The 57,671-nt window shown below is 58.2% G+C and carries 39 protein-coding genes and 14 pseudogenes; 31 read left to right on the forward strand and 22 right to left on the reverse strand.

The window, feature by feature from the left end; genetic code table 11:
- Positions 1 to 184: 184 nt before the first annotated feature.
- Positions 185 to 769 (forward strand): annotated as a pseudogene (locus NKI25_RS22600) (ATP-binding protein); the annotation flags it as partial.
- Positions 770 to 771: 2 nt separating this feature from the next.
- On the opposite strand, the pseudogene NKI25_RS22605 reads toward NKI25_RS22600, so the two are convergent.
- Positions 772 to 1,827: pseudogene (locus NKI25_RS22605) on the reverse strand (transposase); the annotation flags it as partial.
- Between the two features lie 80 nt (positions 1,828 to 1,907).
- Positions 1,908 to 2,951 (reverse strand): GntG family PLP-dependent aldolase, encoded by a 1,044-nt coding sequence (locus tag NKI25_RS22610; RefSeq protein ID WP_352999427.1) that lies wholly within the window; start codon positions 2,949 to 2,951, stop codon positions 1,908 to 1,910.
- 983 nt (positions 2,952 to 3,934) lie between these two features.
- On the opposite strand from NKI25_RS22610, the pseudogene NKI25_RS22620 reads away from it, so the two are divergent.
- Positions 3,935 to 4,169 (forward strand): annotated as a pseudogene (locus NKI25_RS22620) (transposase); the annotation flags it as partial.
- Positions 4,170 to 4,324: 155 nt separating this feature from the next.
- Positions 4,325 to 4,566 (forward strand): annotated as a pseudogene (locus tag NKI25_RS22625) (ISAs1 family transposase); the annotation flags it as partial.
- A 208-nt stretch (positions 4,567 to 4,774) separates the two neighbouring features.
- Here NKI25_RS22625 and NKI25_RS22630 read toward each other — a convergent pair.
- On the reverse strand, positions 4,775 to 5,995 hold the full coding sequence (locus NKI25_RS22630) for an ATP-grasp domain-containing protein (protein WP_352999429.1): 1,221 nt from the start codon (positions 5,993 to 5,995) through the stop codon (positions 4,775 to 4,777).
- Positions 5,996 to 6,693: 698 nt separating this feature from the next.
- On the opposite strand from NKI25_RS22630, the pseudogene NKI25_RS22635 reads away from it, so the two are divergent.
- Both NKI25_RS22635 and NKI25_RS36495 read left to right on the forward strand, forming a co-directional pair.
- Positions 6,694 to 6,931 (forward strand): annotated as a pseudogene (locus NKI25_RS22635) (tyrosine-type recombinase/integrase); the annotation flags it as partial.
- Positions 6,932 to 7,081: 150 nt separating this feature from the next.
- Positions 7,082 to 7,189, forward strand: a pseudogene (locus NKI25_RS36495) (hypothetical protein); the annotation flags it as partial.
- Positions 7,190 to 7,244: 55 nt separating this feature from the next.
- Here NKI25_RS36495 and NKI25_RS36500 read toward each other — a convergent pair.
- Both NKI25_RS36500 and NKI25_RS22645 read right to left on the reverse strand, forming a co-directional pair.
- Positions 7,245 to 7,353, reverse strand: a pseudogene (locus NKI25_RS36500) (IS630 family transposase); the annotation flags it as partial.
- A gap of 389 nt (positions 7,354 to 7,742) precedes the next feature.
- The gene (locus NKI25_RS22645) at positions 7,743 to 8,024 is read right to left on the reverse strand and encodes a hypothetical protein (RefSeq protein WP_352999431.1); all 282 of its coding nucleotides are present in this window, start codon (positions 8,022 to 8,024) and stop codon (positions 7,743 to 7,745) included.
- Between the two features lie 466 nt (positions 8,025 to 8,490).
- On the opposite strand from NKI25_RS22645, the gene NKI25_RS22650 reads away from it, so the two are divergent.
- From NKI25_RS22650 to NKI25_RS22665, 4 genes and pseudogenes are all read left to right on the forward strand, one after another.
- Positions 8,491 to 9,201 carry a class I SAM-dependent DNA methyltransferase gene (locus NKI25_RS22650; protein WP_352999433.1) on the forward strand — a complete coding sequence of 237 codons (711 nt, stop codon included), beginning with the start codon at positions 8,491 to 8,493 and terminating at the stop codon, positions 9,199 to 9,201.
- Positions 9,202 to 9,438: 237 nt separating this feature from the next.
- Positions 9,439 to 10,434: an isopenicillin N synthase family dioxygenase gene (locus NKI25_RS22655; RefSeq protein ID WP_352999435.1), complete on the forward strand. Its 996-nt coding sequence runs from the start codon at positions 9,439 to 9,441 to the stop codon at positions 10,432 to 10,434.
- 53 nt (positions 10,435 to 10,487) lie between these two features.
- Positions 10,488 to 10,825, forward strand: a pseudogene (locus NKI25_RS22660) (IS66 family transposase zinc-finger binding domain-containing protein); the annotation flags it as partial.
- Positions 10,826 to 11,268: 443 nt separating this feature from the next.
- Complete coding sequence (locus NKI25_RS22665; protein ID WP_352999437.1) at positions 11,269 to 11,601, forward strand: LysR family transcriptional regulator; 333 nt, start codon at positions 11,269 to 11,271, stop codon at positions 11,599 to 11,601.
- A 1,133-nt stretch (positions 11,602 to 12,734) separates the two neighbouring features.
- Here NKI25_RS22665 and NKI25_RS22670 read toward each other — a convergent pair.
- A complete protein-coding gene (locus tag NKI25_RS22670; protein ID WP_352999439.1) occupies positions 12,735 to 13,079 on the reverse strand; it encodes a hypothetical protein in 345 nt (114 codons plus the stop codon).
- Positions 13,076 to 13,363: pseudogene (locus tag NKI25_RS22675) on the reverse strand (transposase); the annotation flags it as partial. The gene NKI25_RS22670 and the pseudogene NKI25_RS22675, both read right to left, overlap by 4 nt.
- A gap of 333 nt (positions 13,364 to 13,696) precedes the next feature.
- Here NKI25_RS22675 and NKI25_RS22680 point away from each other — a divergent pair.
- From NKI25_RS22680 to NKI25_RS22695, 4 genes are read left to right on the forward strand one after another with little or no spacing between them, the layout of a single operon-like run.
- Positions 13,697 to 14,554 carry a 3-methyl-2-oxobutanoate hydroxymethyltransferase gene (locus tag NKI25_RS22680; RefSeq protein ID WP_352999441.1) on the forward strand — a complete coding sequence of 286 codons (858 nt, stop codon included), beginning with the start codon at positions 13,697 to 13,699 and terminating at the stop codon, positions 14,552 to 14,554.
- The gene (locus tag NKI25_RS22685) at positions 14,551 to 15,564 is read left to right on the forward strand and encodes a sterol desaturase family protein (protein WP_352999443.1); all 1,014 of its coding nucleotides are present in this window, start codon (positions 14,551 to 14,553) and stop codon (positions 15,562 to 15,564) included. Before NKI25_RS22680 ends, NKI25_RS22685 begins: the two co-directional genes overlap by 4 nt.
- A gap of 58 nt (positions 15,565 to 15,622) precedes the next feature.
- Positions 15,623 to 15,946 carry a 2Fe-2S iron-sulfur cluster-binding protein gene (locus tag NKI25_RS22690; RefSeq protein ID WP_352999444.1) on the forward strand — a complete coding sequence of 108 codons (324 nt, stop codon included), beginning with the start codon at positions 15,623 to 15,625 and terminating at the stop codon, positions 15,944 to 15,946.
- A gap of 59 nt (positions 15,947 to 16,005) precedes the next feature.
- The gene (locus NKI25_RS22695; protein ID WP_352999445.1) at positions 16,006 to 17,247 is read left to right on the forward strand and encodes an NAD(P)/FAD-dependent oxidoreductase; all 1,242 of its coding nucleotides are present in this window, start codon (positions 16,006 to 16,008) and stop codon (positions 17,245 to 17,247) included.
- Positions 17,248 to 18,069: 822 nt separating this feature from the next.
- Here the strand turns inward: NKI25_RS22695 and proX are convergent.
- Genes proX through NKI25_RS22710 form a run of 3 tightly spaced genes read right to left on the reverse strand, consistent with a single transcriptional unit; the run spans position 18,070 to position 21,122 of the window.
- On the reverse strand, positions 18,070 to 19,056 hold the full coding sequence (gene proX / locus NKI25_RS22700) for a glycine betaine/L-proline ABC transporter substrate-binding protein ProX (protein ID WP_352999446.1): 987 nt from the start codon (positions 19,054 to 19,056) through the stop codon (positions 18,070 to 18,072).
- Between the two features lie 36 nt (positions 19,057 to 19,092).
- Positions 19,093 to 20,034: an ABC transporter permease gene (locus tag NKI25_RS22705; RefSeq protein ID WP_352999448.1), complete on the reverse strand. Its 942-nt coding sequence runs from the start codon at positions 20,032 to 20,034 to the stop codon at positions 19,093 to 19,095.
- Complete coding sequence (locus tag NKI25_RS22710; RefSeq protein WP_352999449.1) at positions 20,034 to 21,122, reverse strand: quaternary amine ABC transporter ATP-binding protein; 1,089 nt, start codon at positions 21,120 to 21,122, stop codon at positions 20,034 to 20,036. The genes NKI25_RS22705 and NKI25_RS22710 overlap by 1 nt, the downstream gene beginning before the upstream one ends.
- A gap of 282 nt (positions 21,123 to 21,404) precedes the next feature.
- Between NKI25_RS22710 and NKI25_RS22715 the strand changes: the two are divergent.
- Positions 21,405 to 21,553 (forward strand): annotated as a pseudogene (locus NKI25_RS22715) (ATP-binding protein); the annotation flags it as partial.
- A gap of 752 nt (positions 21,554 to 22,305) precedes the next feature.
- On the opposite strand, the gene NKI25_RS22720 reads toward NKI25_RS22715, so the two are convergent.
- The 3 genes and pseudogenes from NKI25_RS22720 to NKI25_RS22730 all read right to left on the reverse strand — a co-directional run bounded on the left by NKI25_RS22720 (position 22,306) and on the right by NKI25_RS22730 (position 24,855).
- The gene (locus NKI25_RS22720; RefSeq protein WP_352999450.1) at positions 22,306 to 23,106 is read right to left on the reverse strand and encodes a CmcI family methyltransferase; all 801 of its coding nucleotides are present in this window, start codon (positions 23,104 to 23,106) and stop codon (positions 22,306 to 22,308) included.
- Positions 23,107 to 23,372: 266 nt separating this feature from the next.
- Positions 23,373 to 23,589, reverse strand: a pseudogene (locus tag NKI25_RS22725) (transposase); the annotation flags it as partial.
- Between the two features lie 245 nt (positions 23,590 to 23,834).
- Positions 23,835 to 24,855, reverse strand: a pseudogene (locus tag NKI25_RS22730) (IS110 family RNA-guided transposase).
- Positions 24,856 to 25,049: 194 nt separating this feature from the next.
- Here NKI25_RS22730 and NKI25_RS22735 point away from each other — a divergent pair.
- From NKI25_RS22735 to NKI25_RS22760, 6 genes and pseudogenes are all read left to right on the forward strand, one after another.
- On the forward strand, positions 25,050 to 26,075 hold the full coding sequence (locus tag NKI25_RS22735) for an IS110 family RNA-guided transposase (protein WP_352999452.1): 1,026 nt from the start codon (positions 25,050 to 25,052) through the stop codon (positions 26,073 to 26,075).
- 379 nt (positions 26,076 to 26,454) lie between these two features.
- Positions 26,455 to 26,822: pseudogene (locus NKI25_RS22740) on the forward strand (transposase); the annotation flags it as partial.
- A 305-nt stretch (positions 26,823 to 27,127) separates the two neighbouring features.
- Positions 27,128 to 28,096, forward strand: coding sequence for a LysR family transcriptional regulator (locus NKI25_RS22745; protein WP_352999454.1), 969 nt, complete (start codon positions 27,128 to 27,130; stop codon positions 28,094 to 28,096).
- 924 nt (positions 28,097 to 29,020) lie between these two features.
- The gene (locus NKI25_RS22750; RefSeq protein WP_352999456.1) at positions 29,021 to 29,965 is read left to right on the forward strand and encodes a dihydrodipicolinate synthase family protein; all 945 of its coding nucleotides are present in this window, start codon (positions 29,021 to 29,023) and stop codon (positions 29,963 to 29,965) included.
- On the forward strand, positions 29,943 to 31,469 hold the full coding sequence (locus NKI25_RS22755; RefSeq protein ID WP_352999458.1) for an aldehyde dehydrogenase: 1,527 nt from the start codon (positions 29,943 to 29,945) through the stop codon (positions 31,467 to 31,469). Before NKI25_RS22750 ends, NKI25_RS22755 begins: the two co-directional genes overlap by 23 nt.
- Before the next feature lie 13 nt (positions 31,470 to 31,482).
- Entirely contained in the window at positions 31,483 to 32,805 is a 1,323-nt protein-coding gene (locus NKI25_RS22760) for an NAD(P)/FAD-dependent oxidoreductase (RefSeq protein WP_352999459.1), read from the forward strand.
- Here NKI25_RS22760 and NKI25_RS22765 read toward each other — a convergent pair.
- Complete coding sequence (locus NKI25_RS22765) at positions 32,802 to 33,713, reverse strand: LysR substrate-binding domain-containing protein (protein ID WP_352691317.1); 912 nt, start codon at positions 33,711 to 33,713, stop codon at positions 32,802 to 32,804. The genes NKI25_RS22760 and NKI25_RS22765 overlap by 4 nt on opposite strands.
- Before the next feature lie 351 nt (positions 33,714 to 34,064).
- On the opposite strand from NKI25_RS22765, the gene NKI25_RS22770 reads away from it, so the two are divergent.
- Together NKI25_RS22770 and NKI25_RS22775 are read left to right on the forward strand one after the other, a co-directional pair.
- On the forward strand, positions 34,065 to 34,427 hold the full coding sequence (locus NKI25_RS22770) for a Rossmann-fold NAD(P)-binding domain-containing protein (protein ID WP_352999462.1): 363 nt from the start codon (positions 34,065 to 34,067) through the stop codon (positions 34,425 to 34,427).
- An 11-nt stretch (positions 34,428 to 34,438) separates the two neighbouring features.
- Positions 34,439 to 34,765, forward strand: a complete 327-nt coding sequence (locus NKI25_RS22775) for a helix-turn-helix domain-containing protein (protein ID WP_352999514.1) — start codon at positions 34,439 to 34,441, stop codon at positions 34,763 to 34,765.
- A 74-nt stretch (positions 34,766 to 34,839) separates the two neighbouring features.
- On the opposite strand, the gene NKI25_RS22780 is transcribed toward NKI25_RS22775, so the two are convergent.
- The 3 genes from NKI25_RS22780 to NKI25_RS22790 are packed head-to-tail and all read right to left on the reverse strand — an operon-like array spanning position 34,840 to position 37,823.
- Entirely contained in the window at positions 34,840 to 35,424 is a 585-nt protein-coding gene (locus NKI25_RS22780) for a Pycsar system effector family protein (RefSeq protein ID WP_352999464.1), read from the reverse strand.
- A 7-nt stretch (positions 35,425 to 35,431) separates the two neighbouring features.
- Positions 35,432 to 36,199 (reverse strand): E2 domain-associated cysteine-rich protein, encoded by a 768-nt coding sequence (locus NKI25_RS22785; RefSeq protein ID WP_352999466.1) that lies wholly within the window; start codon positions 36,197 to 36,199, stop codon positions 35,432 to 35,434.
- 40 nt (positions 36,200 to 36,239) lie between these two features.
- Complete coding sequence (locus NKI25_RS22790) at positions 36,240 to 37,823, reverse strand: nucleotidyl cyclase domain-containing protein (protein WP_352999468.1); 1,584 nt, start codon at positions 37,821 to 37,823, stop codon at positions 36,240 to 36,242.
- Positions 37,824 to 38,562: 739 nt separating this feature from the next.
- Between NKI25_RS22790 and NKI25_RS22795 the strand changes: the two genes are divergently transcribed.
- The 4 genes from NKI25_RS22795 to NKI25_RS22810 all read left to right on the forward strand — a co-directional run bounded on the left by NKI25_RS22795 (position 38,563) and on the right by NKI25_RS22810 (position 43,558).
- Positions 38,563 to 40,116 (forward strand): trimethylamine methyltransferase family protein, encoded by a 1,554-nt coding sequence (locus tag NKI25_RS22795; RefSeq protein ID WP_352999471.1) that lies wholly within the window; start codon positions 38,563 to 38,565, stop codon positions 40,114 to 40,116.
- 5 nt (positions 40,117 to 40,121) lie between these two features.
- Entirely contained in the window at positions 40,122 to 41,231 is a 1,110-nt protein-coding gene (locus tag NKI25_RS22800; protein WP_352999473.1) for a mandelate racemase/muconate lactonizing enzyme family protein, read from the forward strand.
- Positions 41,231 to 42,286: a GlxA family transcriptional regulator gene (locus NKI25_RS22805; protein WP_352999475.1), complete on the forward strand. Its 1,056-nt coding sequence runs from the start codon at positions 41,231 to 41,233 to the stop codon at positions 42,284 to 42,286. The genes NKI25_RS22800 and NKI25_RS22805 overlap by 1 nt, the downstream gene beginning before the upstream one ends.
- Positions 42,287 to 42,832: 546 nt before the next feature.
- Complete coding sequence (locus NKI25_RS22810; RefSeq protein WP_502897412.1) at positions 42,833 to 43,558, forward strand: autoinducer binding domain-containing protein; 726 nt, start codon at positions 42,833 to 42,835, stop codon at positions 43,556 to 43,558.
- Between the two features lie 235 nt (positions 43,559 to 43,793).
- Here NKI25_RS22810 and NKI25_RS22815 read toward each other — a convergent pair.
- Positions 43,794 to 44,061: pseudogene (locus tag NKI25_RS22815) on the reverse strand (DNA -binding domain-containing protein).
- Between the two features lie 123 nt (positions 44,062 to 44,184).
- On the opposite strand from NKI25_RS22815, the gene NKI25_RS22820 reads away from it, so the two are divergent.
- Complete coding sequence (locus tag NKI25_RS22820) at positions 44,185 to 44,403, forward strand: helix-turn-helix transcriptional regulator (protein WP_023755980.1); 219 nt, start codon at positions 44,185 to 44,187, stop codon at positions 44,401 to 44,403.
- A gap of 429 nt (positions 44,404 to 44,832) precedes the next feature.
- Here the strand turns inward: NKI25_RS22820 and NKI25_RS22825 are convergent, their stop codons facing one another.
- The gene (locus NKI25_RS22825; protein WP_352999479.1) at positions 44,833 to 45,513 is read right to left on the reverse strand and encodes an OmpW/AlkL family protein; all 681 of its coding nucleotides are present in this window, start codon (positions 45,511 to 45,513) and stop codon (positions 44,833 to 44,835) included.
- Positions 45,514 to 47,245: 1,732 nt separating this feature from the next.
- Here NKI25_RS22825 and NKI25_RS22830 point away from each other — a divergent pair.
- From NKI25_RS22830 to NKI25_RS22845, 4 genes are all read left to right on the forward strand, one after another.
- On the forward strand, positions 47,246 to 47,389 hold the full coding sequence (locus NKI25_RS22830; protein ID WP_352999481.1) for an iron-sulfur cluster assembly accessory protein: 144 nt from the start codon (positions 47,246 to 47,248) through the stop codon (positions 47,387 to 47,389).
- A 176-nt stretch (positions 47,390 to 47,565) separates the two neighbouring features.
- Positions 47,566 to 48,936 (forward strand): lysine N(6)-hydroxylase/L-ornithine N(5)-oxygenase family protein, encoded by a 1,371-nt coding sequence (locus NKI25_RS22835; RefSeq protein WP_352999483.1) that lies wholly within the window; start codon positions 47,566 to 47,568, stop codon positions 48,934 to 48,936.
- Positions 48,937 to 49,444: 508 nt separating this feature from the next.
- Positions 49,445 to 50,224, forward strand: a complete 780-nt coding sequence (locus NKI25_RS22840; RefSeq protein ID WP_352999485.1) for a phytanoyl-CoA dioxygenase family protein — start codon at positions 49,445 to 49,447, stop codon at positions 50,222 to 50,224.
- Between the two features lie 158 nt (positions 50,225 to 50,382).
- Positions 50,383 to 52,560: a class I tRNA ligase family protein gene (locus tag NKI25_RS22845; protein ID WP_352999486.1), complete on the forward strand. Its 2,178-nt coding sequence runs from the start codon at positions 50,383 to 50,385 to the stop codon at positions 52,558 to 52,560.
- Between the two features lie 78 nt (positions 52,561 to 52,638).
- On the opposite strand, the gene NKI25_RS22850 is transcribed toward NKI25_RS22845, so the two are convergent.
- From NKI25_RS22850 to NKI25_RS22860, 3 genes are all read right to left on the reverse strand, one after another.
- The gene (locus tag NKI25_RS22850; protein WP_352999488.1) at positions 52,639 to 52,890 is read right to left on the reverse strand and encodes a hypothetical protein; all 252 of its coding nucleotides are present in this window, start codon (positions 52,888 to 52,890) and stop codon (positions 52,639 to 52,641) included.
- 497 nt (positions 52,891 to 53,387) lie between these two features.
- Positions 53,388 to 54,845: an NAD-dependent succinate-semialdehyde dehydrogenase gene (locus NKI25_RS22855; protein WP_352999516.1), complete on the reverse strand. Its 1,458-nt coding sequence runs from the start codon at positions 54,843 to 54,845 to the stop codon at positions 53,388 to 53,390.
- Between the two features lie 510 nt (positions 54,846 to 55,355).
- On the reverse strand, positions 55,356 to 56,777 hold the full coding sequence (locus NKI25_RS22860) for a M16 family metallopeptidase (protein ID WP_352999490.1): 1,422 nt from the start codon (positions 56,775 to 56,777) through the stop codon (positions 55,356 to 55,358).
- Between the last annotated feature and the right edge of the window lie 894 nt (positions 56,778 to 57,671).

Genomic DNA, 57,671 nt, shown 5'->3' on the forward strand with positions numbered 1-57,671 from the left:
TCTTCCGTCATCCAGATCGGAATCAGCGCCAGGCTGCCATCCGGTTGTCGCCCGACATAGGCCGGCTCACCGCAATAACGCTGACGGCCTGTGACGAAAATCTCCCCGCCCGAACGTGGATGAAAGGCGTAACGGACAATCTTCTTTGCCTCGCCATCCTGATAACGGGCATTATGAGCCCAGTCCGCCCGGCACAGGCAAGAGCCATCTGGCCATTGCGCTTGCCGTCGAGGCTGTGAAGGCTGGAAAGAGCGTCTATTTCTGCACGCTCGCCGAACTCATCGCCGCGCTGGCAAGGGCCGAACGCGAAGGCCGCCTGCAGGAACGCATCCGCTTCTTCTGCCGGCCTGCTCTGCTCGTTGTCGATGAGATCGGCTACTTGCCCGTCGTCCACGGTGGCGGCAATCTGTTCTTCCAACTCGTCAACGCCCGCTATGAGAAGGGCGCAATGATTCTCACCTCAAATCGCGGCTTCGCCGAATGGGGCGAGGTCTTCGGCGACCCTGTCGTCGCAACCGCACTTCTCGATCGCCTGCTTCACCATGCGGTCGTCGTCCAGATCGAAGGATCGAGTTATCGGCTCCGCCAGCACGCCGAGCTCATGCCCGAACACTTGCGACCAAAAGCCTCCATCACGCCGCCGACATTAAATCCACCATCGCGGCCGCGCGGCCGGCCACCGAAAAATGGACACCCTCCGCGACAGTCTGAGCGGCGAAACTGGGGAATTTTACTTCGGCACTTTTGGGGAAAATTCGAGCGGCATTGACAGATGGTCTTTTCCATGTCGGGGATGATACTCGCCAGCGTGTGACCGTCATAGGGATTGCCGGGCAGTGCCTTTGCATGCAGAGCGAACTGACCGCCCTTGGAGCGCTTCAGCGTGGTGGCCACCGACACCTTAACCCCGACTCATAGGGCATGTGCGCCTTGCCCTTGCCGATGCATTCCACCTCGTGCGCGTGCAGGCTGTAGATCTTGCGGCCGCGCTGGCGCTGACGTTGCTCGAGAACGGTGGCGTAAACCTTTGCATAGGCATAGCCGGCATCGGCAGCGACGGTGCTGATGGAGAGCCCCGTCGCCTTCATCGTGGCATCAATCCGCTCGACGATCATCTGCCCTTCGTTGATCTCGCCCGTGGTCACGGCGACATCCAGAACCACGCCGCGCAGATCATCAACGACGGCATGTTGCTTGTAGGCAGGCTCCAGCCGGCGATTGCGGCCATTGGTGGTCATGCTGGCATCCGGGTCGGTGAAGCAGACCTTCTTGAACTTCCCGGTCTTGCGGCTCCTTTTGAGAGCGGCCTCAGCATCCTCGTTCACCGACCTCACAGCCTCGATATGGCGCACCGCCAGGCTGTCCCAACTCACGTCAGCTCGGATCAGTGAAGCATCGACGTGAACCACCTCGCCTTCGCGATCTTTGCCTCGATGCAGGCCTGGACGGTGCGCTCGAAAATCCGGCGGAACCGATCCTCGCCCCAGCGCTGGCGGATGCGTGTCAACGAGGAATGATCCGGCAGCGCTTCATGCAGGCCATAGCCGACGAACCACCGGATGGCGACGTTGACCTGCGCCTCGCGCATCAGCCGGCGATCGTGCACAATCCCGAGCATGAAGCCGGCGAGCATCAGGCGGACTGCGATCTCGGGATCGATGCCCGGGCGACCATTGTCATGGAATAGAGATCCGCGACCTCGCCGTGCAGCCATGACAGATCAAACACACGGTCGAACCTTGGCTAGAACATGGTCATCGGGAACAAGTTGTCGTAGCGAGCGGTCATGAACAGTTCGAGCTGATCCCGCTCTTTCCGGCCGAGCATCGCGAATCGGTGCTGTGCACGATGTGATTGCCAAAGATCATTGGCGGCCCTTCTCACCACGACGAAGCCGCTGTACCCGGTCATCGTGACTCCGCCTGTAGGACCGATCGAATAGCTGTTGCGGTCGCCTCAACATCGTCATCGCTGACGAGATAATGGACCACGGCTCGAACCAGGCCTTCGCGGAGCGTGCCCATCCGCACGCCCCGCTCCGATAGCGCAGCCAGAAAGTTTGGCGTCGACAGACCTTGCTGTTCGAGCCGGAAAAATACCATGTTCGTTTCGATGACGGGAGGCTCAAGGCTTATACCGGGAATGTCGCGAATTGTCTCCGCCAGTAAGTGCGCGCGCCGATGGTCTTCGATCAGCCGCCCTACCATGGTTTGAAGTGCCACGATACCTGCACTGGCCATGAAGCCGGCTTGGCGAAGGCCGCCTCCCAGAAGCTTCCGATAACGTCTCACCCGCTCGATGAAGGGTCGTGGTCCGCACACCATCGAGCCGAATGGCGCTGCGAGTCCTTTCGAGAGACTGAACATGATGGAGTCGAAGTCCTCCGCAATTTCGGCAGCCGCCCTCTTCGAGGCGATGGCCGCGTTGAAAATACGGGCGCCATCTAGATGCAGTGGCAGGCCGTGCTCGTTGGCAAGCGCGCGCACCTCCTTGATGTAGGACGCAGGCAGGACGCGCCCGCCACGTTGACAGTGGGGATTTTCCAACACTATCACCCCGGGCGGCGCGCATTGGTAATCGCTCTTGTTGCGGATCGCCGCACGCAGGTTATCCAGCGACAACTGCCCGTCGGGTTCAGTCAGCACAGGATGCATGACCAGGCCGCCCACTGCCGAAACGCTACCGGCTTCAAAGTCGTAGAGATCCGAGCGATCGCCGACGATTACTTCATGGCCGCGGGGACAGTGCGCGAGCAACGCGGCAAGGTTGCCTTGGCATCCGCTCGTCATGAAAGCCGCGTCATCCTTGCCCAGCATCTCGGCTGCTAACGCCTCCAGCCGGCTTAATGTAGGGTCTTCGCCGTACCCGGCGTCGCCCACTTTCGCATGGGACATCGCCTGTCGCATCTCCTGAGTGGGGAGCGTGACGGTGTCACTGAGTAGATCGATCATAAATTCTCTTCCTAACGTGGCGTGTTGATCGCTGTCCTGTCGTGACGCACCCTTGGCGTCGTTCCGCGGCAACCCAGCAAACGTCCACTCCCGAGATGGCTTCTGCAATGGTTGCGGACAAGCCAAAGCGACCTCTCAAGGCGGACTTTCGAGTTTACAAAGTGGCATATCAAGGCGGAAGGCTTGCGCCAAAATGCGCCTGCGCTTGAAACGTCTACCGTGCAAATTGGCGCGGTTTGAAATAGCGTCAGTTGGATGTACCATTACACTTCGTCTCACTCTCCTGAAGCCTGGCGCATATACGCGACAGAACCAGAATTGCAATTTGCGTTCCACTTCCGGGAATGAATTGTAAAGTGCGCGTAAGATTCTGGGATTGTGAAGGTTCCCGGCCAACTGGCATCCCGCGATGGACGACCTAAATCGGTGCGCGATGGCGGTGCCGAAGCTGATCTATTGGGCAAGGGCCCGCATGTGCCTGTTCGCCAAGCGACTGAAGATGGCGAGTCCGCTGGCCGAAGGTTCAGAACGGCGTAATCCGGATAGGCTGTGGCGAAGTGACTGAGGCAGCATGAAGCGAGGCCCCAAGGCGTGGAAAATGGGCCTCTGTCGAAACCATGACGCGCAGCGCTTCTACCCTTATCGATGATGTCGACACGCTGAGAGCGATGCTTGTCTCCCTGACCTCGGAAAGGGCCGAGACGGAGGCCGAGGCTGCGGATCTCGAAGCAGAGAAGGTGATACTCAAGGCAGGTCATTCGCCTCGGGATCGTCAATGAACGCGCCGTGGCTCGGATCGCCGTCTTCACGCTATCATCAAGCAGCTGGACCGCGTCCGCTTTGGACGCAGCTCCGTGAAGTTCGATGCGGATCAGCACGCCTTTGCTTTCGACGAGGTCGAGAGCGGGCTGGGTGCGGCCGAGGCCGAGCTCGAGGCGGTCAAGCCCACAAACGAGCGGCCCCACTCATCGGGCGATGAATTTTGCTTCGCCTCGTTTGCCTACGTCCTGATCTGCGCCTTGCGCCGCCTCGGCCTCGGCCACCAGGCTCGCCAACGCCACCTGCGGCACGATCAGGCTGAAGCTGCTGAAGATCGGTGCGCAGGTCCGTGTCTCGGTGCGTCGCACCAAGGTCGCAATGGCTTCGGCCTGTCCATACGCACAGAAGTTCAGCCTCGCGCACAATATGCGCCGCGGCCCGCTGACGGGCCGGACCTGAACCCTTCCCCCAAACCACAGAGGATAAATTGCACAAGCCCAGCACCGCCGCTCTCCGTGGTGCAGGCCGCGCTCGTCCTCAAAACCAGGATGAGCAGCGCCGACCCGCACCAGTCAACATGCGGCTCGAGCCTGGGCGTGGTGAGAGAAGCGGGGTTCAGCGTCTCGACCGAGTTGACCGCCGAACAGGCCGCCCAGGCCGTGCGCGGCCACTCGAAAACGCCCTGCACTGGACCCTCGACGTCGTCTTCCAGGACGACCTCTCGCGCCTCCGAAAAGGCCACGGCGCCACAACATGGCCGTCGTCCGCCACTTCGCCCTCAACCTGGCGCGCCCTCGGCGACTAGCGATCAATCAGACTGAGGCGAAAGAGAGCCGCATGGGACACTCAATACCTTCTCAATGCTCGGGCAACTCCGCCGTTAACCCGGATTCGGAGGCCTGGTTCGACACTTCGCTCGGCGAAGAGCATTTCGGACGCGCTCGACCACGCTTCAACGGGTGCTGCTGGTGAGCGCCAGGCGGGAGAAGCTGGAAAGCGGCAGGGTCGTGTATGGACAGCACCGTCCCTCCCCTGCCGCACCCAGGGACGGTAGATTGGTCCTATTACCCAGGCGGCGGAAACGGTGTGATCGACCAATCTATTAGGCCGACGGCACGCTGAAGTATCGCCTCCGTCCGAGCAGGGCTGGGAGAAGCGGCGATGACGTGTCCGATACCATCTTGGATGTCACCTTTTCGGACGATTTGCATCGTGGGTTTTAGATAAAGTTGGACCTCTGCGACACCCGACACAGCAGCAGCCCGGCTTTCGCCGTTTACCCGATCAAGAGTACCATCGAGATCCGGTATCAGAATCCGGGCACTCGCGGTGTGCGACTTCGTTCTGCGCAAATCACATTCGTCGCCAATGGCAAGCTTTACGTGCTCAGTGATCAGATCGACACCATATGCCCGTTGGACTAGTTGAGGCGCGGGGGTGCCAGCAAGACGGGGGTTCACTTCAATGACCACTGGGCCAAGCTTCCCCCACCGGAGCTCAACATTGGTTGGCCCCCAGCCAAGCCCGAGAGCTCGCAAACAGCTCAGCGAGACATCGGCGATATGCGCTTGCTCCCTATCGCTTAGCTGGGCCGGATAGGTATACTCGCGAAAGACGAAATGCGGCGGGGAGCAGAATTTTGCGGCGGCGATCCCAATGACCTCATGTCCCATTATCTCAACGCTATAGTAGGGACCTTGTACGAATTCTTCGACCAGTATCCTAGGCGAAGACCACCATATATGCTTTCCGCCCAGTAGACACTCAGCGTGCTCGGCTAACTCATCTTCATTGCGGCACAACCGGACCCCGCGGCTGCCCATGCCTACGGCTGGCTTAAGAATTACCGGCAGGCCGATCTCCGCAGCATAGCTTTCTACGTCGGTCAAATCTGCTGCCAAGCGATAAGCAGGTATCGGAACGCCCGCATCCGCGAGGAGCTGCCGTTGAGTGAATTTGTCGTTGCATCGCTCAATCAATTCGGGGGGCGGTCCTGGTAGATCGAAATACCGGCAGAGCTTGCCAACTGTCGCGCAGCAAGACTGCGCAGCGGATGTAATGCCAGCAATGTCGTAGTCCTTTCCTAGCTGGGAACATTCGCGGATCAGCGCATCGAGGCTGTTTGTATCGACGCGTATTGTGCTTTCCGCCGCAAGATAGTCGTACCGAGCTGGATCAGTCGACAATGTAATTGGATGAAGACCAAGACGCCTGGCGGCTTCGACATATAGCAGACCAGGACCCCTCGTATGACCTTCAATCAGGATCATCGCTTTTCTTGGCATTGGCTGTTTCCTCGCCATTCTGTGCTGTGTGGTGGCAGGAGCGCAATTGGGACTCGCTTTCAGCCGTTGACCCCCAGACCTTGTGGACGACCGTACCATTATCAGCGATTTGCGGCCGTAAAGGTTTTGTAAATTTTCTCGAAGTTCTTGTTGCAGCGCTGATCTAGCACGCCCAAGATCGTTGTGGCGGCGGCGACACTGGCGAACTGCTCGGCCAGAGAGGGATTAGGAGCGACGCGGATCTCGCCTGTCGTTTCGCAACAATGGCGTGCACCAGGCGCTCGGCTTCAAATCGTCGGGAGTACCGCCGCGACATCAGGCGGTCTGAACCGTTCGCGAGGCCTGCGCTGGTCGGGCAAAGGCGTTTGAGTGTTTCCTTGCTCTCGCCAACACAGGTGTGCCTTCGACCGAGCTTCTCATCGGCGCCTGTGGTCTGCTCGATGCGACTCACGGCCTGAATTTGCTCCCTTTTTGTCGCTGGCCGCAAAGCGATTCATCCTTACCGTTAATAAGGCGCCTGTGTGGTCCTGAGACCGACAGAGCATTTGACCCAGCGTCCGTCGCGCTTCACGGGCCGATCACGCGGTGATCACCGACGCACGATCGTCGGTTCCAATAGCGCAACTGCTCGTTGCTGAGCACATATATTCGCAATTCATGACCTGCCCCCCGAATGCCCATCGGGATCCCTTATAGACTCGCCCCATGTCTTGCGCCACAGCGCTGCGATGGAGCTGCTGCAGGCGGGCGTCGATTGTTCGGTCATCGCCCTGTGGCTGGGCCATGAAACGATGGAAACGACGCTGACCTATACTATCTTCACGCACATCTTGAACTGAAGGAAGCCGCACTTGCCAAGCTGAAGCCAGATGAACGCGCAAAGGCCGAACGATTCGACCAAACGACCGGCTTCTGGGATTCCTGAACGCCCTTTGAGCATGAGAAATATGCCGAGTGACAACGGCTGGTCTCCGGCCAAAACGGCAGGAGAAGCGCACTCCAACCGCCATGGCCAAAGAGGCACTCGGCATAGTTCGACGGTCGGCATAAACCTGCAAACCCAATGGCGTCGAGCCATTCGGCTATCTCGCCGACGTACTCACCTGGATCGTCAATGGCCACCCGAACAGCCCCAGATCGACAGCCTGTTGCCCTGCGCCTACAGGGGCGCCCGAGCTAAAGACCGTGGCCTGAGAACACCCGCTTACCCCGATTATGTCGTAGCGCGGCGATGAAGGTCATCGCCTTCGCCATATGGCGCGTGGGTCATCAGCCGCTTGCCGCGCACGCCCCAGCCGCGCAGCGGCGCCGAGTTGGTCTGACCCTGTCTCATCCAGGAGGACCAGCCGCGTAGGGTTCTATGCGGTTCTGGTACCGCATTCTCGGGCGGTGTGAACTCACGCCGACCTGACATGTTGCTTTCGTCCTTCATACATCGATCTCGAGATGGCTCCCAATCTGAATCTTGGCCGGAAGGTCCGGGCGCAGGCAACAAGGGCATCAAAAGTCGTGCCAACTGTGCAGACGGAGGCCAGTCAGAGGTTTCTTGCGTATTATTCAATGGGCTGCATGAAATTGGGACAGAACTCCTGCCCTGTGCAATGAACGCAGCATTTTTTTGGTACGTGAACTCCACCCCGCGTCCTTCCAGCCGCAGATCGGAGATGCTCGATCCCGATCAGCTGGCGCTCGCTTCGAGCAGCCTTGAGATCAACGTGGTTCCCACCGGACCGCACCGTAGCCAATCTCACGGCTGCCGGACAGATTCGTCACCTTCAGGGAAAAGTCGCTCTAGATGTAAATATCTTGTTAAAGTATTATGGAAAAAACCCGACAGAAAGATTAATTGCCTATAAAATTGCTTAACATCAATAATTGCATTCTTAATACAAGCTGGCTTGATAGTAATACGAGCCGGATGATATTCGTTTGAAGCGATGGAATTTGGCCCATTTGGCCCATAGGTGCCACCGAATGACTTGTGAAAGGGAGTCCCCATGTGTGCGGTAGAGGGTGGAGAAAGCGCCATGCGCGCCACTCGTTTCCAGAATGAATCGGATTCATTGCGACCGACAGCGTTGGGCCGACCGATCGCCAAGCTCCTGGGAGCCGGCCATCAGATAAAGAAGACATTAATCCGGCGGCCGCGAACTTGCTCGAAAAGGACACCCGGTGACAAGACGCATCGCGATGCGACCCGCGATTATGGCATTTGTCGTCACCTACCAGCCGCCGCCCTGCAACCTTTTCGACAAGTTGATAGGCGCGCGGGGCGCCTTAGTCGGAATGCGCCGGACAGCGCTCCAGTCGATACATCCGGACTAAAGATGCTTGAGATCGCCTTTCCGGCGGCAGCAGTTGGCGTGCATTTCGCCGGGAGCGCCCGCGACGGCCGGCTCAGCGTACGGAACGAACAGCTCTTGGGTTGAGCCGGCCATTGCGCCTCCAATGCCAAGTTTACCGCATTCGGGTCACTCACATACGGAGGAACTATCATGAACACCCTCGATCGGCAGACGGCACTGGAGCAAGCCGCACGAAAGCGCATAAAGGATTCCCACGCTCTCGACGGCGACCCCGGTCGCTTGGTTCACTTCTATCGCGGGTGGGCCAGTTCCTACGATTTGGATGTGGGCCGCGATGGATACTGCGGGCCGATGATCGTGGCGGAATTGACGGGCGCCGTGCAGACGGCCTACTTGGCCGGCCAGCGAGCAGCCATCGCAATCCTGGACGCTGGCTGCGGAACGGGCCTCGTCGGCGTGGAACTGGAACGCCTCGGATTCCGGTTGATCGACGGGTTCGATCTCTCGGAGGAGATGGCCGACAAGGCCCGGAAAACCCGCGTCTACCGCGATGTCCGAGGCGATGTCGACCTTAATGGGCCGCTCTCCGACCACACCAGCGCAAGCTATGACATCACGGTCTGCTGCGGCGTCTTCACGCTCGGGCATGTCCGACCGGATGCACTGCGCGAACTGGCTCGCGTCACGCGCCCGAACGGATTCGTCATCGTAAGCACCCGCAAAAGCTACGCGGAGACCGCATCCTTTGAAGACGAGGTGCGGCGCCTGGAGGATGCGGGCACCCTTATGCCGGCACAGCGTCTAAACGACGGCAGATACGTCGCCGAGGAGGACGCACACTACTGGGTTTTCCAGGTGCCCAAGAAGGCCAGCGCACGAACGGAGGAGCAGCCAGGATGACGCTACCGAAACACTCGCGGCGCCAATTTGCAGCCTATGCCAGGCGACACGAAGGAGCGCAAGCGCCTGCGCATGCCCTGCCAGAAGTTCGGGTTCTTCTCCATTGTTGAGCATGGGACCACGGAAAGAACCGCATCGTGCTAGCAATCCAGGTTTCCCGACAATTCTTCGTGCTGCCAGCCAAATAAAAATGCACAAATCGTTGTGCCGGCTCTATCGTCAAACAAAGGTGTAATCATGCGGAAGGATCTCGTAGCCAAACTGGACGACAACCTGCGCGCGAAACGCGAAAGCTTTGAAAAAATCCCGGTGGTTGACATCGCGCCGCTTCTCGACGGCAGCAATAAGCATGGGGTGGCGAAGGAGATACGTTGGGCGTTGTCGAACACTGGGTTCATGTATGTGAAGAACCACGGCATTCCGCAGGACTTTGTAGATTCGGTATTTGATGTAAGCCGTCGTTTCTTTGATCTGCCCATGTCGCAGAAGATGTCATTGCATATTAGCAACTCCGAGGTCGCCCTTCGCGGATACATTGAGCCGTTCGGGGAGAACACCGATCCGGGCAAGACCAAGGACCTGAAGGAGTGCTTTGACATTGGACCTGAACGTTCGACGCTGGAAGGTCCGTTTTTTGGCGCCAACCAGTGGCCCTCAAGTCTGCCCGAGTTTCGGGAACTGACATACGGATACCATCAAAAGATGGTTGGCCTCGCGAAAACACTTTTGAAAGGCATCGCGCTCAGTCTGGACCTGCCGGAGAGCTACTTCGAGAACCTCATGCGGGACCCGATCAGCATTCAGCGTCTGCTTCACTACCCGCCGCAGAGTGGTTATGTCAGCGAAGACATCATCGGGATTGGCGCCCACACGGATTACGGAAATCTGACCATCCTGGCGCAGGACGACGTGGGTGGTCTTCAGGTCATGAACCGAGATGGCGATTGGGTCGAGGGCATTCCGATCCACGGAACATTCGTAATTAACATTGGCGATCTGATTCAGCGGCTCACGAACGATCTCTATCTGGCGAACATGCACCGCGTGGTGAATATCTCGGGCCGCGAGCGATACTCAATCCCCTTCTTTATCGACGCTGATTTCAACGCGATCATCGAACCATTGGCCTCATCTGTCACAGACAGCAACCCGATTCACTACAGGCCGGTGACTTGCGGCGAGCACAAATTCGGGCGTTTCGCAGCAAGTTACGCTCACTTGGCCAAAGCGTGATCAGAGCGGACAGGCAATTAGTCACGTGACAGTGTCTGCCGCACGTTAAGGCCAGACTGGCGGAGCTTGGCGAGGATGTCACAGAGAATTGAATATCCTCCCACACCAGTGCAAAGTGATCCAGACCGAGCGCGAGAAGTTCCCCTGTCAAGAATGCGAGGCACGCAGCCGCCTGCACCCTTCCGTGTGGCGTAGAGCGGCTTTGCCGGGCCGAACCTGTTGGCAACGATCCTGTTCGAGAGGTTCCCCAGCATTAACTTAACCGTTGAACCGGCATGCCGCGGTGCTGAAGCCGGTGCACGCGCTGATCGAGGCGCATGTGCTTGCTGCCAAGCGTCTGCATGATGACGGCACCACCGTGCCGATCTTGGCGAGCGGCAAGGCCGATACCCCGGCTAGGCCTATACCCGAACTTCTCGCAACGGGGATCATATGGGCTACTTGGTCCCCCACGCTGACCATCTCGGCGGGGAAGCGATGGCGGATAAACCCCGAGTGACGGGGCTTATTCATACTCCCCACACCGTGGCCACATTCCACATCGTCAATGTGACGGTCCCGCGCATGTCTATCCACAAACCTTGTGTCTGGAGCTGGACAAGAATGTCGGAAACCCGCCGAAAAGGCCGCCAGGGCGCCCCGTCGGTATGGGGAAGTTGTGCAACTAAAACGGTGCGCCATTCGGCACGCAACTTGCCTTGGTCGCGCCGGATGGCCGCAATCCGTTAAGGAGGTTAGTGTGATTGATCAAAATGGCGGCGGTCCTTTATGGGGCAGAGGGCGAGCAGATACCCTGTTGTTTGGTTCGCGACTCCCGATCTGATTGGATTCTCAATGGTTTCTCAGTATTATGACCTCCCGTCGCTGACTGCCCTCACGGCATTCGAGGCCGCGGCACGCCATCTCTCATTGGAGCTTGCGGCCTCCGAGCTGGGCATAACATCGGGAGAAGTCCGTCGGCAGATCAAAGCCATTGAGGATGACCTTGGTGTTCCGCTGTTTGTGAGGCGAGGAACCGGCGTGATGCTTACCAGCGCTGGCAAAGACATCTACGGCGTGCTGGCAAGCAGCCTTTCCAAGGCCTCCGACGTCGTCAGGACCATCAAACGCGATCGTTCCCGGAACCTCACGATGCCTCTAGCGATGCTTTCGAGTCGATGTGATTGATGCCGCGTATACCGCGCTATAGGTTCCCTAAACACGAAGCCAATACGAGCATCGTCGTTACACGAGACGACGCCGCTCCGCCGGATTGATCGCCGGATCGCGCATGGAAGCGATCATGGGAGCATGAGAGGCGCGACTGGGTCAGCTGGGTTGGTCCCGGAGGATAGCGGCAAGGCACTGGGAGAGGTCGGGAGTCGGACTGGTTCATAGTGTGCGCTGGGCAGCGCATGAATCAGGAGGGTTAAAGTCCCTCCGGTGCCCGGATGAGGGGTGCTGTATCCAAAGGCGGGGGTAATGCCTCGTCGGCCAGCGGGTTTACTCGCTGGAGGATAGGGTGTCCGGAGTGATCCGGAATCCGAAGGGTTTGAGGAGAAGTATCGGGCTGTAATCGGACCCCTGATGAACAGGTCGGCCAAAGATGGGATTAGGTCGAGCCCGCACTATGGGGGCGAAGGCGTCACTCATTCACCCATCGTACCAAGGTGTTTGCTGGCGGCACGATACGGAAGATTCATGCGTGACCCCAGGAGACCTGCCGGTGGCCTGGTTTTAAGCCAGGTAAGCGACCCTATAAGCGAAAGCGAAATGGGAAGCGATGCACCGACAGGAGTCGGAGAACGTAATAGTACCTGAAGCGCGAGACGAATAACTCGCGTGACCGGCGACGGCGGATCGAGAGTGGTCCGGGGAAGGACGTTCATGAATGGATCGAACTAGAGCGGTCGAGCTAGATGAGAAAAGAGCGTGAAGATGGAAAATTCCCTTTGTGAAAAACCCGAACGTCACGCTTCGAGGAGACTATCCGATCATTTGACGTTCGAACGTCAGACGAAGAAGGTTCACTCTCTGGTGGACAAAGTATACTCACGCGAGAACTTAAAGCTTGCGTGGGAGCGCGTTCGCGCCAATCGAGGAGCGAGCGGAGCCGATAGGGTGACGATCGGGGACTTTGAGACGAATCTGAATGAAAATCTGGACCGGCTTCACCGAGAACTCCGGGAACAAACCTATCAGCCGCAAGCGGTGCGAAGATTGGAGATCCCTAAGAGGGGAGCTCCGGGCAAGACCAGACCTTTAGGCATACCTTCGGTATATGACCGGGTATGTCAGCAGGCACTGGCCAACCGCCTAGGCTAGCAGGCTGTTGAAGAAGTCTGACGTATTGCCTTGAGGATGGCCTCGTCGCCGTTGTGGTAGGCGAATGTGATCTCGATCGAGCCGTCGTCGAGCAATTCGGCATAGCCATCGCCGGTGACTTCATCCATCTCGTCACACCCGGCCCATGTGAAGTGAAGTATCGAGGGGCTGTAGCTCAGATCGAGACCGGCTTGCAGGGCGCCAAAGGCGATCTCGCCGTTGTTGTCGGGTCCGATGGCGATGGTTGCGGGTCCACCGAGGTTCAGGTAACCGCGATCCCACAGATCGGCTTCGATGATCCGCCAGCGGCCGATCAGTTGGCAGCCTGCGGGCACGGTCATTTCGAGGCCGCCAAGAGCTTGGGCAGCCGCACCAGATTGTAGGCGGCGGCCGCGAAGGTGAAGGCCCACCCAACGCGGTCGCGGCCGCGCAATTTGGTCTTCTCCTGCCCAGCGACGGTTTTGATCCAGCCGAACGCCTCTTCGATGCGCTTTCTGATGCGCTGGCTGACCGCATAGCCACCGTGGCGCGTGGTGCGGCGATCGATCGCCGAACGACGGCCGTTCGTGTTCTGCGCTACGTGTGGTGTCACCTTCATCGAGCGCAACTCGTTGACGAAGTCCTCTGCGGGGATCAAGACGGCTCCGAGATTGTTCAGCCTCATGCTTCCGATCCCATCAAGCGACAGACCGAGCGCCACCCCCTAGACAAGTATGACCGAGACGTCACGCGCTAGCGAAGCGGAAAGCTCGACAAGCGCTCGACCACAACCTGTCGAATAGAGGCGCTCATCGCACGCCGTGGCGATTTTCCTCTGGAATATGAGGTCAGCTTCCTCTCTTGCATTCTCTGGAGGAATGCAAGAGGGGGTTAGATTTCATTTGATCCTAGTGAGCCATGGCGACATCGTTAAACCAATGTGAAAACCACGACACGGCCGCTTCAAGAAAGTATTACAATGCGCAACATTTTCACGTTCGGTCACCGACCCGCCCAACGAAATTGGACCGTCGCAGATTTGCGCGCCAACAAAGGAAAGCTGCAGCTAACCGAAGTGACTGCATTGAATGGCGAACAGGCAGCGCGGGCTGCCGCCGCCGGGATAGATACGATCATCACCCGCAGCCAAATGTTGAAGGAAGTACGTGAGGCGGCTCCAAACACATTCATCACCGCCGCTCTCATGCTCGTCGATCATCCGACCGAGAACGACGTTCTTGAAGGCGCAATGCGGGCGATGGATCAGGGTGCAGATGCGTTATATACGACCCGCAGCCTCGCCACCGTCAGGATGTTAGCCGACCTCAATTTTCCAGTCATGGGCCATCTCGGGTTAGTCCCGCCTTACAGCACCTGGATTGGAGGTTTGCGGGCCTACGGCACAACTGCGGATGAGGCGCTCAAATTAGCCGAAGAGTTTCGCGCTATGGAAGAAGCCGGAGCATTCGCCGTCGAGGTCGAGTTGGTCCCTCAACAGGTGCTAGAAGAGATCAACAAGCGAACTAGCTTGATTACCTTCTCAATCGGCTCTGGTTCCGGGGGGGACGTGACGTTCCTCTTTTCCGAGGACATTTGTGGCGAAACAGCAAACCCGCCACGGCATGCCCACGCGTACGGCAATGTACTTCGCCTACAGCAGCAGATCGAGCTGGATCGCTCAAAGGCCCTGAGCGCGTTTCAGTCGGCAGTACGCGACGGCTCCTTCCCTTACAAGGACGTCTCCATCTCATTGAAAGCTAATGAGCTTGAAGTCTTCCGAGCTCGGCTGGACGAGACGTACTCGTTCGGCTCGCAAAGCAAAGGGAACGGGAAATGACACTAGAGAGCACAAAGCCAGAAGTGACCCTTCCGGGAAAATCGACCTGGAACTATCACCCTGATCTCCCGCTGCAGGACCGTTCACTGTTTAACTTTAAGGGCGGTCCGATCGCTGGGCTCACGTTATTGTGGAATTCCTGGCTTCCAATATCGGATCGGCTGCTTGTTCTCGGCGTGTCGTTTTTGACATGGTTCTACCTGTCACCTTCATTGGAAACAGCGCAAACCTTCGCCTTTAATTGGATCGCGGCCGTTTATCTGCGCAACCTTGCGCTGATGGCCCTGGTGGCAGGGGGGATGCATCTTTATCTTTACACATTCAAAAAGCAAGGCAATCATTTTCGTTATGATGCCCGTCCGTTCCAGAAGAAAAACTCCCTTTATACATTCAATAGTCAATTCCTAGACAACGTTTTTTGGTCGATTGTCAGCGGGGTGACGATTTGGACAGCGTATGAAGTTGTTGGCGTGTGGGCATACGCTAACGGATACGTACCAATCTTGAATTTTTCTGACCACCCTGGCTGGTTTGTCCTTTGGTTTGGCTTTCTACCAATTTACGGCGTGTTCCATTTTTACTGGATACATCGCCTGCTGCATTGGGGGCCCCTATATAATCGCGTCCATTCTCTACATCATCGAAACGTAAATGTCGGCCCTTGGTCGGGCATGTCGATGCACCCAGTCGAGCATATCGGCTATCTGAGTTCCGTTCTGATCCATGTGGTGATCCCATCCCATCCCATACACTTCATCTTCCAGCTGCAGCAGAAGGTACTTCTCGCCATCACTTCGCACGCTGGCTACGAGACCGTGACCGCTGGAGAAGACAGCGACGCTGGACTGAAGGTAGGTGACTTTTTCCATCAACTGCACCACCGTTATTTTGAGTGCAACTACGGGGAGCCCGAGGTACCCTGCGATAAATGGTTCGGTACTTTTCATGATGGCACGGAAGAGGCTACGGCCCGCACGCGGGCCCGCTTGAAAGAAATGCGGAAGAAGTAATATGCCGGGCATGCGCTTCTGGTCGCCATAATGTCTGATAACTGTCAGGGAAGTCGCCATGATCAAGATCACTTACGTTGAACATAACGGCCGGGAGCATGTCGTGGATGTTCCTCGCGGCGCCACGGTCATGGAAGGGGCCCGAGACAATGGCATTCCAGGTATCGAGGCAGATTGTGGCGGAGCGTGTGCTTGCGCAACCTGTCACGTCTATGTCGATCCAAACTGGGTGGGAAAGCTTCCCCCGAAGAAGGCGATGGAACAGGACATGCTCGACTTCGCCTACGAGCCAGATCCGGACCGTTCGCGGCTGACCTGTCAGATTAGGGTCAACGATGCATTGGAAGGACTAATTCTTCACATGCCCGAAAAGCAGACCTGAGTTCTCAGACGATCGTCGAAGCACGGGAAAAGTTGGTCCGATTTGCGGAGGGAATTGTGATGACCGGCTTTGTAATTGTCGGCGCCGGGCAAGCTGGAGCATCGCTTGCAGCGAAGATGCGGGCCTTGGGTTACGGTGGGCCGGTAACGCTTATTGGCGAGGAGCCCACGCCGCCCTATCAACGGCCTCCACTGTCCAAGGGCTATCTTCTTCGAGAAATGGACCTAGGGCGCCTCTACCTTCGCGCGGCCTCGTTCTGGAAAGAAAATGAAATTAATCTCAAACTGGCCGCACCTGTCACGTCGATCGATCGCTCGACCAAGACTGTGCGCGTGGGCGATGAGTCAATCCCTTATGACAAACTGGCGCTGACAACAGGCTCGCGCCCCAGGCAGATCCCGTCAACCGCGGGCGGCAGCTTGAAAGGCGTGTATACGATCCGCACGCTTGCCGATGCCGATGCGATGGCCACGGAATTCCAGTTCGGGCGGAAGCTCCTCATTGTCGGGGGCGGGTATCTCGGGCTCGAGGCCGCCGCCGTGGGGGTGAAACTTGGGCTCGAGCTTACCCTTATTGAAATGGCCCCTCGGATTCTCCAGCGCGTCGCGGCGCCGCCAACGTCAGACTATTTCCGTAAGCTGCACTCCAACCACGGCGTTAAGATCCTTGAGAATATGGCACTCAACCGTCTGACAGGCCGAGGCCAAGTGTCTGGCGCAGTGCTCTCCAATGGCATGAACCTCCCGGTTGACTTCGTCATTGTTGCCATTGGGGTCACCCCCCAAGCTGGCCTCGCTGAGGAAGCAGGCCTTGAGATCGAAAATGGCATCCGAACCGACGGCCAGGGGCGCACTTCGGACCCCAGCATTTGGTCAGCCGGCGAATGTGCCTCCTTCCCCTATGACGGCAGGCGCATCCGACTTGAAAGCGTCGGCAATGCGATCGACCATGCCGAGCTGGTAGCCGGAAACATGCTCGGTGCCTCGGAGAGCTATAAGGCGAAGCCTTGGTTCTGGTCGGATCAGTATGACACCAAACTGCAGATAGCAGGATTGAACACTGGCTACGACCACATCGTCGAACGGAGGGTCGATGATGAACGGTCACGGTCGATCTGGTACTATAAGGCCGGTCAGCTCTTAGCTCTCGATGCAATAAATGACCCACGCGCTTATATGGTCGGCAAGCGGATCATAGAAGCCGGGGAGACCATCGCACCTGAGCACGTGTTGGATTCGTCAAAGGATATCAAAGCGCTTTTCTCAGAGGCAACCAAGATTTTGCAACCATCCGCGGTCTGAAGCCGCGAAGCCGCTTACAGCGGATATGTCTGGCGTGTCGCTTCAAGGGATGGCGCGCCCCGGTCAAATCAAGTTGCGGCATTGATCTGACTGCGAAAACCGAACTGGTGTTCGAACGAAGAAACGAAGACGAATTGGCTGTTTTGATAGGCCGGCGATGGTAGTCGTCTGCGCCCGTCGAATCTTGGGGAGCGCCGCTGATCGCGGTCTGGAGGCTTGGCTGCGCGAATGCAGGCTTCGATAAATCTCCGTCGGAGCGCTTGGCTTCGGAGTCTATCCGTTGGCTAGCCTAAGCCTAGAGCAGGATTGCTCGATCGACGGAAATACGCATTCATTGGGAAAGGCTTCCCCACTTCAGCGAGCAATTCACGAAAGCAGTCCCAAGCCGCGCCATCTTTCAAGAAGACGGCGAGATCTGGACCTCTCCCGGCGGTATGGCAACCCTTCACATGAAGTTGCAAGATCGTCGGAGCTGACTTTGGCGAGCAGATCGCGGCGCGCGTTTGCGACCAAGTTTGGCTAGACCGGGTGAGAGCCCAGCGACCAGAAGGTTCCTCTTGCCAAGAGGTTGGGCATAGCCGACGGCGAGGTCGTGACTCTTTTGGAGCAAATGGAATTGAATGTGGCTGAACCGCTGCACATGGATGCGCCTCGCAAGAAAGAAAAAGGCGAGAATCTTACGGGACAGCTTCCGACGCAAGAGGAACGGGCAATCGCTCCCCGGCGTGTACCCGTAGCCCTCGCTTTGCCCCCGCGGAAGTCAACACTTTTGGTACTACGGAGACTGCGGGGCGCCATTAACAGCGCCCCGCCTGTTGTGCTTTACTTGGATGCCCCACGAGCCGCTTTGAGCCATGCGTCGTAGTCGGCTTGGTGAGCCTTGATCCAAGTATCAACGTGCTTATCGATGTCGGCCGAGCTCTTCTCGCCGTCAGCTATCAACTTGTTCTCGGCCGAAATGTCATTGATGTATACCTTGGCGACCTCAAAAAGCTTCCGTGCTGCGGGATTAGAATCGAGGAAATCGTTGCGCGCAACGATGCGCTGGCTATCAACCGCGAAGCCCAAGTTCTTGCCGTTAAACACAGTGTTGGCTTCGGCGCCGTCCGGCAACGAAGTGTAGGGAACACTCAGCCATTCGACGTCCTTCCCGGGAATCAGAGCACCAGAAACCCAATAGGGTGTCCAGGTGTAGTAGAGTACGGGTTTGCCATTTTTGGCCCGCGCGATTGTGTCGGCGATGATTGCGTTGTATTCACCCTGATTGTGGGTAACGGTGTTGCGAAGCCCGTACTCGGTCAAATGATGCTCGATCACGCGTTCGCATCCCCAACCAGGAACACAGCCCGCAAGGTCGGCCTTTCCGGATCCATCCGCAGAGAATCTGGCGGCAATCTTTGGGTCCTTAAGGTCGCCCAAATTCTCGACGCCAGCATCGTAGCTAGCCTTGTCGACCAAGTATCCTTGCAGGCACCCTTCGACCAAGGTACCGACTTTGGTCATCACCTTAGCGCCACCCGCCTCTTGAAAGAACTTGTCATGTAGAGAGTCCCAACTGGCGGTGTAAAGGTCGGCGTCGCCGGTGGCTACAGCGAGATGGGCTGTCTGGGCTAACACTTCCTGAGGTTCAGCCACAGTGTAGCCCAGGTCCTTCAGAGCGTGAAAAACAATCCGCGCCTGAAACATTTCCTCCATAGTTGGTTGTATAACCGGTCGCACTGTCACGCCTTCGCCAGGTTTATCATTAGCAAGGCTGGACGTGGCAACAAGCGACAACACGATCGCTGCAGTAAGAGAAACGAATTTCATATAATTCCTCCATTGTTGTAGGCAGTTGAACGTGCATCAAGTCCTATTGCGAAACAGATTTGAGATGAGGCCAATAGGCCCGATCTGCCACCAGCGACGATGCCCCAACGCGCGTCCGGAGCGGCTAAGACCTTGAGTTATTCGGTCTAGGATGATTGCAAGCATCACTATGCCAAGGCCGCCGACGATGGCCTTTCCGGCATCCAGGCGCCCCATGGCGCGGAGCACCTCGTTACCTAGCCCTTTGACCGAAATCATTGACGCGATGACTACCATCGACAGCGACAGCATGATGGTTTGATTGAGGCCGGCAAAGATGGTCGGAGTGGCCATTGGCAACTCAACCTTGAACATGATCTGTGAGGGAGTTGCCCCAAAGGCCCTTGCCGCTTCCACAACGCTTGGATTGACGGTCCTAATTCCCAGCGACGTGAGTCTTATTAGGGGGGCGAGAGCGAATATGACCGTTACTAGCACGCCGGAGACATTGCCAATTCCGATAAGCATAACGACCGGAACCAGATAGACGAATGCAGGAATGGTCTGCATCGTGTCGAGTATTGGCCGAAGGACGGTCTCGAAGCGATCGCTCTTCCCCGCCAATATTCCGAGCGGAAGCCCAATGATAACGGAGATTATCACGGCGGAAACCACAATGGCTAGGGTGGTCATAGCCAGAGCCCAGGCCTCCGGGGAGAGGAACCCAAGAACGAGCAACGCGAAGGCTACGTAGACGGCAGTTCGGCGGCCGGCCGCCTGCCAGGCAATCAGCACAATGATGGCAAACATCACTAATGGGGGAACAGTCTGAAAGGTACGTTCAATTCCTCGAATCAAACCGTCTAGGAACATTTTTAGAGGCTGGATCGCTTCACGATGCTCGATGGCCCATTCTTTGATACCATCTGAATGGCCTGCGATGTCAAGGTCGATAGTTGAGAACGGATCTAGCCAGTTGAAGCTTTTTTCGTCGGACATCAGTTGGCCCTCCGGTTAGATCCAAAACCGTCGTCGCGCCCTTGAATCCCGCGGAGAAGGGCATCTTTTGTTATGACGCCGACGATCGCGTCCCCTTGTTTCACAACAATTGGATGGTCGGTTCCGACAGAGAGGTCGACGAGCGCGTTAAGCTTGTCAGCAGGGTTGGCAACGGGCGAGTTCGCCAGGTCGTTCGCATTGAACTGCTGCCGATACTCTTCGAACGGCTGCATAATCTTGGCCGCGGTCACCAAATCTAGTTTGGAAATGCCGCTGACGAACTGCGCCACATAGCCATCCGCCGGGTTCGTTACGATTTCTTCCGCGGTGCCAACCTGCACCAGGACGCCATCCTTCATGATCGCGATACGGTCACCGATGCGGATGGCTTCGTCGAGATCGTGGGTGATGAAGACTGTGGTCTTGTGAAGGTCAGCTGACAGTTCCATGAACATTCCCTGTAGCTGACGCCTTATGAGTGGATCGAGCGCCGAAAACGGTTCATCCATCAATAGTATGGTCGGGTTGGCAGCTATCGCGCGGGCGAGACCTACGCGCTGCTGCATTCCGCCGGACAGTTCGTCGGGGTACTTGAGATCCCAGCCGGTCAGTTCAACCGCCTCGATTGCCTCGCGCGCGACATCGCGACGCTTGGCCTCCGGAACCCCTCTAACCTCGAGCGCGAATGCTACATTGTCCCGGACATTGCGATGGGGCATCAACGCCATGTTCTGGAACACCATGCCGATCTTTTCCGCGCGGAGCTGCCTTAACTCCTTTGCGCCCATGGCGTTGACGTTGCGGTCTTCAATGTAGACAGCCCCATCGGTGGGCTCGATGAGCCGATTGATATGGCGGATGAGGGTCGACTTCCCGGAGCCGGACAGCCCCATGATGCAGAAGATCTCACCGCGGCCAACGCTGAAGCTTGCGTCGCGCACACCAACTGTGCAGTCGAGTTCGTCACGGATTTGGGTCTTGCTCAGCTGTCCAGCCTTCACAGCACGGATCGCGTCTTTCGCTCTCGCTCCGAAAACCTTCCAGACTCCCTCGCATCGAATGACGGCCTCTTGAGGCGCTTTGCTCATTCCCTGTTCCCATTGTTATCGTCGTTTCTAGATCACTGCCGAACGACTGGAAAACCACGCTATCGAAATTCGGCGCCGGCGGAGTCGAAATAAAATCAAGCGCCAAGCTACTTTTTCGCCGCGTGGCCGCACACGCATGCGCTCCTCGTGCACCTCGGAAAAATTGTGGCGGGGGATGGCTGGGGTCCCGTTCCTCATGTACCGTCTCGCTGACCCGGCTGCCGAGATATCATCCGCCGGCGAGCCGAGATCTATCCTGGGGCCAACCTGGAAGCACAATCCTTGCTCCATGAACTCGATTACCTGCCATTCAGCACATCAGGCGGGCCGTTGCTGTACCATCTGCTGAGCACCTCTACGAGCGCACCAGTGTGGTCATCACCACCAATGTCAGCTTCAGCGAATGGGCTACCGTCTTCGGGCGAACCAAACATCAGATGCTGCCGCCATTCTCGAGGGGGTGGTGTCTCATTTGACGGTAATCGACCTGCGTCACGGCGCTTGCGGCCAGCGTCTGGAGCTCGTGTCGTCCCGCGGACCGGCTTTCGTCGTTTTTCGATTATCTGACGGGCGCCGCCGTTCAATTCGGCGCTCGGTGACCGACCTTCCAGCGGCGTCACCGGAAGAACAAGGCGCATCGAAATCGTTGGCCCGCATCAACGTGCGAATGCTGCTCACATTGATGCACCATTTGAACCGCACCTTGGCCCCCTATCGAGGAGGTGATTCGCGATGAACATCCAGTCGATCCTGACCGCGTCGCGTCCCAGACCCCACCAAAGTTCCGAACCTGAGTATCACCACGCCACTGAGCCTTTGGCTGAACCTGCCCGCGGAGAGGCAGAAGCAGATCGCGCAGAGCTTCGCGCGACTTCTCTTGCGGATGTGATCGACGGGCACGCCGTTTAAGGCGGATCGGCATGTTGGGAGCATCGAATAAACCGGACGAGTGCGTCACTGCCGCGCATCGCGGCAAGCTCGCTTACATTTACGTCCGCCAGTCTTCCGTGACCCAGTTGCGGCATCATCAGGACAGCACGGAGTTGCAGTACCGTCTCGTCGATCGCTCGCTCTTGGCTGGCCGCATATCCCGTCGATCGCACCGTCGACGGGCTCGCAACTCGTGGTCGAGCTGGCGCTGCCTGCGGTGCGAGCCCAACGAAGCTCTATATCAGAGCCAAGGTTACGATTTTCGAAGCCATGCATTTGGAGCACAAGTGACATTAATCCCGAACGCGTCGGTGTAATACGTATCGATCAAGAAACCAGAATCCTCTATCATCTGGAATCCATCAATAATCTCCTTGTTTACTTGCACTGGATTGTCTTCGATTACATAGTAGTCACCTGATTTCATAAATTTGTTTAAGTGAGAAAATATAGAAAATATTTTCACGTGCGCGTCATCGATCACGAGCCAAGGATGAGGGAGCTTCATCAGCAAATTTTGGTCGAAGTTGGCAGCATCAGAAAGGTCGATTTGGTGAAAGGTAAGCAGTGGATGCTTGGTTGCATTCTCGTGGACACACTTGGTGTACAAATCAAAGGAGTGTACTTCACCAGGGTTATCACACAGCACCGACATATTATCAGCAAACCACAGTCCGCTGCCACCCTGATATGAGCCGAGCTCTATAATTGTCCTCGGCTGAAGTTCCCAAATTAGCCGTGGATACAGAGCAAGATCAAATGGAGTCTTGATTAGTATCAGTCCTTTGTAAGTCTTGGCCAAGGCTCCAATTTTTGTGGAGCGCTTGTCAGCAATCCATGGGAAGATAGACGACATCCATGTTCGATCGGATGGCTTTGCAAAGCGTCCAGAATCATCAGCATTCAGCACGTTGCTAATGGTGTCAAACATTCCCAGCCAGTCAGGAATGAACTCTCGCCAACCCTGATCAAGAAGTCCGTCGGGCTTCATCTGATCGGGGTAGTTCTCGTGGGCGGCATCCCAAAAAGCCTTGTACCCGGAAGCGAGTTTCATAGGTCTATCTCCATGTTGCATCTGCCTCCTTTTCAATGCAATCGACGTGCCACTCCCAGAATGCGGTTGCGCGCGCTTTTAACGAGAGCGAAAAGCTGCCCGCATGCCCGCTGGAATGTCCGCGCGCTTTGTCGGGTCCGGGACATCATGGAAGAACCCCTACATCAAGGTTCGCTCCGCCGCTGGCAGGTTTTGGACACGCTTCACGCGATTAAAGCCTTTCAGGTTTTGACAGAAGCGTATTCAGCGTTCTCGAAGTAGTTGCTTCATTCGTTTGGTTGGATGGTTGAGACGAGGTGTCCGACGTGTCGCCATGTCTCTTCAATAGTTCGCTTTTGGGCGAGGCGCATCCAGTGCTTGATCTTGGCGAAGGCCTGCTCGATAGGGTTGAGGTCGGGTTGAATAGGGCGGCAGGTACCAGAGCTGGGCCACGGCCGCGCGGATCATGTGCCCGATAGCGGCCGACTTGTGGGATCCGAGATTGATGGGGTTGTCTAATCGCCGCTGGGACGTCAAGCATGTAATTGCGTCGAGACGACGCTGCCGGGTGCATGGTTGTCTTCGCGGTCGACATCAGTCGCCGCATGATGGAGCTCCGCGGACGAGCCTTCAATGTGGACGACGCACTTTGGTGAGACAGCAGTGCAACCCCATCAGCGGAATGGCTCGGCTCACGTCCCGGCAGGGACGTCTCAGGCGCTCAGATCCTGAACGCTATTCGCAAGATTTCATGCTGTGGCGCCTGCATTTCGATCAAAGAACTCACCGGTCTTGAGCATCGAATGCATTATCACGTTTGCGCGCCACAGCCACGGCAGCTCGTTTGAAGCCAACCCTCTCCCGGAGCTTGAGGCCCCACGTGCGCAGGCTGCTGTCGATCGAGCTGCGTGTCAGGATGACCGCCGCAGCCTCATAGAGAAGTCCCCGCAAATGTCGATCGCCGCGTCGGGATATATGGCCGTCATAATCGACTTCTCCCGATTGGTAGCGGCGAGTTGTCAGGCCGATCCAAGCGGCAACAGAGCGGGACTTCTTGAAGTTGCCCGGATCTTCAATGGCAGTGGCGAAAGAGGTTGCGGTAATGGCGCCGATGCCGGGGATCGACATGAGTATGCGGCATGCTTGGCTTTGACGTGCATCTGCGACAAGCTGGCGCCCAAGCTCGGCGGCACGGATGCGAATGCTGCGCCAGGCTTCCAACATCGGTAGGACGACAGGAGCAAGCTCGCTCTGATCGATAAGAAGGCTCCGGACATTCTTTTCGAATGTAGTTCCCTTACCGGCGGGAACGAGCAAGCCGAACGTTTTCATGATCCCTCGGATCTGGTTGGAAAGCTCGACGGTGATCCGGACCAGCCGAGTGCGTGCTGCCACGAGCGTGCGGGTCAACATACTGTCGAAGCCTTTCACGCGCACCTCGCGAAAGAATCCTGCTTCAGCAAGACGCGCCAAACCATCGGCGTCATTCGCATCCGTCTTGTTCGCCGCCATATCGAGAGCGGCTTTGGCATGGCGCGCATCGATGCAGATGGCTGGCAATCCCTCGGCGCGCAGCGCATGATAGAACCAAACTGACAGCGGGCCGGTTTCGAACACGACGCGCTTTGCGGCCGGCGCCCGCTTGCGGACAAGCTCGGCAATGATCCTGGGATCAGATGCGCACTTCCCGCGCCAGATCCGTTCGCCTTCACGGCGGATCGACACTGCCGTCTCTTTCATCGACACGTCGAGACCGATATGTTCTTCCATGGCTGTTCTCCGTTGAAGCTGGGCCCGGCGTCCAGTCGTGAGCCCGTATTTCATCTTATCGGGGAACAGCCACCCTCCAAGGCTATGATCGGTTCCAGGGCGCGTCGCTCCCGCGATTACCCCATGTGGACGCCCCCTGACGGCATCGCTGTGCCAAAGTGGTGTCGTTGATCATCACTTGAACGGAGGCGTCCATGTCGGAAGTTAGCATGATCGGGTTGGATCTAGCGAAGAACGTGTTCCAGGTGCACGGTGCAGATGCATCGGGAGCTATCCTGTTTAGAAAGAAGCTTCGCCGCGATCAGATGCTTAAATTCTTTGATGCGCAACCGGCTTGCACGGTTGCCATGGAGGCCTGCGGCAGCAGCCATTACTGGGCGCGGGAGATCACGAAGCTGGGACATAACGTCCGGCTGATCGCTCCGGGCTACGTCAAGCCTTTCGTGAAGAGGCAAAAGAACGATGCCGCCGATGCGGAGGCGATCTGCGAAGCTGCGCAACGGCCGACGATGCGTTTTGTGGCAGCCAAGAGTGAGGAACAACAGGCTGCGGCGATGGTGTTTCGCGCTCGCGATCTTCTGGTGCGCCAGCGGACCCAGACCATCAATGCGATACGTGGCCATCTTGCCGAATTCGGGCTGGTGGCCGCGCAGGGCCTTTTCCATGTGGCCAAGCTTGTAACGGCGATCGAGGATCATGGCTCCGCCATCCCAGAGGCCGCCCGTCCGATCCTGTGTCTGTTCGTGGAACAGTTGCGCTCGCTGGATGAGAGGGTGGCTGTGCTCGACCGCGAGATCGCCCGGCGCGCCAGGGAGGACGCGGAATCGAAACGACTGATGACTATCCCGGGGATAGGATCGATCACCGCGACTGCTCTCGCCGCTCTGGCTCCGTCGGCTCAGATCTTCAAAAGGGGGCGTGATTTTGCGGCCTGGCTGGGGCTCACTCCGTTGCAGCGTTCCACGGGCGGGAAGCAGAAGCTTGGCGAGACGTCCCGCATGGGCGAACGAACTCTGCGCCGCCTGCTCATTATAGGGGCCAGCGCTGCCGTGCGCTGGGCGATGCGGAAGGGGAAATCTGCGGACCCATGGCTCATGCGCATGCTGGACCGTAAGCCGCCCATGTTGGTGATCGTCGCGCTTGCCAACAAGACGGCACGCATCGTCTGGGCATTGATGGCGAAAGGCGGAACCTATCGGGCTCCGGCCGTGGCGGGTTAGTTCCGCTCGGCCGGAAGGCCTCGAAAGTGTGAGAAGGTCAAACGGAGAGTATGGCGCAACGGTCAACGAGACGGGATCGGGAAAACCAGATCATGGATACGTGCCTTGAGCACGCGAGATTGAATTGGACCCGCTCCGCGAACTCCCATACGGGCCCGCGGCATGTGGAACGCCGCATCAGAGGCCGGACACATGTCAGCACCCGACCACGCTCCTCATTCTTCATATAAGATTCTTCTTGCGCTGACGGGGGCGTCCACACATGTCCATGATGACGACGTCGCCGGGCTCGAGCAGGGGCACGAGCTGCTGCTGCTCGACATAGGCGCCCGAGCGTGGACGGGTCCTTGCCCGAAAAGGCGCCGCCGCCGTGACTATCTCGGCTTCCGCCATCTCGGCCATCAACAAGCGATTAGACGAGAGCCTGACGCCTTTGCCTGCCGCCCACTTCATGAACCCTTCCCCTAACTCATCCTCGTCGCCCGCTACGAGAAGGTGCGCGAGGCCGACGTCGTAATGAGCCAGGCGGTGCTGATCGCGGTCGGCATCGACTGGGACGGCCGGCGCCAGATCCTGGCCGTCGACATGGCCGACCGCGAGAGCCGCTCCGCCTGGAAGGCCTTCCTCCTCGCGCTGAAGAGCCGCGGACTCAAGGGTATCGAGCTCGTCGTCTCCGATGATCATGCCGGCTTGGTCGCGGCGATCGGCGAGGTCGTCCCCGAAGCCACCTGGCAACGCTGCTACGTGCTGGCGTGGCCGTCGAGCACGTGTAATGCGTTGAGAGCTCTTGGGCGACTAGCTCGCTAACAGCCTGTTTATGCAGAGTGTCCATTGGATTGCTCCTCTTGTCCATCGATCGGTGCATGGTGGGCGGGACCTGCCGGCCCGCAGAGCGAAGGCCGAGCAAGATGCGCGTCCCCTCTTGCAGCCGATGGCCTCAAAAATGCTTCTGGAGTATAGTTTTGGTCGACAGGATGCCATAATAGCCGCTTGCTGACCGCTCATCCGTCGAAGGCAAACATTTGTTTGGGCTCCCGTTAAACAAAAGAATCATGCGAACAAGAACGCTATACCGGAACATTCAACGACTTCTGCCAACGTTCGAAGCAGCAGCCCGACACGAAAGCTTCACTCTGGCAGGTGAAGAGGTCGGCTTGAGCCAAAGCTCCATCAGCAAACAGATGATGGAGCTTGAAAGCCGACTGGGGCAGCCACTCTTCGTCCGAGCACACAAGCAGATCAGCCTGACCCCGGCCGGTCACAGACTGCTGAGAGCCTACGGTTTTGCGGCGTCCCAGGTCATTGATGCGCTCGAGGACCTCCTGCAGGAAAGTTCCAGAACACAGATTGTCCTCTCGACGTCTACGGCAAATGCGGCATTCATGTTGTTGCCGCGCGTCGCGGAAGTGCGAGAATGTTTCTCTGGTGGCCAGATCTTCGTAGTGACGTCGGACCCCCAAGGCCTCGAAAGCTCCGGCCAGGTAGATCTTGTACTGTCGTTTGGCAGACCTGATCTTTCAGACTTCAAATCCCGTCCGTTGTTCCGAGATATTTTGACGCCTGTTTGCAGCCCCGATTTCATAAATAAAAATGGCGCACTCCGAGGCATCGACGATTTGTTAGATTGTGACCTATTGTACATGCAGGCTCAACATCTAACTTGGATCGGCTGGCGCCAATGGCTGAGGCATTTCTCGTTTGAACTACCGAAGAACCACCAACCCATGGGCTTCAATAGTTACTACAATACGATTCAGGCCTGCTTGGCTGGGCAAGGTGTCGCTCTTGGTTGGCTTCGTCTTCTGGGTGACCCGCTGCGCAGCGGGCAACTGGTCACCCCCCTCCCTGAATTCCTTGAAACCGAGGATCAGTACCACCTAGCTTGGCCCGTGGATCGGCGACCCGAGCTTGCAATCGAACCATTCGAGAGATGGCTTTGGCGACAATACGGCGGGAGCATTCCCGGCTTTACTCCCTCTAAAACCGAGAGGATTGGTAGTCCGGTGACCTCTGGACTATAAGAGGGCTAGGCTCCTAGTCTACGAGATCACATCACCGTTAGCTCCGGCAAGCCGCGGGAACTCGGGGCTGACCGTTGGCTAACTCGTGCAGCTTGGTTCGCTCAAAGGAAGTGCCCGGCAAATCTCAGCGTCCTCAATTCGTTCCGGGAATGCAAACGGATTCCAACATTCATTTGGTTCCGGCGGCGCTAGGCAACATCGTTTAGGCAGTCAGAAACTAGCGGGCCGTCGCTTCGGCGTCTCAGAGAACCGCTTACGAATGTGCAACATCTTTACCTTCGGTCACGGCCGACTCAGAGAAATTGGGACCCGTTCCAAGATTTACGCGGCAATAAGCCGAAGCTGCAGCTAACCGAAGTGACGGAGATAAATGGCACGGCAGCGCCGGCTGCTGCCGCTGGGATAGACGCGATCAGTTACCCGCAGCCAAATGAGAAAGCATGTACGCGACGCGGGCGCCGAGCACATTCATTATACGATCCGCACGCTCGCCGATGTCGATCGAATGGCAGCGGTTCCAGTCCGGGCGGAATCTTCTCATTGTTGGGGCGAGTATCTTGGGCTAGAGGCGGTCGCCGTCGGCGTCAAACCTGGGCACGAGCTTACGCTAATCGAAATGCCCCTCGGAGTCTCCAGCGCGTTGCATCCGTCCTCCGGCTCCATGTCGATATAGAGACCTTCAACGGAACAGCGGGACCAGGAACGGCAGCTTCGGGGCGCGTTGCGTCCCTGCGGCGCTCCTGGCCCGAGATCAGGGCACGGAAATGGCCCAGCATGATTGCCTCACGATCGATGCCGGTGTTCAGTATATGGTGGGAGGGTTTTCGCGCAAAAAAGTAGCCTGCCGCGTGATTTTATTTCGACTGCCGAGCACACCTTCCTTGCATATAACGACAGGCCTAAAGCCAAACTGGAGCGAGGCAGATGTCGTTCAAAGGCGTTATTCCGCCCGTCACAACGCCATTTCATGCGGACGGATCGGTCGACCGTGACGGCTTCTGCGTCATCGTCGAGCACCTAGTCGCGACTGGCGTCCACGGTATCATTGTCGGTGGGACGACAGGCGAGTACTACGCCCAGTCACGCGACGAGCGTGTCGGCCTGCTTAAGCTTGCCAGGAGCGTGGTGAAGGGGAAGATGCCCCTGATCGCCGGCGTCGGCGCCATTCGTACCGAGGACTGCATCGAATATGCGCTGGTTGCAAAGGACCTGCAGTACGACGGAATCCTGATCGGCTCCCCGTACTACGCTGTTCCCACGCAGCTCGAACTTGCCAATCATGCGCTCGCGATCGACAAGGCCGCCAATCTACCGGTGATGCTCTACAACTATCCCGGGCGCACCGGAACGATGATGGACCTCGAGTTCCTGGACCGCGTCGGTCGCAGCTCCAATTTCTGCGCCATCAAGGAATCGAGCGGCAGCATGAACCAACTGCACGCACTGGCTCGTGACTATACGCATATCGACCTGTTCTGCGGTATGGATGATCAGGCGCTGGAATTCTTCGCCTGGGGCGCAAAAGGGTGGGTCTGCGGAGCTGGCAACTGCCTGCCGGCTGAGCACCTCGCGCTGTACGAAGCCTGCGTGGTCGAGAAGGACTTCACCAAGGGCCGGCAGATCATGTCGGCGCTTCTGCCTCTGATGAGGCTTCTCGAACAGGGCGGCAAGTTCGTCCAGAGCATCAAGTTCGGGTGCGAATTGGCTGGATTGCCGGCTGGGCCCGTGCGCCGGCCGATGCGGGCACTCGACGACAAACAGAAGCGGGAACTCGAGTCAGCGATCCGCACCCTTAAGGCAGTCATCGCGTCAATCACTGCAAAATCCCAGAAGAGGGCTTCCGAGAATGTCATCGCTATTAACGCGTGATGAGTACCAGAACTTAGCGGACAGCCTGCCATTGCCGACCAGCGCAGTAATTGACGGCAAGGCGCGGGTTGCACAATCTGGGGATACTTTCGAGACCATCAATCCCGCGACAGGGCAGGTCATCGCCAAGATCGCTTCCTGCGGCCAGGCCGATGTCGATCTCGCTGTCGAGAAGGCGCGACTGGTGTTTGAATCGGGCGCCTGGTCGCGAGCGCATCCGAGCGAGCGCAAGCGCGTTCTGCGGCGGCTCGTAAAACTGATGAAGCGAAACGCCCATGAGCTTGCAGTGCTTGAGACGCTCGAAAGCGGCAAGCCGATCTACGACGTCGAAACCATAGACATCCCCGAGGCTCTGCATTGCCTGGAATGGCATGCGGAAGCCACCGATAAGCTCTACGGCCAGACGTCACCTTCGGGCGACGATGTCGTGTCGATGATCGTGCGCCAGCCGCTCGGCGTGGTCGCCTGCGTTCTGCCCTGGAATTTCCCGATCCTCATGCTGGCCTGGAAGATCGGTCCGGCACTTGCGACGGGCAACTCCGTCATTGTCAAGCCGGCCGAGCAGACCAACATGTCGACGTTGCGGATCGCCGAACTGGCGCATGAGGCCGGGCTGCCGTCAGGCGTCCTGCAAATCGTCACCGGTCCGGGCGAAGTGACCGGCAAGGCACTAGGCGTGCATCCCGATATCGACATGGTCGCCTTCACCGGGTCAACTGACGTCGGCCGGAAATTCCTGGAATATTCCGCGAGATCAAACCTCAAGCGCATCGTGCTCGAATGCGGCGGGAAGAATCCTTGCATCGTGCTGGACGACGCCGAGAACCTCGATGTTGTAGCGCAGCATGTCACCCAGGCTGTCTTCTGGAACATGGGCGAGAACTGCTCGTCCAATTCCCGCCTGATCGTGCACGAGAAGATCAAGGACCGCTTGGTGGAAACCGTCCTCCACAAGCTAAAGGAATGGCCTTTGGGCGAGCCGCTGGATCCGAGCAATCGGCTTGGCGCCATTGTGTCGAAGGAGCAGTTCGATCGCATCATGGGCTACATCAAGAAGGGGCGGGCGGAAGGCGCCAGGATCGTGACGGGCGGCAACGCCCACAAGCACGGCAAAGGCTATTTCATCGAGCCTACCGTATTCGACGATGTCACGCCCGAAATGGCGATTGCGCGAGAAGAAATTTTCGGTCCAGTGCTGTCGGTAATCAAAGTCGCCAACGCTGACGAGGCGCTTCGGGTCGCCAACGACACGCAATACGGGCTTGCAGCATCGATCTTTACCGCCAATCTCGGCAAGGCGCATCGCATCGCAAGGGATATTCGCGCCGGGACGGTGACCATTAATTGCTACGGCGAAGGAGACGTCTCGACTCCCTTCGGCGGCTTCAAGCTTTCGGGCTTCGGGGGACGAGACAAATCGTTGCATGCCCACGACCAATATACTGAACTCAAGACCATCTGGGCGGACATCTCCGATCCTAAAGTCTCACGTTCGGTAGACTAGCCTGGTCACACCGATGAGCGATTATGAGGCTGTCCGCACGCCTGCGGACACATCCATGCCCGGTTGGTACGGTATTCTGCCGCCTCCCAAGGCACCTGAGGTGCTGCGCGGCCGTCATAAGGCAGACTGGCTCATTGTAGGAGCTGGGTTTGCTGGCTTGGCGGCCGCGCGGCGCCTCTCACAACTGGTGCCGAACGAGCGCATAGTGGTGGTCGACGCTCAGCGCGTCGGCTGGGGTGCTGCCGGGCGCAACTCCGGCTTCATGATCGACCTTCCGCACGAGCTCGGTGGGGAGCATTACGGCGGAAGCCAGGATCACGATCGCAAACGCATCCGCATGAACCGGGCCGCGATTGAATTCTCTGCTTCGGCAGCGGACGAATACGGGTTGCAGAAATACTTCGTTCGGGCCGGCAAGTACCACGGAGCCGCAACCGATCACGGTGTTGCCGTCCTGCGCGAATTCGAAAAACACCTGACGGGGCTAGGCGAGCCATTCGAGCGGCTCGACGCGCTGCAGTTGAAGGAAATCACCGGAACCGAGTTCTTCGTCGGCGGTACGTTTACGCCTGGAACGGTAATGGCACAGCCGGCCGGCTTCATTCGTGGACTCGCCGAAGGTTTGTCGAGGCGTGTGCAGCTATTCGAGAATTCACCGGTGACTTCTCTGCAAACAGGCAAACTGCACACTGCCAAGACGGCCGAGGGCGAGATCACCGCGCCACGGTTGATCCTCACCGTTAACGGTCATCTCGAAAGCTTTGGCTTCTTCAAGAAACGCCTGCTGCATGTGTTCACTTACGCCAGCATGACGACGCCGCTTTCCAAGAGCGAACAGACAGCGCTGGGAGGTGAGCCGCATTGGGGCTTGATCCCGGCCGACCCGATGGGGTCAACCATCCGCAGGATCAGCGATCGGATCGTCGTCCGCAACACCTTCACCCATAATCCGGACATGTCCACCAGTGAGAAGAGGATCCGTCGGATCGGCGCCGTGCACGAGCGATCATTCCAGGCGCGCTTCCCGATGCTGGGTGAAATACCTATGGAGTTTCGATGGGGAGGCCACCTTTGCCTTTCCCTCAACTCCGCTCCTGCATTCGGCGAAGTCGATGAGAGGGTGTTCGTAGCTGGATGCTGCAATGGTCTCGGAACGGTGCAAGGCACCCTCTACGGAATGCTGGCTGCCGATCTTGCCGTTGGGAGTAACGAGCCAATGGTTGCAGACGCCCTGAAAGAGCCAGCCCCGGCTCGGCTTTATCCAGAACCGCTGATGTCGATCGGCGCGCCGCTGAAGCTGTGGGCGATGCAGAAGCGCGCCGGCAGAGAGCTCTAGCTTTCTCGTTCTTGCGCGGCCGCTTCCCGGATCCAGCTACGGAGGCTCTGGGCGGCAGGGGAAAGCGTGCGATTTTGATACCAGGTGAGATAGTAGCTGCCAGGGGCTGGGAGCTCGAGATCGGTCAGTCTGACGAGTTTCCCTTCGTCAATCTGCGCCTTGACAAGGCGGTGCCAGCCAACAGCCACCCCTTGATCGGCTTGAGCAGCCTGAAGCGCCACAAAGAACTTGCCGAAGCGCCGACCGCGGGTCGGCCCATGCGACACCCCCGCGCGCCGTAAGACCTCGTCCCAGCCAGCCCAGTCGGGATCCACCCAGTCAACATGCAGCAAGGGGAGGTCGGCCAACGACTCAGCCGTTGCATCGCGATGCTTGCTTGCAAATCCCGGCCCGCATACCGGGTAGATTGTTTCATCGAAAAGGAGCTCAGCATCTTCATTCGACCACGATCCGAACCCGTAGCGAATGCGCAATTCGACCTCGGCTCGGCGGTAATCGCGAGGATTGTCCGAGATAAGGTGGTCAACGGCAATATCCTGGTACCGTGTCCAGAAGTCCGGCATCCGTGGGATCAGCCACGTCGACGCGAAAGCGTCCGTGCACGCCAGCGTGACGTTCTTGGAACGGTCGCCGCGTTTCACATTTCGGACGATGTCTGCGGCCCGCGAAAAACCGCTGGCCAACACGCCATAAAGATCTTCGCCGGCGCTTGTCAGCGCCACACCGGTTCCCAATCGGGTAAACAGCGGAACCCCCAGTTCGTCCTCGATCGCTTTTATCTGTCGGCTGACGGCGCCAGGAGTGACGTTCAGTTCCGCAGCAGCCAATTTGAATGACAGGTGCCGGGCAGACGCCTCGAAAACAGCTAAAGCAGTCAGGGACGGCAGGTCATAATAGCGGCGAACCATCTCAAGCTCCAAACACTTCGATAATCGCGCCGCGCGACAAATAGAGCAAGCCGGCTGAATATGTTGGGACAACCATTTACAAGGCGACGCGATAGCCTGCGTTTCGACCGACTATGGCTGCGATCCCCACCCATTTGCGGCGGAACATAGGAGATTTGTATGAACCATGCTTCGCGATCTGCGACTCTGCCAAATCCATGTCCGACGCGGCTGCAGCGGAACATGCCCGGGGAATTGTCTGCGCTTGGCAACTAAACAAGGGGGTTGAGACTTTTGCAGGGCTGCCCCACTGGTCTTCAGCAGCCTTTCAGAGACTATGAACCGAACTATCCCTTTAAAGATGGCTAGCCTGTGACTGGCGTTGAGAAGACGAAGACTGCGGTGATAACAGGCGCGGGGGGAGATACCGGGCAAGCGATCTCCAGAGAGTTCGTTGCGGGGGGGCGTGTGGTTGCCGCGACGTCGAGCGATCGATGTCCTTCACTGCTTCTAGAAGAAACGGAGGCCACGTCAAAACACGACAAGGAGATTGCTTCTGCACGCCACAAGGCAGTCATTCGGAAGAGGTTTGAGCAAATGAGTGAAATTGCCACCGAAATCAGGCATGTTACGAAGCCGGGAGCTAATCTGTTCGCGGAACTGGGCTTTTCGGAAAATGAAGCCAAGCTTTATCACGGGGAGTCCAGAAAGCATATCGAGGAGCTCCTCTCTTGAAGGAGCAGCTCATGGGAGAGCTGGCTGTTTGTATCAAGGAGAACCACTTGAAACAGGAGGAGGCTGCCAAGATTTTTCATGTGACCAGACCGCGCATCTCCGATGTCGTGAACAGGGAGACCAGCAAATTCACGATGGATGCCTTGGTGAGCATGCTGCGTAGGCAAACCAGTACGCCTGGTTGTCGGCTGAAGGCAGCGTCGGAAAGACACTGGCATTTGAGGTTTATGCCGCGACTTGCCACTGGTGCCCGCAGCCGTCGACCATGCCTGCGCAGTGTACGGCGTTCGGGTTTTGCGATCTGGTCAAAAACTCCTTACAGGCGGTTGCGATGTTAGCCGATCCTGCGTCGTCCTTGGCCATACCGAGCTTTCAAGCGAACCTGGCCGCACATTCTGACGTCGACAACCGCCTAGCCACTTGCAATAACCCAACGCTGAACGGTTGCCCATGTTGTTTGAAGAGCCCAGACAACCGGTGGCGTTGCCATACAGACACATGAAGCAAGGACGAGTCGGCCGGCTGCGTTGAAAGTCTTAAATTTACGATTTGCGATGCGGGCCTGTACCGCAACCTGGAGAGCCATGTCGTCTAGATAGTCATCGGTTGCGGATTGCCCTTCCTCCGGAAAATATCGCTTCTTGGCGGCTTCACCGAATTCCCCGGCTTCCAGTTTTGCGATGTCGCCGAAATAGAGGAGGTTCGTCGAGCCATCTGCGGCCCGATGAAAGTGATGTAGGAATTTTGGCAGGAATGAAGTCAACGATATGACTGCCGCCACCGCCAAGAGCGGAAGAACGACGAGGAACGCTGCGCGGTAGCCCATGGCTGGTTCGTCCGGAGATCGGAGCATCGTGATGATCGATCCCATCCAAACCGAGCAAAACGTGAGCAGAGCCGCGTTCTTCGTTTCTGCAAATTTTACAAGGTCCAGCATCCGGCCGTGATTGGCCGAAAGCAGTTTCTCGTAAGTATCTTGCTGGTCGTTCTTGGCCATTGAAATCCTATGCTGCCTTATCCAACTGCACGGCCAGAAAGTCGGCGAGAGGGCAGTTGTCCATTGTCCCGCAGCATTTCAGCGTTGTGTTTTTGAAACTGTAGAAGAACGACTGCTCCGCCTCACGCCAGCCATCTAACGCCAGCGCGAAATCGGCGAGGACATCTGCGTGGTCCGAGCAGGCGGAAATCGGCCGGTTCCCATCGCCGCATTTGCATTTTTGCCGAAGCGTCATGACGCGACGATCGTTTCGAACTACCGACAGTATCCTCTTACCGTTCAGGAGCAGTCGGACCCGACGCTCGTTGTTTACTCGCTTCTCCACGGTCGAAAAACGCTCCTCTCGGAGAGAGGATATGAATGCTTTGCCGAGATTGGACGCATTGAATTCTGCGACCGCTTGAAATCTCGCTGCCTCTGGCCCATGGGCTCTAGCATCGGCCTTCCCTGGCCATGAGCGGAGCACCGCCGCAGTGCCCTGCCTAAGGAGAAAAATGAGCAACTTCCCCCACCATCCCGCCGCCGCCTCATGATTGTCGATGGTGTGACGCTCGAGCTCCGCCCAAAAAAGGCAGAAGCTTCCATCGAAGTTTATGTGACGTTCCGGGCAGAATGACGGAAGGCGGTCTGGCTTCACCTCGCGAGCTTTGACTGTCTCGCCGACCCGCGTGATCTCAATAAGAAATTTAGTCGCTGGGGCACCGGAAGCAAGCGCGGGCTGGACAGCAAAGATTGCGCTGTCGCCGTTCTCGCGCATGAGGACGGCATGGTTCAAGGTTGCAGTCTCAGTCAGAAGCCGCACGGCCGACATGGAGTTAGCGGTTCTCCAAGTAAGGTCGAAATGGCGCTTCGGCAGCTCTGGCTATTGAAGGACTCACCACCGCGTAAGCGGCACCGTGGATGGCTTTGGCCACCTTGTTTTCATCGGCAACGAGCGCTTCGAGCACCACATCATAGGTGAGGCCGGACTTTCGCCTCGACGTTCCGAAGAGCGTGCGCACCGATGCCGGGCCTCCGTCATATGCGGTTTGGCCGATTGCCGTCTGCTCGCCAGTGCAGCGTTTCTGTTCGTCCTCTGATCCCAAGACTGCTCGTCCAGTGGAGCAGCGAACACGATTGCCCTGCATGCCAAGTCGGGTGATGGCAGTTGGTCCAAACTCAAAACCAATCGCCAGTCCCAGATCGTCCGTATCCACGTCATTTGCGCGCAGCCGCTCAAGCGCCAGGTCGAAGCTGCTCCTGAGGGCGCCGGCGCAGAGTGTTCCAGTCGATACCGTGTCCTCGGTGTAGGTCTGAAAGGCGGTTCCCTCCATCAAATGGCCATGGATGCAGTCACCGATGAACCTGATACGACGTCCCGAGAAGTCGCAAGAAAGAACTCGATCAAGCTCTGAGCGGATGACATGGAGACAGCGAACAACGTCTTCCGGATCGTCGTCGATATGGGCATCCACGTAGGCCGTGAAATTGTCGACGTCAGCGTAGACCGAAATCGTCTCCATGCGCCGTGAGTTGCCCGGCGTCAGTAGCGAGATGTCGAGATCTCTCAGGGGTGGCGTGACTCGCGCGAAAACAAAGGAGCCGATCGGATTGTTCTTGTTGTCAGCGCGCCATTCGGACACCAGCGTGTCCTTGCTCAAGCCGAGCTGCGCTGCATCCTGGCACTCGGCGATCTCTTCCTCGGTCAATGGCGTAAGCGGGATGTCCTCGGCATCGAGCTCTTCAAGGCCGATTGCAGATCGTGCCTCATTGCTGAGAGAGATTCCGACGTCGGTTCCGTTCGAAGCGATCTTTGCAGCCATATTGGCAGGGCGGCCAAGGAATAGTGGTTCCCGATTGCCGCCGCGACCGTTGTTGACGACCAGCGCGCGGCCGCTGTCTATGCCGATGCGAACCTGTGCTGCGGGAATGTTCTCATCGTCGTCGCCCGTTTCCTGCAGGACGTCGCTGATCAATCGTGCAATCGCCACCGCTCGGTTCACGCGATCGCCTTCCGAATCTTCGCCGTAGGGCTTGGCGACAACCGCGTGGAGGCGCTGGTTGTGAAAATCGATACGCAGGGCATCCGACGCCGCTAAGATTCTGCGTACGGCCCTGTAGTGAAGGTTGAGAAAGCGGAGCGTCCTCTTGTGACAGGTCTCGCCCTCCACGTCGGTGCTTTCGAGCATGTCACGGAGGTTCAAGATGTCCACATAGAGGTGAACCGCATCCATTCGGTAGGCTTTGTTCGTCGGTATGGACGTCAATGACGTGTCACGGGTGTAGTCGACAACCGTCACCGTTTCGACGTCTTTGAAACGGGCATCGATGGCGTTCTTGGCGCGTTGATATTTCCAGTTATTCGACAACTTCGTCTCCATGTCTTTCCGGGCGCTTGGTGCACCAACGATTTCGATCAAGTTCTGTCCGACGACTCCGTCATGAAATGCGAGCCGTCATGGAGTCGTGCCTCGGGCGAGATGCCTCATTGCGGTCATTCCCCGTTTGTTTGTTTGTTCTGATGGGGATTCTTCCGGTCGGTCCTTCGCCTAAAGAGTCGGATATCCACCCCTCGGAACGCCGGACAACGTGTTGAGGGGTACTGTTGTGTCTTTCGAGGCGGTTTAGCTGGAAATTATACCAAACTATGCGCGCACCGATATTCGGGGCGTGGGCCTTCTCAGGAGTTCGCGACGGATCTGCTACGGCGGCTGTCGCAGATCCCGCAAATCTCATTCCTTCCATCCCATGCTGCGAACTTCAGCTCCCAAGTTGGCTCCTAGAGTCACAACTTTGGGTCCCCCACCAATACCAAGCAAAAATCTGCTAGCACGGAGCCGCGGAAGCTCGTCGGCGCAAAAAAGTAGCCTCCCGATTGACTTTATTTCGGTGGCGTCTCGTCGATTGTACCTGCGCCGCTGCCTTGGCTGGTTTCTTCCATCTAGTGGCTCTGGAATAAAGCCGAGTAAGTGCTGTCGGCGGCCGCTACTGTCAGCCACGAAACTGAACTCCGACCCGAGCAACCTGATGGACGTGCCCGTCTGCCGCGGCGCTTTAGTCAACAGACGCGTGAGAGTTTTGCAGTAGGTCAAACCTTCAGACTCCGGCAATAGTTCCGGCCGGCCCACACAGGCTGCATCGTTTTTCTTGGAGGCCGGCATGACTGCTCAACTACAACTTTCTCGTAGAGGAGGGCGGGAAGCGCGGCGGACGATCCGCACGGCGCCAAAGGTCGACATGTTGCCGACGCTGAAGCGGGGCCTGCCTGTGATAGAGCCGATGGATGTCGAGCAGGTTGAACGTATTCATGAGGCTTCTCTCGCCATCCTGGAAGAAGTGGGCGTGGTGTTTCGCGATCCGATCGCGATTGAGGACTGGAAGAGAGCCGGAGCGGACGTTCGCGCGGATGACCGCGTTCATCTCGATCGCGGCCTGGTCATGGAGCTGATCAAGACCATTCCCCCCAACGTCCAGTACTTCGCGCGAGATCCAGCGAAGAATGTCGAGCTCGGAGGCGACAAATCCATCTTCGTGCCGATGACCGGCGCGCCGTACATGCGCGACCTTGATGACGTCAGGCGTGGCCCGACGATCGCGGACCTTGGGACCTTCCATAAGCTGGCTCACATGATGCCGGCGTTGCATTCATCGGCGCACCACATCGTCGAGCCAATGGACATTGTTGTCGCGCATCGGCACCTGCACATCACCTATTCGTCAATGAAGCACTCCGACAAGATATTCATGGGCATGACCACCTCGCCCAAAAATGCCGAGGACGTGCTCGACATGTGCGAGATCCTTTTCGGCGAGGGCTTCCTCGAGAAGCACGCGGTGACTACCGGAAACTGCAATGGCAATTCGCCGCTGGTATGGGACCAGGTCATGCTGGGCGGCATGCGTGCTTTCTGCCGGCGCAACCAGCCCGTCTTGTGCTCGCCCTTCGTTCTCGGCGGCGCGAACACGCCAGCCTCCACCGCGGCGGCAGTGGCGCAGCTCAATGCGGAGGCGCTTTCGGCACTCGCCTACACGCAGGTGGTGCGCAAGGGCTGCCCTGCCATTTATGGGCATTACCTGTCGACCGTGTCGATGCAATCGGGAGCGCCGATGGCGGGAACGCCAGAGATATCGCTCATGAATTTCATGATCGGCCAGATGGCTCGTCGCTATAACGTGCCCTGGCGCACTTCGAACCTGCTCGGTGGAGCCAAGATCTTCGATGCGCAAGCTGGCTATGAAAGTGCGATGACGATGATGGCCGTGCTGATGTCTGGCGCAAACTACATCTGGCATTCGGCTGGCTGGAATGAAGCCGGCATGCACTGCTCGATCGCAAAGTTCGTTGTCGACGCCGAAGTCTGCGCCATGGGCTATCGCATGACGCAAGGCATCCAGTGGGACGATTTTGATGAAGCCCTGGCCGCGGTCCGCGATGTCGGCCCAGGCGGCCATTACTTTGGCCATCCGCATACACAGGCGAACTTCGAGAAGGCCTTCTTTATTCCGAAACTCTTCGACAATAACTCGATCGAGCAGTGGTACGCTGGTGGCTCCAAGGATATCAAGCAACGTGCCCTCGATCATGCGCGCCGCCTTCTGGCCGAATATGAAGAACCTAAGCTCGACGTCGCGAAGGACGAGGAATTGCGCGCTTATATCGATCGTCGCTCAAGGGAAATCCCCGCCGTCGAGGCACTCAACGAGGAATACTGAGCATCATGCGCATTGACCGGATCAACGTCTATAGTACCAAGCTGCCTGTTAAAGGTGGCACCTATCGAATGGCAAGCACCGACGTCGACGCGCTTGACAGCACCCTTGTCGAGGTTGTGACAAATGACGGGTTGACTGGCTGGGGCGAAACCTGCCCGGTAGGGCCGGTTTATCAGCCGCATCATGCACTCGGCGCACGCGCGGCGATGGCCGAAATCGCGCCAGGTCTTATGGGCGCGGAGATTGCCTCGATCAGGCTTCTCGCCAATCGCATGGACGAGCGCTTGAACGGGCATGGCTATGCCAAGGCAGCGTTCGACATAGCGTTTCTCGACCTCCTTGGGCAACGGCTGGGAGTGCCGGTTTCAACGCTTTTGGGCGGCGCCCTGACCGATCGCGTCCCGTCCTACTATTCGCTGATTGTTGGCTCACCGGACGAAACGGCCAGGATTGCCACCGACAAGGTGAAGGCAGGTTATCCACGGCTGCAGGTCAAAATCTCGGGGCGAAATCTCGAAGAGGATGTGGCCGTCGTTCACAAGGTCTGGGAGGCGGTCGGCTACAAAGCGCGTATCGCAGTGGATGGCAACAGGGGCCTCACTGTCGCTGCAGCGATTCATCTGGACCGGCTTTGCCAAGCGATCCCATTCGTTTTCGAACAAGCCTGCAACACTATGGATGAGGTCGCGACTCTAAAGGGTAGGGTGACGCATCCGGTATATCTGGATGAGAACACCGACGATCAGAACGCAGTACTCAGGGCGATCTCCCTCGGCATCGCAGATGGCTTCGGCTTCAAGATCACCCGTCTTGGCGGCCTCACCAAAATGGCGACGATGCGTGACCTTTGCGCCATCCGCTCGTTACCGCACAGCTGTGATGACGCATGGGGTGGCGACATAATCGCGGCGGCTTGCGTGCACTTGGCTTCCACTGTGGAGCCGCGGCGTTTTGAGGGCGCTTGGATCGCGCAGGAATATATCGAAGGACATTTCGACGCGAAGAATCCGATCCTCATCGAAAATGGTCACATCGCCGTACCCCAACTGCCAGGTCTCGGCATCAAACCGGAACACGGCATCTTCGGTCAGCCAGTAGCCACGTACGGATCCTAGTGAACGCACCCGCCAACATCAGCGCAATTACGTCGTTGGCCACGCCGAAAATTTCGGCGGCGGCCGATCGACCGTTTGACCTGGTGGTTCTTTTGTTACCCGGGTTCTCGCACCTGGCGCTTCACGCCTATATCGAACCTTTTCGCATCGCCAACACGGTATCAAGGCTGCCGCTGTTCCGGTGGCGAATCGCGGGGCTTGACCCTCGGCCAATCGAGGGCGCCAACGGCCTTTCGGTTGCCGTTGATGTCGCGATAGACGAGCTGGTTTCCGGTTCGGGCGATCGCAGTCCGAACCAGCTCGCTATCGTGACGGGCGAGCTGGTAGAACAGCAACTGACGCCTGAACTCAACGGATTTCTGCGAACGATGGCGCGTCGCGGGGTGCCGATATCTGCGGTTGGGACAGCGACGTGGCTACTTGCTCGGACGGGCCTTCTGGCAGGCACACGCTGCACGATACACTGGTCGCGGCTCGCTGCTTTCGCCGAAGTGTTCAACCAACCCCGCATAAGCGATTCCCTGTTTGTCAAGGACGGCCAGTATTCAACCTGCGCAGGAGAACTGGCAGCTTTTGACTTGGCGGTCGATCTGATCGGCAGCCATGCCGGCGGGTATATTGCACAGGAGGTCTGCCGCCACGCGACTGTCCAAGGTCAGCGCTCAGGATCAAACCGCCAGACCGGGCCGTCGGGTCTAGCCTTTGCGGGTGTGAGCGACAAGCTCCTGATGGCAATGCGGGTCATGGAGGAAAATGTGGAGTTCCCGCTGACAATGGAGGAGGTCGCGCAACGGGCCGGAGTATCGCGGCGCCAGCTGGAACGCTTGTTCGCTTCCCATATCGGACTTCCGCCAGTGCGTCACTATCTCCGGATTCGCACAGACCATGCGAAGCGCCTGATCGAAGGCACACGGATGCCCATCATCGACGTTGCCATGGCCTGCGGGTTTACGTCTGCTTCGCACTTCGCAAAGTGCTTCAGAGCCTTCAATCGAATGTCGCCGCAGCAGTGTCGAGCGATAGTGCCGGCTTGGGTTGGGCCCGGCTTAAGATGATAGATTGGTCTTTGAATTTAGCGGAGAACAGCGGCACCTCTATCCATGCCAAATGTTTGGAGTCGATCTGCCCACCAACAATCAGAAAGCGGCGCAACAATACGTCCGGATCATAGCGCTCAAAGCGGCGAGATCCGCCTATCCGTTGTCCTCTTCCGTGTCGACCGACGTTCATGCGAAAACCGTGGATTGATGACGGCTTTGATACGGCCCCGATCATGGTGGCGCAGGATGACTTCTCACGATTGCATGATGCGGGGGCGGCGAGGATTTCATTTCGCCCCAAGAAGCTCTCTGATTGCACTATTGCGTTGGGAAGATGCTGTAGCTTCTCGGTGATGGCCGTTCAAAGTCCAGCGCAGCTGCGGTTGGCGACGAACCGGTGCGAAGATCATGCAAGCTCCGTCGCATTCTGTAACGACAGTCAGCCCGGCCACTGCCTGCAAAACCCGGCCGCAGTTGTGCGGCCGGGTTGGCGGGGTCTCCAGATCAGGGTGGCGCGCAGTAGACGGATGGAGGGATCGAGTCAGGACAATGACGAAGAAGATGCCGCTTCTCTTCGAGACATTTGTGGAAAAGTTGTCGGAGAGTGTCGATGAAGCAGATTTCCGGGATGCCATGGCCGGGGCGGCCGCAGCACTTGATCTACTCACCTTTGCCTATCTGGCGTTGCCATTGCAATCTTGTGGCGAGCCCAAGCTGATCTCGAATTATCCGCGTCCCTGGACCGCGCACTATCTGCAAAACCAGTATCAGAAAGTCGATCCCGTCATCATGCGTGCGCGGTGTGGCGGCTGCCCGTTTCCATGGGGATCGGATTTGCGTGGCGTTGAGATGTCGCCGGCTCAACAGAAGCTATTTGATGAGGCGGCCCAGTTTAGCATCCGCTGCGGTTTGACGATCCCGATTATCGATCGTAGAGGCTGTGTTGCAGCGATGACTTTTGCCGCTGATAAGCCTAATTCCGCATTCCTGCGCGTTGCTGAGCGATATGAACAGGCGCTCCAACTCATGGCGACATTTTTTCACATTTATGCTCGTCGAAAGCTGTCCGGCAATCGAACAGTGGACGGCGTTTCGTTGACACCTCGTGAATATGAATGTCTGCAATGGGCGGCGCGCGGAAAGTCCGCCTGGGCTATGGGCTGCATCTTGGGCATCAAACCGCGCACCGTCGCTTTCCACCTCGACAATGCGAAGAAGAAGCTCGGCGTGCACACCAAGGATCAGGCCGTAGCCCTGCTGGCCTCCTCACGATCTTCAATTCTCTGAGAAACTGAATTCGTCTTTGGTCGTCCTGAGCATGAGCACAGGCTATTTCGGGTGGCCATTTCGCCTCCAATGCAGGGCCATTCCTTCCCAGGCGCCATCATGATGCAACTTATTGCACCCGATTGGTACGGTGACTTTGCCAACGAACTGCATGCAATGCACCCCTCTGCGATACCGCGTCTTCAAGGAGCGTTTCCTTGCTTGAAAGGCGAAACGGAGCGCACAGCGGGATTGTTCAGCCGGCGAACAATTCCTTGTAGCCAGTTGTGACCATCCAGTTCGCACGGTCGAGATGACTACGAAGAGCCTTCCTGGCGCGCTCCGGTTCGCGTGCTGGATCGATGCCGAGGATGAGGTGGGCCATCTCTTCTTCGCTCGCATCATCGGCGGAGGCGTCTAGGAGCCGCATTATAAGTCGTGAAATGCGCTTTATCGTATGCCGTGAGGCTGTCCGACCAGTGCACTTCGTCGGCAATTGGCGTGCTCGATCTAGGCTGTAACATAGCTGGTTATATCTCCGGAAAAACGGCCTCCGCGAAGCCCCTCCGCCAGCGATTTAGATGCTCGATGTGGATTACATATTATAGTTGATAAACTCAAGCTGCCTAATCCGCTGGCTATCGTCCATGGATATGCGCAGGTTGGTCGGACGTAATGTGCAGAGGATCAGGCTAAGGAAGCGTCTGACGCAGGAGCAGCTTGCGGAGATTTCCGGGTTCAGCCAGCAGTACATCAGCGGTTTGGAGAAAGGACGAAGAAATCCGACGATCATCACGATCTATGAACTGGCATTGGCCCTCGACGTCAGCCACACGGATCTGGTTCGGCCCGACAAACAGGCCTGACCCACCCGACTTCCAAGTAATTGCTACGGGCCGGCGCCCCTCACGGCGCGCGCCGGCTGCTCGTGAACTGCGCCCGGTCTTCTTCGGCAGGCTTCAGCGATCTTGCCCCGTTCGGCTTCGCGCCCCCGGCGCGGGGCAGCCTGTCGGCTGCTACTGGCAAGTACCTGGTCGGGCGCAGGCGGAACGCCCACTCTTAACAACGGCTTCTTCAAGTATCCCCGACAATCGGCTGCTATGCGTTGGATGGTCATCGCATGAAGTTGATCAGAACGTTCCTCCGATTCGGACACCTCCCCGCCCAAGGGTTACAAGGCCCCATCCCTCTAATCGATCCGGTTCGACCCGCCGTGCACCGCCGGCGTGGAAAGGGCGCCCGAGGCGCCCTTCATTTCAGATCGGCTGTCAGCAGGGCCGCCTTCGCGTTGCGTATCAGAAGCGGTAGGTGACACCTGCGCCTATCAACCACGGATCGAGCGCAGCCTTCCCCGTCAGCTTCGCGCCGTCGACCGTGACGTCGAAGTCTGGCTTGAGGAAAAGCTTCTTCACGTCGAAGTTGACGCCCCAGTGCTGATCCACCATGTAGTCGAAACCGACCTGCAGCGCGGCGCCGAACGTGTTCCTAACCTTGAGAGCGTCGGCACTGCCGACGTCCTGGTTATAGAATATCGTGTAGTTCACGCCGGCACCAACATAGGGCTTGAAAGCGCCGAAATTGGTAACATGATACTGCAATGTGAGCGTAGGCGGCAGCAGCCAAACCTTGCCGATCTTGCCCAGCCCGCCGATCGCTCCTTGGCCCCCGATGTTTGCATAGGTGGTGCCGAGTATGAGCTCGGCGGCGATGTTGTCCGTGAAGAAATAGGAGATATCGAGTTCCGGCGTCACCGTGTTCGAATAGGAAAGATCGGAGCCGGGCACTGCTTTGACGTAGCCCGAATCCTCAGTGACGACCCCCAACGCACGCAGGCGGATCTGCCAAGGGCTTGGCGCTTCCGTGACCGAGGCTCCCGCCTGCGGGACGCTCGCGGCTTGCGCAAGGTCCGCCGCGACGGCCTGCTGTCCTATCACGATGAGGACAACGGCCGCTGTTACTCCCCGTGCCGCGCGCATTTGGTTTCTCGCCATGATATTCTCTCCTTGCTGTTTAGAAATGATGCACTGAACTACGAAAAGTCTTGTTCGAATTGCGTGATTGGCGGAGCGCTCATGCGCAGTTTGCGTGGGACCGCGCACGCATTATTTGCGCCGTGCTCGCTATCATCGACCTGTACTCACTTAGAAGTAAGCGGGATAACCAAAGGCCTGCAGCTTTGCGGCCGTCTTTTGCGCGTGACCCGGGTGGGACGCGGTCGTCCCGCTTCGTGGTGGCGAGCAGGATCGGCGGATAGGCGGCAAGGGTGGTCCCGGCGCCATAGTAGTGCGGATTCCGGCATCTTGCCAGAATTGTAGAGGTACTGACCGCGGCGCGTGATCACGGGAACCTCGTCAGGACGGTCGAAGATCGCTGTCAGGGCCTCGTGGTCGCGATCGAACTGTGTTCCACCGAAGTGCCCCAGGGTCCTGGCAGACTGGCTGGCGGCCCAGGCAAGTGTCTGTTCTCCTTCTACATCTTCGGGCCAAAGATGGGGATCATCGTACGGGGCATTCAGCGTTGGGCGGAAATCGAATACGGTCATGTCCGGATAACGTGAAGAATGATGTCGACTGGAAAACAGCCGCAACGTCCTGTCGGCTCGGAAAGGCCCAGTTTTCGCGGCTGCGACCGCATGTTGGCGAGCTTGATCATGGCGTGATTTCTCCTCAGTCCTTGCCGCAGCGCGTTTGCGGATAGCCTTGCACGTGTCGTGCCAAAGGAGAAAATCATTTCACAACAATGACATGGCTCTGATTGTGGTGTGTCTCATGTCCGACTTTGTCGAAGACTCGACAACAAGTGCAGCCGTGACCGCCTGATAAATCCTCCTGTGCAAGCTCGGTGGGCACTGCGGAATGAGCAGTGAAGCTCACCGCTAAACTGGCCGAGCTTCGGATCGACATCGGCGACGGGGCGATCGACGACCACTACGTCGCCGGTGTCGGGCGCGGCACAGCGTGAGAACCGCGACGGCGATCATCGAATAACTGCGTTTACGATGGCTTCATCCTGGCCCACCGGTGGGCGCGCAAAAGACTGCTTTGCGGACTCATCCCTCCGCCTAGATTGAGTCGCAGGGACCGAATGGCGCACGTGCTTCTGGGACCGGCAGAGTGGTCATAACGCAATTGTCTTCTGGCTATCTTTACAGAGATTCGACAATCCAGTTGGTGAAGCTCCCATATCGCGCAAATCATTGATGCGCTCAGGTCTGGACATGCGCCCATCCGCAACCATCTCATCAAGAGCATCGATCCGACACATAGAGAATTGCTTCCCCATGAGAGGGGCCTCGCGGCGCACATGAGATTGCGTCACTCTTCATGATCGCGGCCTCCAAGGACGTCGGGATCGAGCCAGTGCAACGGCACGATAGGGCGAGGATTTGGCAGGTCTTGCAACTGCCGACCTCGATGGACAACGCATATCGCGATCTGTCCGGCAGAGACACAAGGTTCTGCACTGTCGGTTCTTGAAGACTTCGTGCTGGTCTCCATAAGAGAAGTATTTCTGGTGCAGAAGGTGCCCGATTAGCTATTCGGAAAAAGGTGACATCGACGTGCAAATCGGGCGCCGCCGTGAGGCGTCCCCCTCAATGTCGGATTTCCGACAGGATCGCAAATCCGACAACCCATTGTTTAATAAGCTTTTCCTTCTCTGGCACGGCCCATGCATGGGACTCTGCGAACGCATCAGCGAGACGTCTCCATGATCATGCGCACCGAAAATGCCGTCGCCGCAGTGAAAACCGCGCTCTCGCCTGCCATCAAGCCGCCGAAAGGCCGGCGCGTCATGGTTGAGGCGGACGATTGCGCCGGCTTCGAACACCTCGATGGGCTGCGTCTCGCGTGACGGCGACGAGGGCATCCAGTATAGGACATACGTCGTTGCCCCACGTCGCCGGCCTGACCCCTCGATTGTCACCGCGCTGGAATGCTCGGGTCTACATTCGACGACGCGAACGCGCTGGACAAATTCTCGCAAACCCGGTCGGGACCGGGGCTCCGAAAACGTCCGCGAGGGGCCCAATGGTTATGGCCGATATTCGCCGAGAACAAGCCACCTATTGGGAAGACTCTATAGGAGGAAAGCAAGTGGAGTTATCTTGCGTTGGGGTCGGTGCTGGGCCGTCTAATTTGAGCCTTGCGTGTCAGCTACACGAGCAAGTTGGGCAAGGGGCACTGTTCCTGGATCGGCAGATCGACTTCCGTTGGCATCCGGGCATCGCGTTCGATTCCTCGGAGCTCCAGGTCAGCCACTTCAAGGATCTGGTCACGCTGGTGAATCCGCGATCAGCCTACACTTTCGTAAACTTCCTGCACGAGAACGGGCGTTTGTACCACTTCCTGAACGCACAGTTCGAGGCTGTGTTCAGAGCTGAGTTTGAGCAGTACCTGAACTGGGCCTTCCACAGGAACCCACTTGTCCATGGCGGCCAGACCGTGCACGAACTCCGCTTTGATGGCGCGTTTCGGGTGCGGACCGATAACGCGGTTCTCGGCGCCAGAAACGTCGTGGTTGGCATTGGCAAGCAGGCGCAAATCCCGCCTCAGTTTCAGGGCTGGATTGGACGCAACCTGTTCCACTCATCTGTTCTACTGCACATCCATCCCGAGGTGCGGAGAAAGCATGTCTGCGTGGTTGGCGGAGGCCAGTCGGGAGCCGAGGTGATGTTGCACCTTGTCGGCCTGCCGAAAGAACGGCGGCCTGCCTCGATCACTTGGGTCTCGCAGCGTGAGAACTACCTGCCTCTCGACAACAGCCCGTTCACAAACGAGTTGTTCATGCCCTGCTTTTCGGATCGTTTCGCGGCGATGAGCGAGTCGCAGCGCAAGCTGCTCCTGCGGCGTTTCGTGCTTGCCTCAGACGGCATTTCGGAAAGCACGTTGCGCGCCATCTATCAGGCGCTGTATCGCCACGCATTTTTCGAGCTAAACCGATGCGACATCACACTGCGGCCAGGCTGCACCGTCTCGCACTGCATCAACGCCGGCGCGGGTCATAGGCTGACCCTGCAGCACGGCATGGACGAAGTCGAAGAAGTCACGGCTGAAATCGTCATTCTCGCCACCGGTTACGAGAACGCGGTCCCAGACTTCTTGGAACCCATCGCACACCGGCTGGAGCAGATCGACAATGAATTAGCTATTCGCGAAGATTTTTCGGTGAGCTGGGACGGACCGCGTGACAGACGCATCTTCGTACAAAACGCGAGCCTCGGGCAGCGCGGCCTGGCCGATCCGAACCTAAGCCTGCTGGCCTGGCGCGCGCGCCGCATCCTCGATAGCCTTCTTGGGCGCGCGCCATGCGCGAACCCCGAGCATCCTGGCTTCATCAGCCATACCTCGATCGAGAGCTGGCCCGCCCCCGCAGCCGAAGAAATGGGCAGCGGGATATGACTCGTAGACTTTTGACCATCGGCGGTGGCATCCTAGGAATGATGTCCGCCTCCGCTGCGGCGAAGACCGGAGGCTTCTCCGAAATCATCGTGACCGAACAAGCCCTTGGACCAAGCGGCGCATCGCATTATTCTGGGGGCGTGCATTTCCCCTACGGTTGTAAAGACCGTACCAGGTCGCTCACTCGAAAGAGCGCCGTGGTCTTGGCGGCCATGGCTGGGTCGGCGGTCAGCGGATGGTGCCGGCCTTTAGCGATGCGTGTCGTGGCTGGACCGGGTGAAGCGATTGATCCGGCCCAGTTTACGGAACCCCTGGACCCGGCTGAGCCTGACATAGGCAGTCTGGCGCCGAGCTTCTGCGGACAATATCCGCCAGAGCGGAACGCACTTAGCATCGCCGTCCCACATCACGTGAGTTCCGTCTCCGTGGACCCGCAACTTGATCAGCGCCCGACCGACCTAACTGGGATGTCCGACCAAACCAGTCTTTCCAACAGGAGGCTTTTCGCATGTTGACTGATGCACAAAGAGAAAAGTGGCAGAAGGACGGATACGTCAGGCTCGAAAGGTTCTTCGCTCCAGCGGCTCAGGAAGATATCTCTAAGCTGGTCGAAGATATGTCACGCTGGGATGTCAGCGAGGATAAATGGCTCATGTGGTTCGAGAAGACGACCGACAATCGAAAGATCGTATCCAAGATGGAGAATTTTCTCGACTTCCATGATCCATTGCGTCGTTTGCTCTTAGAAGATCAGCGCATAAAAACAGCAGTCGAGGAGTTGCTTGGCGAAGATTCGCGCAGGCTCAAGGAGTTACTGATTTTCCACTACCCCGACAGCGGCGGCTATCTCCCGCATCAGGACATTTATCACATTCCACACAAACTCCCCGACCGGATGGTCCATGCGGTGGTTGCCATAGGCATCGACGACTCCGACCCGGAAAACGGCGGGCTTTTCTTCAGCCCCGGCAACCACAAGATGGGGGTGTTTCCCATGGATGCCGGTGGGGTGATCGATCCTCAAGTCGCCGAAATGTTCTCCTGGGAACCCGTAGTATGGAAGGCTGGCGACATCTTCATCTTCGACGATTACGCACCGCACTACTCACGACCGAACAAAAGCAATCGTTCGCGGCGGACACTCTACTTGGTGTTCCAGCGTGCTTCAACCGGTGGCCCGACCCGCGCTGAATATAACGTGCTTAAGCGCGCCCTTAACCCGCCCGAGGGCAAAGTGGCCGATCTCGACAAACTCAAGCCCCCAAATGGCATTTTCTATCGCGATTGAGCTCACGCAGCCAGGCGGAGGCATGCACACGAAACTGATCGACCGCTCAAAAATGCGCGGAGAGTATGGCGTTCTGATTTGCGGGCTCGCGGAGCATCGACCGCAGCCCGTTACGACGCTTCGGCACGTGGATTGTGGAGGTGGTCGCAGGGCGGTCTATGACGCCTACAGCCCGACTGGCGCCCCCCTCGTCGCCCGCCTGGCGGCCCAGAGCTGCATTATCCTGGCCGGGGCCGCCAACGGGTCGGGCCGTTTCTCTCCGCGAATTGCACGGGAGGCTGTTGCGTTGGCAGCCGAAGATCCCACGGCTTCAACAGCTTAGGTTCGTTGTCATGCGCAAACACACGTTTTCTCGAACGGAGCTGTCGCGGGCGTTCGGTATCGACATGGCCACGCTCGGAACGGGAAGCGTCGGCACGGGTTTTTCGTTCGGTAGGCTGGCACCGGGCGCTACATCCGAGCCCCATCGGCACGACGAAATCGAGGCCTTTGTGGTCCTGTCTGGCGCGGGCAAAGTCACTACCGACCGTGGGGAAATCTCGGTCGAGGCGGGCGATGTCATTCTGTTCCACCCTTTTGAAGCGCATGTGCTGCGCAACGACGGAAACGAAGACCTAGATTTCGTCGATGTCTACTGGCGAGACGGCGAGGCCGCCCTTGATGCCGCTGCAAAGACCACGGCTCCACGCGGGCCGATCTTCGTCTTCTCCACGCCGCCAACGCCAAATGGCGATCTACATCTGGGGCATCTTTCTGGCCCCTATTTCGGCGCCGACGTCTATACTCGTTTCCTGCGCATGAAAGGAGTCGAAGCATATCACCTCACTGGAAGCGATGACAACCAGAGCTACGTCACGATACGCGCCGATGCCGATCAATCGACGCCTGCAAAGGTGGCGCGCTACTACGCCGACGAGATTCGCGCCACGCTTGCACTTTTCGATTGTGAGGTCCACAGCTTCCAACTCACGACGGGCGATGACGGTTACGGCGAGTTTCAAGCCGCGTGTTTCCGCAGTCTTCTGAGCAGCACGGCGGTAGATCTGCGCCAGAGCCCTGCGCTTTTCGATGCTGTGACAGGCCACTATCTTTACGAGCCGGATGTTAGCGGCCTCTGCCCCGATTGCGGCGGCTCCGCCGGTGGCAACATCTGCGAGGAATGCGGCGCCCCAAACCTTTGCCACGACTTGGGTGCAGCCCGGTCACGGCAGTCTGCCGAGGCGCCGCTGGTCGGCTCCGTCCGCCGCCCGGAACTTGCCATGGACCGATGCTACGACAATATCGACCGGCATCTAAGGGCGTCGGGCGTCCCGCTACGGATCTTGGATCTCTTTGCGCGCCTACGCCGACGCGGCAACTTTTCAGTGCCCATTACCCACCCCTCGGACTGGGGCCTGCCGGCCGAAGGGTTCCCGGGGCAAGTGATCTGGGTCTGGCCGGAAATGGCCTTCGGTTTTCTTTACAACATCCAGGCGCTCGGCCGCTTGCTGGGTCGCGACTGGAAGGCGGCCATGCCCGGCAACGACTGGCAGATTGTCCATTTCTTCGGCTTCGACAATTCGTTCTACCACGCGCTACTCTACCCCGCTCTTTACGCCGAGGTCTTCTCCCACTGGACGCCACGCATCCACTATCACGTCAACGAGTTCTACCTGCTCGACGGCAAGAAGTTCTCAACCAGCTGCCGCCATGCGGTCTGGGGCAAGGAGGTTCTGAGCCCAAAGACAGTCGACGTCGTGCGCCTCCATTTGGGCCTGACACGCCCGGAAGGTGAGCGGACGGATTTCACGCTGGACGCGCTGCGCCGCACCGAGAACGAGGTGTTCCAAGGGATTTGGCTGAACTGGCTTGATGCGTTGAACCAGGAAATCAAGCAGGATTTTGCCGGCCGTGTACCCGATGCAGGCGACTGGAGCCCGGTCGACCGCGCCTTCTTTGCTCGGATAGAGATCTATCGCGCGGCGATGGAGCGCGCCTATTCGGACGAAGGCTTCTCGGTCCGGCGCGCGGCCGCTCAGGTCTGCGATTTCGTGCGCGATTGCGTGATCTACCGTCGGGCGCGAGACTATGCGGCGGCGCGACGTTTCTATCCCGCCCGCAATCGGACTTCGCTAGCCCTTCAGACGACGGCCGCTGCGATCCTGGCACCGACACTCGCTCCGCTGATGCCCCGATTCGCCAGAACGCTGGCGCGAGGCATCGATGGCGTCTCAACCGAAACATGGCCCCGGTCCGTCCAGCGCCTTGCGCCCGGGACGCGCTTTGATCTCGGACCCGTGTTGGTGTTCTACGCCAAATCCGGCAATCCTCATCTCGATGAGGAGGAAGCACTATGAGCCCAAAGGTGCACCAGTGAGCTATCCCAATCTCGACCAGATCTGCGCGGCAATCAAAGCCGATGATGCCAAATATCTTTACTCGCTGTCACTGGCGACCGAAGCCGCTATCAGACGGTAGAGACCAGATTGGCGGACCTGAACCAACGCATCGTCGACACCCTGGCCCGCGCCTTCGAGGACCGCTCGGCCGATCGCTTCCCAGCCCTTGCTGTTTCGTGCCGCAAACGCCGTGTGGGCCGCGACTGCGCTGACCAACCTCTTCGGCATCGCGGGATTTCCGTCCTCCAGCCGGTCAAGACTGTCATGCGGTTCGAGGCGCTTGGTCAACCTGGCGCGCCCTGGATCGTGCGCCGATCACCGGAAATGTCGAATGAATGCCTGCCTGATGGTATCTTCGATTCTGTCCGAGCCTGTACTGGCGCGGCAGTCGGCCGAAGAACAACTGAGCTACTGACAATCGGAAGGTAGCAGGTTCAAAATTCTGCCCCAGAAACCGGATATTGCGCACAACCAGCGTTCACGATCGCGATGGTGCACAAGCTTCCAACCAGACCCGCGCAACGACAGCCCGTCGCCTGAAGATAGTCGGCGAGGGCCGCCAAATCCCTCGCAAGCGTATCCTCCGTCACATGCACGCCGTCTTCGCCGACAATGCAGACGCTTGTCTCGTCGAGAGATAAGTCCAGCCAGGGTGCTCCTTCAGGATTGCGTGTTTGCTCGGGTACGGAGCCGCCCCTCAGTTCCCAATCGAGGAGCGATCCTATAATTCACATATTTGGAGATCGCTCGCAGTTACCCGGCTGTGAACCCTGCAAGCCGAAAATTCAGATGCCGCCCATGCAGAGATATTTCATTTCTAGGTAGTCCTCGAGGCCATGGCGGGATCCCTCCCGCCCGATGCCGGACTGTTTTATCCCACCGAACGGCGCCGCTTCTGAAGACATCCGGCCGGTATTTACCCCGACCATTCCATATTCCAAGGCCTCGGCCACACGCCAGACACGCTTCAGGTTGGAGGCATAAAAGTAGGCCGCGAGGCCGTAGATCGTGTCGTTAGCCTCACGCACGACCTGATCCGCATCTTTGAAGCGAATAATCGGTGCCAGCGGCCCGAATGTCTCTTCTTGCGCGACGGTCATCTCGCTGGAGACACCGGTCAGGACTGTCGGTTGGAAAAACGTGCCATTCGTGCCGATACGTTTGCCCCCGCATTGAATTGCGCCGCCTTTTGCGACGGCATCGGCAATATGGGATTCGATCTTGGCCAAAGCGTGCTTGTCGATGAGCGGTCCGATGTCCACTCCGGGAGCGAAACCGTCACCAACTTGAAGTTGGCGAGCCTGTTGCACGAATTTCTCGACGAACTCGTCGTGAACGCCCGACTGGACGTAAAGGCGGTTCGCCGAAACGCAGGTCTGGCCGGCATTGCGGAACTTCGCCTGGATCGCACCGTCAACCGCGGCATCGATATCGGCATCATCGAAGACGATGAAAGGTGCATTGCCGCCGAGCTCAAGGCTGACTTTTTTGATCTGGTCCGAGCACTGGCGCATGAGAAGGCGCCCGATCTCAGTCGACCCGGTGAAGCTGATCTTGCGGACCTTGGGATTGGTACAAAGTTCGCGGCCGACCGCGTCACCTTCGGACGCATAGATCAGGTTGACGACGCCTTCGGGAAAGCCAGCCTGATGGGCGAGGGCGAACATTGCTCCCGCCACGAGCGGCGTCTGTTCAGCGGGCTTGAGGACGATCGTGCAGCCCGCCGCCAAGGCTGGCGAGATTTTGCGCGCCACCATCGAGGCCGGGAAATTCCATGGCGTTATCGTGCCAACAACTCCGATGGGCTGCTTGATTACCAGCATTCGGCGGTCCATCGATGGTGCTGAGATCGTCTCGCCATAGACGCGATTGGCCTCCTCGGCGTACCATTGCAGATACGCCGCAGCATGCGATATCTCCGACTTGGCTTCGGCAAGCGGCTTGCCCATCTCCGCGGTGAGAATCGCGGCGAGATCGTCGGCGTGGTCGATGATCAACTGATGCCATCGCCATAGAACGTCGCTGCGCTCACGTGCGGTCAGCCCTGCCCATCCAGGCTGCGCGACATAGGCCTTGTCGATCGCAGCGCATGTCTCCTCGACACCCATGTCGGGTAGTTCTGCCAGCACTTCGCCAGTCGACGGGTTGAGGACCTCGAATGTCCGCTCGCTAATCCGCGTGCCAAGTGCCGGCAGGCGATCAATGGGTCCAAACAGGTCGGGGGATCTCAGGTGACGGATCATCGGCAGGCACAGGGGCAATACCGGATTCCTCCTCAACGCAGCAGGTATATATAGCAGGTGCGGTGTGTACTCCGCGACGTCCGGGTTCCTTATAGGGCCTCGGCGAGACAGCTGGTAGACCACGGTACCCGACTGGAAAGGGAGAATACCTGAATACGCTAGAAGATGCCTCGCGGTTCTACTAGTCGAACGATTGAACAACGGACATCGGCTTCGCCAGCCGCGCGGAGTGGATGCTGGTGGACTGCGCCTACAATCTGCGGACCACGAATCGGCGACTCTATCCACTCGAAGAGAGGCTGGCCTGAGGAGGAGCGCACCCCAAATAATGACGCCTCAACCGGCAAATGCCTGGCAAGGCCCGCGAAAACCGCTCCTCGCGGCTTTAAACAGATCCCGTTTACCGGGCGAGCGCCCGCAAGATGACAAAGAGGATGGAGAGGAACAGGGTGGCGAAGGCGCGCCGAGGGAAGACCGGCCGGCGCATTTGCATGGGGATGGAGCTTATGATCAATTCCCCGCCTGTTGCTGCGGCAAAAGATAGCCTGTGGTCGAATGGTCGAGCACCAGATAACGCGCGGCGACCGCCTTGACCTCGTCGGTGGTGACCTTGCGGACGCGGTCCGGCCTCTCGAGCACGTCCTTCACATTGCCACCGGTGGTGAGCGTCCTGCCATAAATGTTGGCGATGTGGTCCAGCTCGTCGTGCGCAAAAATCACCGAGCGGATATAGCGGTCTTTGGCCTTGTCCAGCTCGTCGCTGGTGACGCCATCCTTGGCGATCCGGGCGACTTCGGCAACGGCCGCCGCTTCGAGATCGACGAGCTTTGCATCGCCGCGCGGCGAGCCGGAGATGGTGAAATTGGTGTCGTCTAGCATGGTGCCCTGGAAGGAGGCGCCGGCCGCCGAGGCTATGCCTTGCTTGACGACAAGCTCCTGATATAGCCGGCTGCGGTTACCGCCGCCGAGGATCTCGGCCAGCAGGTCGAGCGCCTCGGCCTCGCCGGGCTCTGCCGTATGATAGGACGGCACCACCCATTGAGTGGAAAAGCTCGGCACCGAAACGCGCGCATCGGTCAGCGTCACTGTGCGCCTGGTGTTCTGCTCCGGCTCGACCGGACGGTTGCGCGGGGGCAGGTCCGGCCCGCGCACAACCTTGCCATAGGTCTTCTCGGCCAGCGCCTTCACCGTCTCAGGCTCTACGTCGCCGGCCACCACCAGCACGGCGTTGTTCGGTCGGTAGTATTTGTTGTAGATGGTGAATGCGTCGGTGCCGTTCAGCTTCTCCATCTCCTGCATCCAGCCGATGACCGGAATGCGGTAGGGCTGGTTCTGCCGCAACGTCGCGTTGACCTCCTCGTCCAGCAGAGCATGCGGGTTCGTCTCTCTGTGCCAACGGCGCTCCTCCAGGATCACGTCGCGCTCGGTCTTGATATCATCGTCGTTGAGGATGAGGTTGAACATGCGATCGGCCTCGAAGCCCATCATCTCACCCAACGCCGAGGGCGCCACCGTCTCGAGGAAGGTGGTGTAGTCATAGGCGGTGAAGGCGTTATTGTAGCCGCCGATGGCCGAGACGGCTCGGTCGAACTCGCCGGCGGCGTGGTTGGTCGTCGCCTTGAACATCAGATGCTTGAGGAAATGGGCAAGGCCGGATTTGCCGGGTGGCTCGTCGGCGCTGCCGATCTTGTACCAGACCATATGAGTGACGATCGGCGCGCGGTGATCGGGGATGACGACCACTTCCATGCCGTTGTCGAGCAGGAAATCCGTCACTTTGCCGCCGTCGGTGGCGGCCAGAGCCGGAGCGGTCGTCACCAGGGCCAGCGCGGTGGCGATGAACGCCTTGCGCAGCCAGGGGGACGATCGATGGCTCCGGTTGTGGCGGCTGGTCGAAAGGCAAGGTTCGAGGCAAAGTGATTTGTTCCTCATTTTGATCAAGGCGCTGGGTCCCCGTCTCCCCCCGTGGGAGGACCGGCGGGCAGCGCCAAGCCAGATGAACAAGCTCTTCATTGTGCCAGGCCTTACTCGAGCCTCATTCTTGGATGGACCCAGGAGACCTGCGGCAGTATTTCTTGGTGAGGTGATCATGGGACGGATTCTCCTTGGTCCGCGGCGCCTTGCGGATGACCAAGCATGCACCGTGCCAGATCAGAAAACCGTTCGAGACAGTGGACAAATCGGGCTCTGCCATGTTGCGCATCCGACATTGTCGGACATCGGACAGGGCCGAACGCGACGCGCGCGGCTGAGAATATCTTCTTCGTTAGGAAGACGATTGGGCGCGCTGCCGGGGAGGGGTATAGGATGCGCTTCGAATGGCCGCTGCACTGACGGTGAGAATGGAGATGTTGGTCGCCCCAGCGGAACCCTGTCCTCGACAGCCAGACCGGGTCGATGCTGAAGGGCAGAGGCGTGAGCAGCCCAGCCAACTCGAACCCGGAGCCTGCTCGCGCGCTAGGACGGATCTGATCAAAGATCGGCGAGTTGGGCGATATCCGCGAGGCGCTGGAAAACGAAGATCGTAGGACTCGGGCGGGAAAAAACGATGCGGTTGCGCGCTTCTGGCGTAATGCGCCTGCCGCGAGGCCGTTGAGCCTGATGAGTTGCTGCGGGAAAGAGGAGTGTTTGCGCGGGACCTAGCTCGCCATGGAGGGGCATGCAGACACGTTTGTTGCTGGAGGACAGCAGCACGGAAGCTGTCCGCGCTTGCCGTCGTCGCTGGGTACCAAACAGGAGAATTTGGCGGTCGCGATCGAATTCATCTGCGTAAATGCCGCCTGGCTGTGCTCGGTTTGCTGGCGAACAGATTTTGCCTTCTTTGCG

It is taken from the genome of Mesorhizobium sp. M0808, from assembly GCF_040320025.1.
Lineage (GTDB): Bacteria > Pseudomonadota > Alphaproteobacteria > Rhizobiales > Rhizobiaceae > Mesorhizobium.

Bases quoted from the DNA above. Each gene is read 5' to 3' on its own strand.
- NKI25_RS22680 (WP_352999441.1), top strand. From the start codon at position 13,697: ATGCGCAACATTTTCACGTTCGGTCACCGACCCGCCCAACGAAATTGG.
- NKI25_RS22665 (WP_352999437.1), top strand. From the start codon at position 11,269: ATGGTTTCTCAGTATTATGACCTCCCGTCGCTGACTGCCCTCACGGCA.
- NKI25_RS22845 (WP_352999486.1), top strand. From the start codon at position 50,383: ATGACGCCTACAGCCCGACTGGCGCCCCCCTCGTCGCCCGCCTGGCGG.
- NKI25_RS22835 (WP_352999483.1), top strand. From the start codon at position 47,566: ATGGTTATGGCCGATATTCGCCGAGAACAAGCCACCTATTGGGAAGAC.
- NKI25_RS22830 (WP_352999481.1), top strand. From the start codon at position 47,246: ATGATCATGCGCACCGAAAATGCCGTCGCCGCAGTGAAAACCGCGCTC.
- NKI25_RS22705 (WP_352999448.1), bottom strand. From the start codon at position 20,034: ATGTCCGACGAAAAAAGCTTCAACTGGCTAGATCCGTTCTCAACTATC.
- NKI25_RS22760 (WP_352999459.1), top strand. From the start codon at position 31,483: ATGAGCGATTATGAGGCTGTCCGCACGCCTGCGGACACATCCATGCCC.
- NKI25_RS22710 (WP_352999449.1), bottom strand. From the start codon at position 21,122: ATGAGCAAAGCGCCTCAAGAGGCCGTCATTCGATGCGAGGGAGTCTGG.
- NKI25_RS22650 (WP_352999433.1), top strand. From the start codon at position 8,491: ATGAACACCCTCGATCGGCAGACGGCACTGGAGCAAGCCGCACGAAAG.
- NKI25_RS22800 (WP_352999473.1), top strand. From the start codon at position 40,122: ATGCGCATTGACCGGATCAACGTCTATAGTACCAAGCTGCCTGTTAAA.
- NKI25_RS22855 (WP_352999516.1), bottom strand. From the start codon at position 54,845: ATGATCCGTCACCTGAGATCCCCCGACCTGTTTGGACCCATTGATCGC.
- NKI25_RS22780 (WP_352999464.1), bottom strand. From the start codon at position 35,424: ATGGCCAAGAACGACCAGCAAGATACTTACGAGAAACTGCTTTCGGCC.
- NKI25_RS22765 (WP_352691317.1), bottom strand. From the start codon at position 33,713: ATGGTTCGCCGCTATTATGACCTGCCGTCCCTGACTGCTTTAGCTGTT.
- NKI25_RS22825 (WP_352999479.1), bottom strand. From the start codon at position 45,513: ATGCGCGCGGCACGGGGAGTAACAGCGGCCGTTGTCCTCATCGTGATA.
- NKI25_RS22810 (WP_502897412.1), top strand. From the start codon at position 42,833: ATGCCGCTTCTCTTCGAGACATTTGTGGAAAAGTTGTCGGAGAGTGTC.
- NKI25_RS22755 (WP_352999458.1), top strand. From the start codon at position 29,943: ATGTCATCGCTATTAACGCGTGATGAGTACCAGAACTTAGCGGACAGC.
- NKI25_RS22685 (WP_352999443.1), top strand. From the start codon at position 14,551: ATGACACTAGAGAGCACAAAGCCAGAAGTGACCCTTCCGGGAAAATCG.
- NKI25_RS22630 (WP_352999429.1), bottom strand. From the start codon at position 5,995: ATGCCAAGAAAAGCGATGATCCTGATTGAAGGTCATACGAGGGGTCCT.
- NKI25_RS22775 (WP_352999514.1), top strand. From the start codon at position 34,439: ATGGGAGAGCTGGCTGTTTGTATCAAGGAGAACCACTTGAAACAGGAG.
- NKI25_RS22745 (WP_352999454.1), top strand. From the start codon at position 27,128: ATGCGAACAAGAACGCTATACCGGAACATTCAACGACTTCTGCCAACG.
- NKI25_RS22645 (WP_352999431.1), bottom strand. From the start codon at position 8,024: ATGGCGCTTTCTCCACCCTCTACCGCACACATGGGGACTCCCTTTCAC.
- NKI25_RS22610 (WP_352999427.1), bottom strand. From the start codon at position 2,951: ATGATCGATCTACTCAGTGACACCGTCACGCTCCCCACTCAGGAGATG.
- NKI25_RS22695 (WP_352999445.1), top strand. From the start codon at position 16,006: ATGACCGGCTTTGTAATTGTCGGCGCCGGGCAAGCTGGAGCATCGCTT.
- NKI25_RS22720 (WP_352999450.1), bottom strand. From the start codon at position 23,106: ATGAAACTCGCTTCCGGGTACAAGGCTTTTTGGGATGCCGCCCACGAG.
- NKI25_RS22690 (WP_352999444.1), top strand. From the start codon at position 15,623: ATGATCAAGATCACTTACGTTGAACATAACGGCCGGGAGCATGTCGTG.
- NKI25_RS22670 (WP_352999439.1), bottom strand. From the start codon at position 13,079: ATGACCGTGCCCGCAGGCTGCCAACTGATCGGCCGCTGGCGGATCATC.
- NKI25_RS22820 (WP_023755980.1), top strand. From the start codon at position 44,185: ATGGATATGCGCAGGTTGGTCGGACGTAATGTGCAGAGGATCAGGCTA.
- NKI25_RS22750 (WP_352999456.1), top strand. From the start codon at position 29,021: ATGTCGTTCAAAGGCGTTATTCCGCCCGTCACAACGCCATTTCATGCG.
- proX (WP_352999446.1), bottom strand. From the start codon at position 19,056: ATGAAATTCGTTTCTCTTACTGCAGCGATCGTGTTGTCGCTTGTTGCC.
- NKI25_RS22735 (WP_352999452.1), top strand. From the start codon at position 25,050: ATGTCGGAAGTTAGCATGATCGGGTTGGATCTAGCGAAGAACGTGTTC.
- NKI25_RS22840 (WP_352999485.1), top strand. From the start codon at position 49,445: ATGTTGACTGATGCACAAAGAGAAAAGTGGCAGAAGGACGGATACGTC.
- NKI25_RS22860 (WP_352999490.1), bottom strand. From the start codon at position 56,777: ATGAGGAACAAATCACTTTGCCTCGAACCTTGCCTTTCGACCAGCCGC.
- NKI25_RS22795 (WP_352999471.1), top strand. From the start codon at position 38,563: ATGACTGCTCAACTACAACTTTCTCGTAGAGGAGGGCGGGAAGCGCGG.
- NKI25_RS22655 (WP_352999435.1), top strand. From the start codon at position 9,439: ATGCGGAAGGATCTCGTAGCCAAACTGGACGACAACCTGCGCGCGAAA.